At 73.0% G+C, this 53,636-nt stretch carries 64 protein-coding genes (2 of these 64 only partly in view); 28 read left to right on the top strand and 36 right to left on the bottom strand.

Going from position 1 to position 53,636, the window contains the following annotated elements:
• Window positions 1-893, bottom strand: the 5' portion of a protein-coding gene (locus ABEB12_RS25825) for an aminotransferase class I/II-fold pyridoxal phosphate-dependent enzyme (RefSeq protein WP_185062357.1). 550 nt of this gene lie to the left of the window's left edge; 893 of the gene's 1,443 nt are visible here — the first part of the coding sequence; the start codon lies at window positions 891-893; its stop codon lies beyond the left edge, outside the window.
• Between the two features lie 55 nt (window positions 894-948).
• Between ABEB12_RS25825 and ABEB12_RS25820 the strand changes: the two genes are divergently transcribed.
• Complete coding sequence (locus ABEB12_RS25820; RefSeq protein ID WP_345703149.1) at window positions 949-1,788, top strand: DMT family transporter; 840 nt, start codon at window positions 949-951, stop codon at window positions 1,786-1,788.
• Here ABEB12_RS25820 and ABEB12_RS25815 read toward each other — a convergent pair.
• The gene (locus tag ABEB12_RS25815; RefSeq protein ID WP_185062355.1) at window positions 1,766-2,266 is read right to left on the bottom strand and encodes a MarR family transcriptional regulator; all 501 of its coding nucleotides are present in this window, start codon (window positions 2,264-2,266) and stop codon (window positions 1,766-1,768) included. The genes ABEB12_RS25820 and ABEB12_RS25815 overlap by 23 nt on opposite strands.
• 63 nt (window positions 2,267-2,329) lie before the next feature.
• Here ABEB12_RS25815 and ABEB12_RS25810 point away from each other — a divergent pair, with 63 nt between their 5' ends.
• The 3 genes from ABEB12_RS25810 to ABEB12_RS25800 all read left to right on the top strand — a co-directional run bounded on the left by ABEB12_RS25810 (window position 2,330) and on the right by ABEB12_RS25800 (window position 4,013).
• Entirely contained in the window at window positions 2,330-2,779 is a 450-nt protein-coding gene (locus ABEB12_RS25810; protein WP_345703148.1) for a DUF5313 family protein, read from the top strand.
• A 57-nt stretch (window positions 2,780-2,836) separates the two neighbouring features.
• Window positions 2,837-3,208: an MFS transporter gene (locus ABEB12_RS25805; RefSeq protein WP_185062354.1), complete on the top strand. Its 372-nt coding sequence runs from the start codon at window positions 2,837-2,839 to the stop codon at window positions 3,206-3,208.
• Between the two features lie 136 nt (window positions 3,209-3,344).
• Entirely contained in the window at window positions 3,345-4,013 is a 669-nt protein-coding gene (locus ABEB12_RS25800) for a BPL-N domain-containing protein (protein ID WP_345703147.1), read from the top strand.
• Here ABEB12_RS25800 and ABEB12_RS25795 read toward each other — a convergent pair.
• Both ABEB12_RS25795 and ABEB12_RS25790 read right to left on the bottom strand, forming a co-directional pair.
• On the bottom strand, window positions 4,003-5,223 hold the full coding sequence (locus ABEB12_RS25795; RefSeq protein WP_185062352.1) for an LLM class flavin-dependent oxidoreductase: 1,221 nt from the start codon (window positions 5,221-5,223) through the stop codon (window positions 4,003-4,005). The two genes, ABEB12_RS25800 and ABEB12_RS25795, sit on opposite strands and share 11 nt — an antisense overlap.
• Window positions 5,220-6,023 (bottom strand): alpha/beta fold hydrolase, encoded by an 804-nt coding sequence (locus ABEB12_RS25790; protein ID WP_185062351.1) that lies wholly within the window; start codon window positions 6,021-6,023, stop codon window positions 5,220-5,222. The genes ABEB12_RS25795 and ABEB12_RS25790 overlap by 4 nt, the downstream gene beginning before the upstream one ends.
• Before the next feature lie 225 nt (window positions 6,024-6,248).
• Between ABEB12_RS25790 and ABEB12_RS25785 the strand changes: the two genes are divergently transcribed.
• Genes ABEB12_RS25785 through ABEB12_RS25775 form a run of 3 tightly spaced genes read left to right on the top strand, consistent with a single transcriptional unit; the run spans window position 6,249 to window position 7,817 of the window.
• On the top strand, window positions 6,249-6,374 hold the full coding sequence (locus tag ABEB12_RS25785) for a hypothetical protein (RefSeq protein WP_345703146.1): 126 nt from the start codon (window positions 6,249-6,251) through the stop codon (window positions 6,372-6,374).
• A 40-nt stretch (window positions 6,375-6,414) separates the two neighbouring features.
• Complete coding sequence (locus ABEB12_RS25780) at window positions 6,415-6,993, top strand: hemerythrin domain-containing protein (protein WP_185062350.1); 579 nt, start codon at window positions 6,415-6,417, stop codon at window positions 6,991-6,993.
• A 2-nt stretch (window positions 6,994-6,995) separates the two neighbouring features.
• Window positions 6,996-7,817, top strand: a complete 822-nt coding sequence (locus tag ABEB12_RS25775) for a family 1 encapsulin nanocompartment shell protein (protein WP_185062349.1) — start codon at window positions 6,996-6,998, stop codon at window positions 7,815-7,817.
• Between the two features lie 6 nt (window positions 7,818-7,823).
• Here the strand turns inward: ABEB12_RS25775 and ABEB12_RS25770 are convergent, their stop codons facing one another.
• Window positions 7,824-7,982, bottom strand: a complete 159-nt coding sequence (locus tag ABEB12_RS25770) for a hypothetical protein (RefSeq protein WP_185062348.1) — start codon at window positions 7,980-7,982, stop codon at window positions 7,824-7,826.
• A 61-nt stretch (window positions 7,983-8,043) separates the two neighbouring features.
• Complete coding sequence (locus tag ABEB12_RS25765; protein ID WP_185062347.1) at window positions 8,044-8,994, bottom strand: helix-turn-helix domain-containing protein; 951 nt, start codon at window positions 8,992-8,994, stop codon at window positions 8,044-8,046.
• Window positions 8,995-9,065: 71 nt separating this feature from the next.
• Here ABEB12_RS25765 and ABEB12_RS25760 point away from each other — a divergent pair, with 71 nt between their 5' ends.
• A complete protein-coding gene (locus tag ABEB12_RS25760) occupies window positions 9,066-9,383 on the top strand; it encodes a cupin domain-containing protein (RefSeq protein ID WP_185062346.1) in 318 nt (105 codons plus the stop codon).
• Between the two features lie 85 nt (window positions 9,384-9,468).
• On the opposite strand, the gene ABEB12_RS25755 is transcribed toward ABEB12_RS25760, so the two are convergent.
• The 5 genes from ABEB12_RS25755 to cysD form a co-directional block, all read right to left on the bottom strand.
• Window positions 9,469-9,864, bottom strand: a complete 396-nt coding sequence (locus ABEB12_RS25755) for a hypothetical protein (protein WP_345703145.1) — start codon at window positions 9,862-9,864, stop codon at window positions 9,469-9,471.
• 141 nt (window positions 9,865-10,005) lie between these two features.
• Window positions 10,006-10,701, bottom strand: a complete 696-nt coding sequence (locus ABEB12_RS25750; RefSeq protein WP_345703144.1) for a DJ-1/PfpI family protein — start codon at window positions 10,699-10,701, stop codon at window positions 10,006-10,008.
• A gap of 25 nt (window positions 10,702-10,726) precedes the next feature.
• Window positions 10,727-11,467 carry an inositol monophosphatase family protein gene (locus tag ABEB12_RS25745; protein WP_185062344.1) on the bottom strand — a complete coding sequence of 247 codons (741 nt, stop codon included), beginning with the start codon at window positions 11,465-11,467 and terminating at the stop codon, window positions 10,727-10,729.
• The gene (cysC, locus tag ABEB12_RS25740) at window positions 11,467-13,284 is read right to left on the bottom strand and encodes an adenylyl-sulfate kinase (protein ID WP_185062343.1); all 1,818 of its coding nucleotides are present in this window, start codon (window positions 13,282-13,284) and stop codon (window positions 11,467-11,469) included. The genes ABEB12_RS25745 and cysC overlap by 1 nt, the downstream gene beginning before the upstream one ends.
• Complete coding sequence (gene cysD, locus ABEB12_RS25735) at window positions 13,284-14,222, bottom strand: sulfate adenylyltransferase subunit CysD (RefSeq protein WP_185062342.1); 939 nt, start codon at window positions 14,220-14,222, stop codon at window positions 13,284-13,286. Before cysD ends, cysC begins: the two co-directional genes overlap by 1 nt.
• 178 nt (window positions 14,223-14,400) lie before the next feature.
• Between cysD and ABEB12_RS25730 the strand changes: the two genes are divergently transcribed.
• The 4 genes from ABEB12_RS25730 (at window position 14,401) to larC (ending at window position 18,816) form a co-directional block, all read left to right on the top strand.
• Window positions 14,401-15,873 carry a DUF222 domain-containing protein gene (locus tag ABEB12_RS25730; protein WP_185062341.1) on the top strand — a complete coding sequence of 491 codons (1,473 nt, stop codon included), beginning with the start codon at window positions 14,401-14,403 and terminating at the stop codon, window positions 15,871-15,873.
• Window positions 15,874-16,037: 164 nt separating this feature from the next.
• A complete protein-coding gene (larE, locus tag ABEB12_RS25725; RefSeq protein ID WP_185062340.1) occupies window positions 16,038-16,874 on the top strand; it encodes an ATP-dependent sacrificial sulfur transferase LarE in 837 nt (278 codons plus the stop codon).
• Entirely contained in the window at window positions 16,871-17,635 is a 765-nt protein-coding gene (gene larB, locus ABEB12_RS25720; protein ID WP_345703143.1) for a nickel pincer cofactor biosynthesis protein LarB, read from the top strand. Before larE ends, larB begins: the two co-directional genes overlap by 4 nt.
• Window positions 17,632-18,816, top strand: a complete 1,185-nt coding sequence (gene larC, locus ABEB12_RS25715; RefSeq protein ID WP_185062339.1) for a nickel pincer cofactor biosynthesis protein LarC — start codon at window positions 17,632-17,634, stop codon at window positions 18,814-18,816. The genes larB and larC overlap by 4 nt, the downstream gene beginning before the upstream one ends.
• Here the strand turns inward: larC and ABEB12_RS25710 are convergent.
• The gene (locus tag ABEB12_RS25710) at window positions 18,787-19,182 is read right to left on the bottom strand and encodes an OsmC family protein (RefSeq protein WP_185062338.1); all 396 of its coding nucleotides are present in this window, start codon (window positions 19,180-19,182) and stop codon (window positions 18,787-18,789) included. The genes larC and ABEB12_RS25710 overlap by 30 nt on opposite strands.
• A 114-nt stretch (window positions 19,183-19,296) precedes the next feature.
• On the opposite strand from ABEB12_RS25710, the gene ABEB12_RS25705 reads away from it, so the two are divergent.
• From ABEB12_RS25705 to ABEB12_RS25650, 12 genes are all read left to right on the top strand, one after another.
• Window positions 19,297-19,641, top strand: a complete 345-nt coding sequence (locus ABEB12_RS25705) for a hypothetical protein (protein WP_345703142.1) — start codon at window positions 19,297-19,299, stop codon at window positions 19,639-19,641.
• Window positions 19,638-20,429 carry a phosphosulfolactate synthase gene (locus ABEB12_RS25700; RefSeq protein ID WP_345703141.1) on the top strand — a complete coding sequence of 264 codons (792 nt, stop codon included), beginning with the start codon at window positions 19,638-19,640 and terminating at the stop codon, window positions 20,427-20,429. Before ABEB12_RS25705 ends, ABEB12_RS25700 begins: the two co-directional genes overlap by 4 nt.
• Window positions 20,426-21,307: an XcbA family protein gene (locus tag ABEB12_RS25695; RefSeq protein WP_185062336.1), complete on the top strand. Its 882-nt coding sequence runs from the start codon at window positions 20,426-20,428 to the stop codon at window positions 21,305-21,307. The genes ABEB12_RS25700 and ABEB12_RS25695 overlap by 4 nt, the downstream gene beginning before the upstream one ends.
• Window positions 21,292-22,644: a lyase family protein gene (locus ABEB12_RS25690; RefSeq protein ID WP_185062335.1), complete on the top strand. Its 1,353-nt coding sequence runs from the start codon at window positions 21,292-21,294 to the stop codon at window positions 22,642-22,644. The genes ABEB12_RS25695 and ABEB12_RS25690 overlap by 16 nt, the downstream gene beginning before the upstream one ends.
• Window positions 22,635-23,591 carry a pyridoxal-phosphate dependent enzyme gene (locus ABEB12_RS25685; protein ID WP_185062334.1) on the top strand — a complete coding sequence of 319 codons (957 nt, stop codon included), beginning with the start codon at window positions 22,635-22,637 and terminating at the stop codon, window positions 23,589-23,591. Before ABEB12_RS25690 ends, ABEB12_RS25685 begins: the two co-directional genes overlap by 10 nt.
• On the top strand, window positions 23,588-25,096 hold the full coding sequence (locus tag ABEB12_RS25680) for a lyase family protein (protein WP_185062333.1): 1,509 nt from the start codon (window positions 23,588-23,590) through the stop codon (window positions 25,094-25,096). Before ABEB12_RS25685 ends, ABEB12_RS25680 begins: the two co-directional genes overlap by 4 nt.
• Before the next feature lie 69 nt (window positions 25,097-25,165).
• Window positions 25,166-26,512 carry an FAD-dependent oxidoreductase gene (locus ABEB12_RS25675; protein ID WP_185062332.1) on the top strand — a complete coding sequence of 449 codons (1,347 nt, stop codon included), beginning with the start codon at window positions 25,166-25,168 and terminating at the stop codon, window positions 26,510-26,512.
• A 3-nt stretch (window positions 26,513-26,515) separates the two neighbouring features.
• Complete coding sequence (locus ABEB12_RS25670; RefSeq protein WP_185062331.1) at window positions 26,516-26,773, top strand: hypothetical protein; 258 nt, start codon at window positions 26,516-26,518, stop codon at window positions 26,771-26,773.
• A 35-nt stretch (window positions 26,774-26,808) separates the two neighbouring features.
• Window positions 26,809-27,294 carry an MSMEG_0572/Sll0783 family nitrogen starvation response protein gene (locus ABEB12_RS25665; protein ID WP_185062330.1) on the top strand — a complete coding sequence of 162 codons (486 nt, stop codon included), beginning with the start codon at window positions 26,809-26,811 and terminating at the stop codon, window positions 27,292-27,294.
• Between the two features lie 11 nt (window positions 27,295-27,305).
• Entirely contained in the window at window positions 27,306-27,602 is a 297-nt protein-coding gene (locus tag ABEB12_RS25660; RefSeq protein ID WP_185062329.1) for a hypothetical protein, read from the top strand.
• A 31-nt stretch (window positions 27,603-27,633) separates the two neighbouring features.
• Window positions 27,634-28,116 carry an MSMEG_0567/Sll0786 family nitrogen starvation N-acetyltransferase gene (locus ABEB12_RS25655; RefSeq protein WP_185062328.1) on the top strand — a complete coding sequence of 161 codons (483 nt, stop codon included), beginning with the start codon at window positions 27,634-27,636 and terminating at the stop codon, window positions 28,114-28,116.
• A 137-nt stretch (window positions 28,117-28,253) separates the two neighbouring features.
• On the top strand, window positions 28,254-28,772 hold the full coding sequence (locus ABEB12_RS25650) for a nuclear transport factor 2 family protein (protein WP_221498193.1): 519 nt from the start codon (window positions 28,254-28,256) through the stop codon (window positions 28,770-28,772).
• On the opposite strand, the gene ABEB12_RS25645 is transcribed toward ABEB12_RS25650, so the two are convergent.
• Window positions 28,769-31,957, bottom strand: a complete 3,189-nt coding sequence (locus ABEB12_RS25645) for an AAA family ATPase (RefSeq protein ID WP_185062327.1) — start codon at window positions 31,955-31,957, stop codon at window positions 28,769-28,771. The two genes, ABEB12_RS25650 and ABEB12_RS25645, sit on opposite strands and share 4 nt — an antisense overlap.
• Before the next feature lie 96 nt (window positions 31,958-32,053).
• Here ABEB12_RS25645 and ABEB12_RS25640 point away from each other — a divergent pair, with 96 nt between their 5' ends.
• Genes ABEB12_RS25640 through ABEB12_RS25630 form a run of 3 tightly spaced genes read left to right on the top strand, consistent with a single transcriptional unit; the run spans window position 32,054 to window position 35,726 of the window.
• Window positions 32,054-33,025 carry a carbamate kinase gene (locus ABEB12_RS25640; protein WP_185062326.1) on the top strand — a complete coding sequence of 324 codons (972 nt, stop codon included), beginning with the start codon at window positions 32,054-32,056 and terminating at the stop codon, window positions 33,023-33,025.
• Window positions 33,022-34,575, top strand: coding sequence for a protein FdrA (locus tag ABEB12_RS25635; protein ID WP_185062325.1), 1,554 nt, complete (start codon window positions 33,022-33,024; stop codon window positions 34,573-34,575). Before ABEB12_RS25640 ends, ABEB12_RS25635 begins: the two co-directional genes overlap by 4 nt.
• Window positions 34,572-35,726: an MSMEG_0565 family glycosyltransferase gene (locus ABEB12_RS25630; RefSeq protein ID WP_185062324.1), complete on the top strand. Its 1,155-nt coding sequence runs from the start codon at window positions 34,572-34,574 to the stop codon at window positions 35,724-35,726. Before ABEB12_RS25635 ends, ABEB12_RS25630 begins: the two co-directional genes overlap by 4 nt.
• On the opposite strand, the gene ABEB12_RS25625 is transcribed toward ABEB12_RS25630, so the two are convergent.
• The 9 genes from ABEB12_RS25625 to ABEB12_RS25585 form a co-directional block, all read right to left on the bottom strand.
• On the bottom strand, window positions 35,699-36,178 hold the full coding sequence (locus tag ABEB12_RS25625) for an SRPBCC domain-containing protein (protein ID WP_185062323.1): 480 nt from the start codon (window positions 36,176-36,178) through the stop codon (window positions 35,699-35,701). The two genes, ABEB12_RS25630 and ABEB12_RS25625, sit on opposite strands and share 28 nt — an antisense overlap.
• Window positions 36,175-36,501: an ArsR/SmtB family transcription factor gene (locus ABEB12_RS25620; RefSeq protein WP_345703140.1), complete on the bottom strand. Its 327-nt coding sequence runs from the start codon at window positions 36,499-36,501 to the stop codon at window positions 36,175-36,177. The genes ABEB12_RS25625 and ABEB12_RS25620 overlap by 4 nt, the downstream gene beginning before the upstream one ends.
• Window positions 36,502-36,559: 58 nt before the next feature.
• Entirely contained in the window at window positions 36,560-36,904 is a 345-nt protein-coding gene (locus ABEB12_RS25615; protein ID WP_185062322.1) for a nitrile hydratase accessory protein, read from the bottom strand.
• Window positions 36,901-37,491, bottom strand: a complete 591-nt coding sequence (gene nthA / locus ABEB12_RS25610) for a nitrile hydratase subunit alpha (RefSeq protein WP_185062321.1) — start codon at window positions 37,489-37,491, stop codon at window positions 36,901-36,903. The genes ABEB12_RS25615 and nthA overlap by 4 nt, the downstream gene beginning before the upstream one ends.
• A complete protein-coding gene (gene nthB / locus ABEB12_RS25605; protein ID WP_185062320.1) occupies window positions 37,488-38,156 on the bottom strand; it encodes a nitrile hydratase subunit beta in 669 nt (222 codons plus the stop codon). Before nthB ends, nthA begins: the two co-directional genes overlap by 4 nt.
• A gap of 63 nt (window positions 38,157-38,219) precedes the next feature.
• Window positions 38,220-39,626: a YlbE family protein gene (locus ABEB12_RS25600; protein ID WP_345703139.1), complete on the bottom strand. Its 1,407-nt coding sequence runs from the start codon at window positions 39,624-39,626 to the stop codon at window positions 38,220-38,222.
• Window positions 39,623-40,735: an MSMEG_0568 family radical SAM protein gene (locus ABEB12_RS25595; RefSeq protein WP_185062319.1), complete on the bottom strand. Its 1,113-nt coding sequence runs from the start codon at window positions 40,733-40,735 to the stop codon at window positions 39,623-39,625. Before ABEB12_RS25595 ends, ABEB12_RS25600 begins: the two co-directional genes overlap by 4 nt.
• Window positions 40,736-40,751: 16 nt before the next feature.
• Complete coding sequence (locus ABEB12_RS25590) at window positions 40,752-41,729, bottom strand: AIR synthase related protein (RefSeq protein ID WP_185062318.1); 978 nt, start codon at window positions 41,727-41,729, stop codon at window positions 40,752-40,754.
• Window positions 41,722-42,342 carry a cupin domain-containing protein gene (locus ABEB12_RS25585; protein ID WP_185062317.1) on the bottom strand — a complete coding sequence of 207 codons (621 nt, stop codon included), beginning with the start codon at window positions 42,340-42,342 and terminating at the stop codon, window positions 41,722-41,724. Before ABEB12_RS25585 ends, ABEB12_RS25590 begins: the two co-directional genes overlap by 8 nt.
• Window positions 42,343-42,443: 101 nt before the next feature.
• On the opposite strand from ABEB12_RS25585, the gene ABEB12_RS25580 reads away from it, so the two are divergent.
• Window positions 42,444-43,457 carry a 1-aminocyclopropane-1-carboxylate deaminase gene (locus tag ABEB12_RS25580; RefSeq protein WP_185062316.1) on the top strand — a complete coding sequence of 338 codons (1,014 nt, stop codon included), beginning with the start codon at window positions 42,444-42,446 and terminating at the stop codon, window positions 43,455-43,457.
• A gap of 44 nt (window positions 43,458-43,501) precedes the next feature.
• Here ABEB12_RS25580 and ABEB12_RS25575 read toward each other — a convergent pair whose 3' ends face one another.
• From ABEB12_RS25575 to ABEB12_RS25510, 14 genes are all read right to left on the bottom strand, one after another.
• The gene (locus ABEB12_RS25575) at window positions 43,502-43,873 is read right to left on the bottom strand and encodes an FKBP-type peptidyl-prolyl cis-trans isomerase (RefSeq protein ID WP_185062315.1); all 372 of its coding nucleotides are present in this window, start codon (window positions 43,871-43,873) and stop codon (window positions 43,502-43,504) included.
• A gap of 27 nt (window positions 43,874-43,900) precedes the next feature.
• Window positions 43,901-44,899 carry a substrate-binding domain-containing protein gene (locus tag ABEB12_RS25570; protein ID WP_185063064.1) on the bottom strand — a complete coding sequence of 333 codons (999 nt, stop codon included), beginning with the start codon at window positions 44,897-44,899 and terminating at the stop codon, window positions 43,901-43,903.
• A 112-nt stretch (window positions 44,900-45,011) separates the two neighbouring features.
• The gene (locus ABEB12_RS25565) at window positions 45,012-45,305 is read right to left on the bottom strand and encodes a hypothetical protein (protein WP_185062314.1); all 294 of its coding nucleotides are present in this window, start codon (window positions 45,303-45,305) and stop codon (window positions 45,012-45,014) included.
• Between the two features lie 266 nt (window positions 45,306-45,571).
• Window positions 45,572-46,876, bottom strand: coding sequence for an ATP-binding protein (locus ABEB12_RS25560; protein WP_185063148.1), 1,305 nt, complete (start codon window positions 46,874-46,876; stop codon window positions 45,572-45,574).
• A gap of 11 nt (window positions 46,877-46,887) precedes the next feature.
• Window positions 46,888-47,634, bottom strand: a complete 747-nt coding sequence (hypB, locus tag ABEB12_RS25555; protein ID WP_185062313.1) for a hydrogenase nickel incorporation protein HypB — start codon at window positions 47,632-47,634, stop codon at window positions 46,888-46,890.
• A gap of 2 nt (window positions 47,635-47,636) precedes the next feature.
• On the bottom strand, window positions 47,637-47,966 hold the full coding sequence (locus tag ABEB12_RS25550) for a hydrogenase/urease maturation nickel metallochaperone HypA (protein ID WP_185062312.1): 330 nt from the start codon (window positions 47,964-47,966) through the stop codon (window positions 47,637-47,639).
• Between the two features lie 7 nt (window positions 47,967-47,973).
• Window positions 47,974-49,050: a hydrogenase expression/formation protein HypE gene (gene hypE / locus ABEB12_RS25545; protein WP_221498346.1), complete on the bottom strand. Its 1,077-nt coding sequence runs from the start codon at window positions 49,048-49,050 to the stop codon at window positions 47,974-47,976.
• A gap of 53 nt (window positions 49,051-49,103) precedes the next feature.
• Window positions 49,104-50,231, bottom strand: coding sequence for a hydrogenase formation protein HypD (gene hypD / locus ABEB12_RS25540; RefSeq protein WP_185062311.1), 1,128 nt, complete (start codon window positions 50,229-50,231; stop codon window positions 49,104-49,106).
• A gap of 13 nt (window positions 50,232-50,244) precedes the next feature.
• A complete protein-coding gene (locus ABEB12_RS25535) occupies window positions 50,245-50,520 on the bottom strand; it encodes a HypC/HybG/HupF family hydrogenase formation chaperone (protein WP_185062310.1) in 276 nt (91 codons plus the stop codon).
• 4 nt (window positions 50,521-50,524) lie between these two features.
• A complete protein-coding gene (locus ABEB12_RS25530; RefSeq protein WP_185062309.1) occupies window positions 50,525-51,031 on the bottom strand; it encodes a YceI family protein in 507 nt (168 codons plus the stop codon).
• Window positions 51,028-51,531, bottom strand: a complete 504-nt coding sequence (locus ABEB12_RS25525; RefSeq protein WP_185062308.1) for a hydrogenase maturation protease — start codon at window positions 51,529-51,531, stop codon at window positions 51,028-51,030. Before ABEB12_RS25525 ends, ABEB12_RS25530 begins: the two co-directional genes overlap by 4 nt.
• Window positions 51,528-52,856, bottom strand: a complete 1,329-nt coding sequence (locus ABEB12_RS25520) for a hypothetical protein (RefSeq protein ID WP_185062307.1) — start codon at window positions 52,854-52,856, stop codon at window positions 51,528-51,530. Before ABEB12_RS25520 ends, ABEB12_RS25525 begins: the two co-directional genes overlap by 4 nt.
• Window positions 52,853-53,479, bottom strand: a complete 627-nt coding sequence (locus tag ABEB12_RS25515) for a DUF6084 family protein (RefSeq protein WP_185062306.1) — start codon at window positions 53,477-53,479, stop codon at window positions 52,853-52,855. The genes ABEB12_RS25520 and ABEB12_RS25515 overlap by 4 nt, the downstream gene beginning before the upstream one ends.
• Window positions 53,479-53,636, bottom strand: partial view of a DUF5947 family protein gene (locus ABEB12_RS25510; protein ID WP_185062305.1) — the end only. It continues 451 nt past the right edge of the window; 158 of the gene's 609 nt are visible here — the last part of the coding sequence; its start codon lies beyond the right edge, outside the window; it ends in the stop codon at window positions 53,479-53,481. Before ABEB12_RS25510 ends, ABEB12_RS25515 begins: the two co-directional genes overlap by 1 nt.

Below are 53,636 nucleotides of genomic sequence, written 5' to 3'. Positions count from 1 at the left end.
TGGGTGAGCCGGCGGGCGAAGTCGTCCTCGATGACGAACGCGCCGGCCGCCCGGGCGGTGGCGCGCACCTCCGCCCGCCGCCCCGCGGAGAGCACGGCGCCGGTCGGGTTCTGATAAAGGGGCTGGCAGACGAAGACCCGTGCGCCGGTGGCCCGGAACGCGTCGGCCAGCAGGTCGGTGCGCACGCCGTCGGCGTCCACCGGGACGGGCACCGGGCGCAGGCCGGCGGTGCGGGCGATGGCCAGGAGCCCCGGGTAGGTCGGCGACTCGACCAGCACCGGCGCGCCCGGCGCGGCCAGCGCGCGCAGCCCGGTGGTGAGCGCGCTCTGGCCGCCCGCGGTGATCAGCACGTCGGAGGCGCTGAGCGAGCCGTTCGGCCCGCCGATGTCCCGGGCGAACCAGGCGCGCAGCTCGGCGACCCCCTCCGCCGGGGGCCGTGACCAGGTGCCGGTCCGGCGGCCGGCCCGGGCCAGTGCGGTGGCCAGGGCGCGCTCGGGTTGCAGCCCGGCGTCCAGGTAGCCGCCGTTGAGGTCGATCACCTCGGCCGGTGGCGGGGTCAGCGTGGCGAGCACCGCCCGGGCGCCGGCCACGTGGCCGCTCGGGTCGCCCCCGGCCGAGGTGACTCCGGCGCTCAGTGCCACCTCCTGCCAGGACACGTCGCCGAGCGCGCCGGCGCGCGGGCGGCGGGCCGCCCGGAACACCCCGGCCCCCGGACGGGACACCACCAGGCCCTCGGCCACCAGGGTGGCGATGGCCCTGGACACGGTCACCGGGCTCACCCGGTACCGCTCGACCAGTGCCCGGCTGCTCGGCAGCTTCTCGCCCTCCGAGTAGTGCTGCAGGTCATCTCGCAACGCAGTGGCGATCGACTGCACACTGCTACGCTCATTCATGACGGCACAAGATAGCGCTACTGATCCTCGGACGAAAGCGCTCGCCGGGGGCGCGGTGTTGGCGTCGCTGGGCGTGCTGGCCTTCTCGTTCAGCTTCCCGGCCACCGCGTGGGCATTGCGGGGGTTCGGCCCGTGGACGACCACCGGAATGCGGGGTCTGCTGGCCGGGGTGCTCGCGGTGGCCTGCCTGGCTTTCGCCCGCGCCCCGCTGCCCCGGCGCGCCGACTGGCCCGGCCTGCTCGTGGTGGCCGGCGGATGCGTGGTCGGGTTCCCCCTGCTGACCACCTTCGCCCTGCAGGTCTCCACCACCGCGCACTCGGCGGTGGTGATCGGGCTCCTGCCGCTGGTCACCGCCGCGATGTCCGCCGCCTGGACCCGCCGGCGCCTCCCGGTGCTGTTCTGGCTGGCCGCCATTGCCGGGGCCGCCGCCGTCGCCGGGTTCACCCTGGCCCAGAGCTGTGGCCCGCCGACCCTTGGTGACCTCTACCTGTTCGGCGCGTTGCTGCTGTGCGCCGCCGGGTACGTCGAGGGTGGCCGGCTGGCCGCCCATCTGCCCGGCTGGCAGGTGATCGCCTGGGGCGTGGTGGCCGCCCTCCCGGTGTCCGCACTGGTCACTGCGGTGGCGCTGCCGATGGAGCCGGTGCACCCGACCGCCCTCTCGCTGGTGGGCATCGGCTACATCGCCGCCGTGAGCCAGCTGGGCGGGTTCATGGTCTGGTACCGGGGCATGGCCGAGATCGGGGTGCCCAGGGCCAGCCAGTTCCAGCTGGCCCAGCCGCTGGTCACGCTGGTCTGGTCGGTGTGGGTGATGGGCGAGCGGCCGTCCCCGCTGGCGCCCGTCACCGCCCTGCTGGTGCTGGGTTGTATCGCCGTCACCCAGCGCGTCCGGCGCTAGTGCGGCGAGAACTGGGTGGCTCGGTGGTTGCGGCGGCGATCACCTTGTCCAGGGAGTCGCGCAGGGCCTCCAACTCGGACAGCGGCATGCCGAGGCGGTCGATGATGGCCGGCGGGATGCACAGCGCCTGGTCACGCAGCTCGCGGCCGGCCGGGGTGAGGGTGATGGCCAGCGAGCGCTCGTCCGACGGATCCCGGTGCCGCACCAGGTAGCCGGCCGACTCGAGCCGTTTGAGCAGCGGGGTCAGCGTGCCGGGGTCCAGCTGCAGCGCCGACGCCAGCTCCCGGCCGGAGCGCGGGGCGCGCTCCCACAGGGCCAGCATCACCAGGTACTGCGGGTGGGTGAGTCCCATCGGCTCCAGCAACGGCCGGTACAGCGCGATGACGGTGCGGGCGGCGACCGCGAGCCCGAAGCAGACCTGCCGGTCCAGCGCGAGCAGGTCGATGTTGTTCAGCTCACCTACGCGTGAATCGGGCATGGGCTCCATCGTACAGTTAGTTGGTGCACCAATCATTGGTGTACATATCGAGGAGGTGCAGGCGTGGTCGAGAGCGATGAGGAACTCGCCGACCGGGTGCTCGCCGAGGCCGCGCGGGTCCCGGTGCGACGGCCGGACCCGGTGCGCTGGCTGTGGTACGCGGTGGGTGGCCGGCTGCCGGCGCGGCACCGGAGCTGGGTGCTGCACGACGTGACGTGCCGGACGTGGGCGATCCGGCACCTGACCCGGGCGGTGGTCCAGGTCTCCCCGGCGGTGGTCGTGTTGTTCCTGGTCATCCCCGGGTCCTGGCCGACCAGGGCGGCGGCGGTGCTGGCCGGCCTGTTGCTCGGCCTGCTGTACTCCGGCGCCTACATGCACGAGATCGTGGAACACCGGGCGCGCCAGGCGGGCTTTCCGGTGGGCATCGCCAGAGTGGTCAGGGACCGGGCCGACGCGGGGCGGCGGGAGGCCGAGGCGGAGCGCTACGCCCGCACCTGGCGCCGTCCGGAGTAGTCCCGAAACGACCTTGTTCTGTGGGGCGTCGGCATCGGCCTTTCCATCATGCCGATCATGACCGCCGGCCTCGCCGCGCTGCCGGCCACCAAGACCAACCAGGGCAGCGCGCTGAGCAACGTGGCCCGGCAGACCTCGGCCGCGCTCGGCCTGGCCGTGCTGAACGCGCTGTCCACCGGCCAGCAGGCGCAGCTGCTGGCGGACCGGTCGGCGTTGCTGCCGGCCGCCGACGCACCGCCGAGCGACGCGGAGGGCATCCGGCGCCTGTACGGCCACTACCGCGAGCTGGCCGCCCAGGTCCTGGCCACCTCGTACGCCAACGTGTTCCTGGTGATCGCGGTAATCACCGGAGCCGGCGCGCTGCTCGCCCTGTTCCTGCGCAAACCCGGTGTCGAAGCCGCGCCGGGCGCCGCCGCGAGCATGCACTGACCATTCCAGCGGCAAATTCCCGTTTCGCCACGCCGAGCGAACCAAGCCGCTAGCGTCACCTGAAAGGGCACCACGATCCGGGAGGCGACCCAGCATGACCGGCCCGCTCGCCGCGCTTCTCGCTACGATCGCCATCGTGGCCCCGCCGGCGACCCAGAGCCAGCCGTTGGCGCTGATCCACCGCAGCGAGCCGCTGGCCAGCAAGGGCGACGCCGAGGCCGCGGCCCGGATGTTGCGGCAGTCGCCGTTCAAGTTCCGGATCCAGTACGTGGGTCCGGACAATCCGCTCACCGCCGAGCTGCTGAGCAAGGCGGCGTTGTTCGTGCAGCCGGGCGGCGAGGTGGACACCGAGACGGCCAAGCGGGACTTCGCCAAGGAAATCCCGCTGGTCCACAAGTTCGTGGCCGATGGAGGCCGGTACCTGGGCATCTGCGCCGGCGGGTTCGTGGCCGGCAAGGAGGGCTACGACGTCTTCCCCGGGAAGGTGGGCAGCTACGTCGGCAGCCCGGACTCCGAGGCCGAGGACGACGACGACTACGCCATCCCGATCGTCTGGCGCGACGGGAAGAAGCGGACGGTCGACTTCCAGGACGGCAACTACTTCAAGATCCCGCGCGGCACCCCGGGCGTGACAGTGATGGCCACCTATACCAACGGCCTCATCGCCGCCGCGGTGGCGACCAAGGGGCGGGGCAAGGCGGCGTTCATCGGCCCGCACTTCGAGTCCGCTCCCGACGACGCCGCCGAGGGCAGCGGCACGAACCTGGACCTCGGCTTCGAGCTGCTCGACGTCCTCATGCGTTGAGGGACTCGGGGCTGCCCGGTACCGGCACGCCGCGCGCCCAGGCGGGCTGGTTGCCCGGTGGCCGGAACAGCGGCATGACCTCCTCGGCGAACAGGGTCATGTTCTTCTCCACCTTCCAGCTGGGCATGTCGCCCACCTGCATCGAGCTGCCCACGTGGATGCCCGCGCCCAGGTCCTCGGTGTACGCGGCGAGCTTCTCCGCCACCTGGGCCGGGGTGCCGACCAGGATGTACTGCTCGTCCAGCAGGTCCTGGTAGGTCAGGTCGACGTGGTCCTTGATGCCGAACTTGCGCTTGCCGGCGATCATGCCCCGCAGCGACTGGCCGCTCAGGTAGCCGGGCGGCAGCCAGTGGTAGTCCGGGATCTTCAGGCCCCGGCTGAACAGCCACATCATGTGCTCGCGGGTCTCCTCGTGCGCCTTGGCCTCGGTTTCCGCGACGTAGGTCGGCACGCAGAAGGCCAGCTGCTCGGGGGCCGGCTCGTAGCCGAACTCGGCGGCCGCCTTGCGGTACATGTCGTAGTTGACCTTGGTGAAGGACAGCGGGGCGAACACCATCATGAACGGGTAGCGCCGTTTCGCCGCCTCTCGGATGGTCTCGAACGAGCCCTGGCCGGGCAGCCAGATCGGCGGGTGCGGCTTCTGCAGCGGCCGGGGCCAGGGGTTCACGTAGGGGATGTCGAAGTGCTTGCCCTGCCAGTCGAACGGGCCGTCGTCGGCCCACGCCTTGACGATGAGGTCGTGCGCCTCCCAGAACCGCTCCCGGGAGGTGGCCGGGTTGGCCCGCAGCGAGTGGTACTCCATGCCGGTGCCCCGCACGAACCCGGAGATGATCCGGCCGCCGGAGATCACGTCCAGCATGGCGACCGACTCGGCCACCCGCAGCGGATTGTCGTGCAGCGGCAGCGCGTTGCCCACGATGCCGACCCTGATCTTGCTGGTGCGGGCCACGATGTGGCTGGCCATGACGTTGGGGTCGGGCATGGTGCCGTAGGCGTTCTGGTGGTGCTCGTTGACGCAGGTGCCGTCGTAGCCCAGGCGTTCGGCGAGCACGGCGTGGTCGAGGTACTCGTTGTAGAGGCGGTGGCCCAGCTCCGGGTCGTAGTGCCGGTTGGACAGGGTGACCCAGGTGGAGGTGAGCTCCTCGGCCGGCGGGATGTGCGGGTAGGGCATCAGGCCGAAGTGGAAGAACTGCAGGCTCCGGGTGCTCACTTGAGGCCTCCGTGGAACTCCAGGATCGCGCCGGCGGTCCGCTCCGGCTGCTCGATGACCAGGGCATGCCCGGTGCCGGGTATGCGGGTGATGCGCCCGTCCGGCAGCAGTTCGGCGTACCGGTCGGCCGCCTCGTCCGGGATCAGCCGGTCGTGCTCGGCACCGACCACCAGGGCGGGCACGGTGACCCGTTGCAGCCGCCGGGGCATCTTCCGGTCGTAGCGCGGGTTCCACACCAGCCGGGCCAGCGTGGACTGCTCCTGGTAGAGCGCCACCGCCACCTCCGGGTCGGTCATGTCCACCATGACCTCGGCCATGTTGGCCGGGTCGTTGAACACGGTGCCGAACAGTTCGGCCGGCGTCATGCTGAACAGATCGGCCACCGGGGAGCGCCCGGGTACCTGGATGCCGGCCGGGGTGATCAAGGTCAGGGAGCGCAGCCGGTCCGGGAACAGAGTGGCGTAGGCCGCCGCGATCCACCCGCCCAGCGAGTAGCCGACCAGGTGGAACCGATCCAGGCCGAGGGTGGCGCGCAGGTCGTCGTAGTGCAGGACCAGGTCACCGATGTCCTCCAGCCAGTCCTGCGCCGGGGTCGCCCCGTACCCCACGTGCTCCGGGGCGATCACGTCCGCGCCCCGGGCCAGGGCCTCGTGGAAACGCAGCCAGCGGCCGGTGAACCCGGCCCCGTGCAGGAACAGCAGCGGATCCCCGGTGCCCCGCCTGCGCACCGCCACCGGGCTGCCGGCGACCTCCACCATCTGGGCGGCCACCTCCGGTGTGGTCACCGTCGATCCCTCCATGCCGTTCCTCCTTCGCGCTCGCCGCCGAAGCTATCCGCGTGATCGTCGCACCGGCAGTGCACGAAAGTGGGCCACATTATTGGCTTGTTAAAGGTGGGGTCATCCGATTGACACGATCACTGACTTTGATCAACCATCGATCTCGGGCGGGAGGGGAGCGGTGCACTGAGTACTGAGTTGGGGGCCGTGCCGGGGCGAACCCGGACCGCGGATATACGGAGACAGGTGCTGGCCAGGCGCCGGCGGTACGACCAGTTGGTCGAGGAGCTGGAGCGGGGCGCGATCGCCGAGCTGGGCGCGGTGATGGACATCCCCGAGCGGGACGTGTGGCAGATCTGGCACGAGGTGTGACGTGGGTTTGCCCGGCTCCGGGGGCGGGTAGCCGCCGGGCATGCCCGACGACATCACCGAACTGATCCTCGCCGACCACCACAGCTTCCGGCGCGGCTTCATCACCCTCGACGACCTGTCCGTGCGCAACGACCCCGAGGAGCTCACCTCGGCCTGGCAGCCCCTGGCCGACCTGCTCGAGGTGCACGCGGTCGCGGAGGAGGAGATCTTCTACCCCCAGCTGCTGCGGGAGGAGGGCCCGGCGGCCGAGGAGGACACGGTGGACGCGATCGGCGACCACAACGAGATCCGGGACGCGGTGCGCGAGGCGGCCCGGTTCCCGGTCGGCTCGAAGCAGTGGTGGGAGGCGGTCGGGCAGGCCCGGATCGCCAACGACGAGCACCTGGCGGAAGAGGAGCGGGACCCGATCGCCGACTTCCGCAAGCACGCGAGCCTGGAGCTGCGGGAGGCGCTCGGCAAGCGGTTCCGCGAGTTCAAGGCCGCGCACCCGGGCCAGCGGGGCCTGGATACCGGGGACAAGGACCCGGAGCGGTACGTTGAACAGACCGAGCGGCGGGTGGGTGTCGGTGGCCCACCGGATGACGGCTCGCTGGGCATCGGCGGGCTGAGGGGGCGCTGACCATGGCAAATCCGAGCAACCACCTGCTGCGCGAGCAGGCCCCGCTGGCGCCGGCGGCCTGGCGGCAGGTCGACGACGAAGCCCGGGAACGGCTGACCCCGAGACTGGCCGCCCGCCGGTTGGTCGACTTCGCCGGCCCGTCCGACTGGGACCACTCCGCGATCAACCTGGGCCGGTCCGAGCCGCTGGACGGCCCGCCGCCGGGATGCGGCAAGGGATCGGTGCGGGCGCGGCTGCGCCGGGTGCAGCCACTGGCCGAGATCCGCGTGCCGTTCACGGTGGACCGGGCCGAGCTGGAGGACGCCGAGCGCGGCGCCGTCGACCTGGACTTCGACGAGCTGGATGCGGCCGCCCGACTGGCCGCCGAGATCGAGAACCGGGCGATCTTCCACGGCTGGCCGGACGCCCGCATCGACGGCCTGATCGGCACCACACCATCGGCGCCCGCACTGGGCGACGACCCCGCCAGCTACTCCGAGGCGGTGGCCAACGCGGTCGCCACGCTGCGGGTGGCCGGGGTGGAGGGGCCGTACGCGCTGGCGGCGGACCCCGGCATCTACACCCGGATCGCCCAGTCCACCGAGCGCGGCTACCTGCTGATCGACCACCTGGAGCGGATCCTGGGTGGCAAGGTGGTGTGGACGCCCGGCCTGGAGGGCGCCGCCGTGCTGAGCCAGCGGGGCGGTGATTTCCTGTTCGAGGTCGGACAGGATCTCGCGGTCGGCTACAGCCACCACTCGGCGGACACGGTTTCGCTCTACCTCGAGCAGACCTTCACCTTCCGGGTGGCCGAGCCGGACGCGGCGATCACCCTCACCGACTGACTCGGCCTACAGGCGCACCCGCCGGCCGAGGCCGGCCAGGTCCAGCGCCAGGCACAGCAGGCCGGCGGTGACCAGCAGGGTCGCGGTGAGCGGGCCGAAGCCCATTCCGGCCAGTTGGAAGATCAGCGCAATGAGAAAAAAGACGGCGGCAATGATCGCAAACATGCTTACCTCCAGGTAATCCTCGACCTGGGGGTTCCCGGCAAGCGGGCCGGCAAACAAAAGATCATGACGGCCGGGCGCGGAAGGCCTGGCGGTAGGCGCCCGGGGTGGTGCCGACCGCGCGGACGAGACGCCGGCGCAGGTTGGTCGCGCTGGACAGGCCGACCCGCCGGGCGACCGCGTCGACCCCGAGGTCGGTGGTCTCGAGCAGCTCGCGGGCCGAGGCCAGGCGCTGGGCCAGCAGCCACTGCCCGGGGCTGACGCCGAGCTGGTCGGTGAACCGGCGGGCCAGGGTCCTCGGGGACAGGCCGGCGTGCGCCGCCAGGTCGCGCATTGCCAGGCGCTCGCCGAGCCGCTCGGTGGCCCAGTCCAGCAGCGGGGCCAGGGAACCGTCGAGTTGACCGGGCGCCGGGGGAGCGGCGTACTGCAGCTGCCCGCCCTCGCGGTGCGGCGGCATGACCATGCTCCGGGCCACCTGTGCGGCGTACCGGGCGCCCTGGTCGGTGCGCAGCAGATGCAGGCACAGGTCGATGCCGGCGCCGCATCCGGCGCTGGTGGCCACGTCCCCGTGGTCCACGTACAGCACGCCGGGGTCCACCTGGATCTGGGGGAACCGGCCGGCCAGCGCCTCCGCCCCGGCCCAGTGCGTGGTGGCCCGCCGTCCGTCGAGCAGGCCGGTGGGGGCCAGCGCGTAGACCCCGGAGCAGATGCTGGCCAGCCGGGCCCCGCGAGCGTGCGCCGCCCGCAGCCCGGCCACCACCTCGGCGGAGGGCGGCCGCTCGGTGGGCAGCCAGCCGGGCACGATCACCGTGTCGGCCCGCTCCAGCGCGGTCAGCCCGTGGGTGACCAGCATGTCGTAGCCGGCGGTGGTGGCCACCGGGCCGGGCTCCTCGGTGCACACCGTGAACTCGTAGCGCCGCGGCAGGCCGCGCCGGGGGTTGCCGAACACCTCGGCGGCGCAGCCCAGCTCGAAGGTGGCCTGGGGCGGGCGGACCAGGGCGACCACGCGGTGCATGGCAAAAAAGTACCTGATGATGTCGATCTGGACACTCGGCGCGGCGCCGCCCGGGGGGCAGGCTCGGTCCGGTGACGACTTCCTTTGTTTGGTCCTCCGTCCGGGACGCGCCGGTGCGCGAGCTGTTTCCCGGCATCCGGCTCCGGCCGCTGTGGCGCGGCGAGAACGGTGCGGCGGCCTACGTGCTGGAGATGGACCCGGGCAGCGGCTGGTCCGGGGTCGACGTGCACGATCCCGGGCCGGAGGAGGTGTTCGTGCTGTCCGGGGTGTTCAACGACGGGGAGCGGGACTACCCGGCCGGCTCGTTCATCCACGCGCCGGCCGGGTCCTCGCACGTGCCCCAGACGACCACCGGCTGCAAACTGTTCCTGTTCTACCCGGAGGGGTAGAGGACTTCCGCGAACAGCAACGAAGCCCCTGGTTGATCGTCTTCCGGCGACCGACCAGGGGCTTCGTCAGGGTGTACCGCCTCGATCAGCGGCGGTTACCGCAGACCTCGTCGTAGCGGCGCTTGTACGCCTCTTCGAAACCGGCGTTGTAGCCGGCCTCGAAGCCCCGGTGGAAGTCGTCCTGCCCGCCGCTGCGGCTGCTCATGGTCTCCTTGTGGTCTTCCTTGCAGTTGTCCTCGGCGTCGCCGCGGCCCTGGACGTGACCCTTCTGGTGACCTTGGGCGTAGCCGTCGCTGTAGTCACCGCTGTCCGCCGGGAGCGGCGTAACCGCCATGACGCCCGGCGCGGCGGACGATGTGGCGGCCAGTGCGGTGCCGGAGCCGGCCAGTGCGACGAGCGCCGCGCTACCCACCGTCGCCAGCGCGAGCGCGACGATACGAGTTCGTCCAGAATTCACCATGTTCCCCAATTTTCTCTTCACTCCCAGGCCCCCTCTGTTGCCGCCTGGTCGGGGCCAAGTATGGGGAGGTGAGCACGACGAGGCCACGGTTTTTGATCATTCGATCGCCTGATTCAGTGCACTCGTACACTTACCCAGCGTGACATCGGGGCGGGTCGCTGCCTATCCGGCCGGATAGAGTCGGTCCATCTCGGCGGCGGCCAGCTCCCGCACGCGGGGGGAGGCCTTGCTCATGTGGCCGGCGTGGAACGGCGGCTGGGGGTCGTACTCGGCCATCAGCTGGACCACCTCGGCCCACTCCTGGCCGTGCAGTTCGCCGACCAGCCACAGCGCCAGGTCCAACCCGGCGGAGACGCCGGCGGCGGTGACGATCTTGCCGGAGCGCACCACGCGCTCCTCGGGCCTCGGGTCGGAGCCGAAGTTGGGCAGCGCCTCCAGCGCCGACCAGTGGGTGGTGGCCGGGTGGCCGTCCAGGATGCCGGCCATGGCGAGCAGCATCGCCCCGCCGCACACCGAGGTGGTCCACTCGGTGGTCCGGTGTACCCGGCGCAGCCACTCGAGCAGCTCGCCGATGTGCGGCCCGTTGGCGGAGATGGCCGGCACCAGCACGATGTCCGGCTCCGGCGTCTCGTCGAAGGAGTGGCTGGCCACCAGGGAGAGCACGCCTCCGTCGGTGAGCACCGGCCCGGGCCGGTGGGCCACGAACCGCACCTCGGTGTCCGGCATCAGCCGGAGCAGCTCGTACGGCCCGACCGCGTCCAGCGCGGTGAACTCGTGGCCGAGTATGAAGGCGATCTGCCTGGTGCCGTCGGGTTTCATGCCGGGGTTCCTCCTCTGCTCGGGGCGGAAGACATCCACGGCTGTAGGCTAGCTATAAGTGTGGCTAAAAGCTAGTCGTGATGGCGAGCACCGCCTCGGCGTAGCGGGGGTGGCAGATGAGCAGGTCGGGCAACAGCGGGTCCGGGCGGTTGTAGGTCAGCGGGCTGCCGTCGATGCGGGAGGCGTGCAGGCCGGCGGCGCGGGCCACCGCGACCGGCGCGGCGGAGTCCCACTCGTACTGGCCGCCGGCGTGCAGGTAGATGTCCGCCCGCCCCTGGATCAGCGCCATCGCCTTGGCCCCGGCCGAGCCGAGCGGAACCAGCTGCCCGCCCAGCCGCCGGCCGACCTCCTCGGCCACGGCCGGCGGCCGGCTGCGGGAGACGATCAGCCGGGGTGCGGGCCCGGCGCCGCCGTTCGTGGCCAGGGAGACGTCGGGGGTGGCGAAGGTGACGTCCTGGGCCGGCAGGGCGACGGCCCCGGCGGTCAGCTCGCCGCGTTCCCACAGCGCGACGTGCACCGCCCAGTCGGCCCGCCCCGGCTCGGCGAACTCGCGGGTGCCGTCCAGCGGGTCGACGATCCACACCCGCTCGGCGTCCAGCCGGCCGGTGTCGTCCTCGGCCTCCTCGGACAGGATCGCGTCGGCCGGGCGGTACCGGGCCAGCTCGGCGGCCAGGAACTCCTGCGCGCGCCGGTCGCCGGCGTCCTTGCGGTCGCGGGTGCTGGCCCCGGCGAACTCCTCGCGGACCGCCAGCAGCCGGGTGCCGGCGGCTTCGGCCAGCCGGCGGGCCAGTTCGTGGTCGTTCATCACCTCTCCAGCGTCCCCAACAGTCGGTCGACCAGCTCGTCGGGGGTATGCGGATGGGACAGGCGCAGGTCCGGGCGGCCCGGGGCCTCGTACGGGCTGCCGATGCCGGTGAAGTCGGGGATCTGCCCGGCCCGGGCCTTGGCGTAGAGGCCCTTCGGGTCGCGTTCCTCGCACACCGACAACGGCGTGTCCACGAACACCTCGCGGAACTCCAGGCCCTGGCCGGTGTGCAGCGCGCGGGCCATGTCGCGGTGCTCGGCCAGCGGGCTGATCGTGGGCACCAGGGTGACCATGCCCGCCTCGGTCAGCAGGCAGGCCACGTGCGCGATGCGCCGCAGGTTCTCCGCCCGGTCGGCCATGGAGAAGCCCAGGTCGGAGTTCAGCCCGTGCCGCAGGTTGTCCCCGTCCAGCACGAACGCCGGTCGGCCGGCGGCGAGCAGGCGCTGTTCGGCCAGCACCGCCAGGCTGGACTTGCCCGACCCGGACAGCCCGGTGAACCACAGGGTCACCCCCCGGGACAACCGCTGCCGGGCCTCCACCAGCGAGCTGTGCCGGCTGATGTTCCGGTGCTCCTCCCGCGACTGGGGCAGCAGCATGCCGGCGCCGACCGTGTGGTTGGTTGCCCGGTCGATCAGGATGAACGAGCCGGTGGCCGGGTTGCGGCGGTAGTCGTCGGTGAGCAGGGGCGCCCGGGTGCGCAGCCGTACCCGGCCGATGTCGTTGCGGTCCAGCGAACGGGCGGCGCGGTCGCCGCGCAGGCTGTTCACGTCCAGCCGGTAGTCCAGTTCGAGCACCCGGGCCTTCGTGCTCGCGGTGGTGTGCTTGACCAGGTACTCGGCGCCCTCGCGCAGTGGGCTGTCGTCGGCCATCCAGCAGACCATCGCGTCCAGCTCGTGGCTGATCTTCGGCTGGTTGTGCGGACGGGCCAGCATGTCGCCCCGGCCGACGTCCAGCTCCTCGGCCAGCGTGACGGACACCGCCATCGGGGCGAACGCCTCCGCCAGCGGGCCTTTGGGTCCCTCGATGCCGGTCACCGTGGTGGTGTGGCCGGCCGGCAGCACGGTCACCTGGTCGCCCGGCCGGAGCACCCCGCTGCCCAGGGTGCCGGCGTAGGCCCGCCGGTCGGGTTGCCGGATCACGTACTGCACCGGCAGGCGCACGTCGACCAGGTTCCGGTCGCTGGCCACGTACACCTCCTCGAGGTGGCGCAGCAGCGGCGGGCCGGGATACCAGGGACTGTGCGCCGAGGGGGTGACCACGTTGTCGCCGTGCAGCGCGGACAGTGGGATCGCCGTGACGTCCTGGAAGTCCAGCCGCGCGGCGAAGCCGTGGAAGTCCTCCCGGATCGCGTCGAACCGGTCGGCGTCCCAGCCGACCAGGTCCATCTTGTTCACCGCCAGCACCACGTGCCGGATGCCCAGCAGTGAGGAGAGGAAGGCGTGCCGGCGGGACTGCTCGACCAGCCCGTTGCGCGCGTCCACCAACACGATGGCCAGGTCGGCGGTGGATGCCCCGGTGACCATGTTGCGGGTGTACTGCGGGTGGCCCGGGGTGTCCGCGACGATGAACTTGCGCCGGGGGGTGGCGAAGTAGCGGTACGCCACGTCGATGGTGATGCCCTGCTCGCGCTCCGCGCGCAGGCCGTCGGTGAGCAGGGCCAGGTCGGTGCGGTCCTGGCCGCGTTCCCGGGAGGTGCGCTCGACCGAGGCGAGCTGGTCGATGCACACGCCCTTGGCGTCGTGGAGCAGTCGCCCGATCAGCGTGGACTTGCCGTCGTCCACCGAGCCGGCGGTGGCCAGCCGCAGCAGCGTGCCCATCAGAAGTAACCCTCCCGCTTGCGGTCCTCCATGCCGGCCTCGGATATCCGGTCGTCGGCCCGGGTGGCGCCCCGCTCGGTGAGCCGGGACAGCGCCGTCTCGGTCAGGACCTCATCGACCGTGGTGGCGGTGGACTCGACGCAGCCGGTGCAGGTCACGTCGCCGACGGTGCGGAACCGCACGGTGGCCTGGAATACCTCCTCGCCGGGTTCCGGGTGCAGCGGGGGTTCGGCGGACAGCAGCATGCCGTCGCGGCGGAAGACCGTGCGCCGGTGCGCGAAGTAGAGCTCCGGCAGCTCGATGCGCTCGGTGCCGACGTAGGCCCACACGTCGGACTCGGTCCAGTTGGACAGCGGGAAGGCGCGGATGTGCTCGCCCGGGCGGTGCCGCCCGTTGAACAGCTGCCACAGCTCCGGCCGCTGGTTGCGCGGGTCCCACTGGCCGAGCTCGTCGCGGAAGCTGTACACCCGCTCCTTGGCCCGCGCCTTCTCCTCGTCGCGGCGCGCGCCGCCGAACGCCGCGTCGTGCCGGCCCTCGCGCAGCGCGCGCAGCAGGGTCACGGTCTGCAGCGGGTTGCGCGAGCCGCCCTGGTCCACGACGCGACCGGCGTCGATGTCGTCCTGCACCCGCGCGACGTGCAGCCGCACCCCGGTCTGCTCTACCAGGTGGTCGCGGAACCGGAGCACCTCGGGGAAGTTGTGGCCGGTGTCGATGTGCAGTACCGGGAAGGGCACCGGGCCGGGCCGGAACGCCCGCACCGCCAGGTGCAGCATGACGATCGAGTCCTTGCCGCCGGAGAACAGCAGCACCGGGCGCTCGAACTCGGCGGCCACCTCCCGCAGCACGTGGATCGCCTCGGCCTCCAAGGCGGCCAGGTGGCTCAGCTGATACCGCCCGTCGTCGGTTCTTCCGGCTGTCTCCCGGGCCGTTGCCGTCATCGCCAACTCCGCTGTCTGGGGTATCTAGGCCAACTTGGCCGAGTTTATCCAGTTGGGTGCCGTCGGTGTCAACGCCTGTACCGAGGTGGGCGAGGGAGGCCGACGGCGGTGGAGTCAACGCCCGCCGCCCGTTTGAGACCTGCGAGTTCGGCAGAGCCTGAGATGCGTCCGCGGTCCAATGTGGACCGCGGCCGGTTTCGGAGGCGATTGCGCCGGTGGTCGGATACGGCACCCAAGCGTCTTGCTATATGTTAGGCTCGAACATATGAGCGAGTCGACGGTCCAGGTGCCGCCCGTGGTGGAGCCCTGGTCGCGACACTCCCCGGACGGCCTACTGGTCGACCGGCTGTCTTTCGAACCCGGCCGAGGCGCCGCCGAACTGTTGGAACGCGTGGGCGCGTGGGAGAACGTGCGTGCGGTGGTGGATGCCCAGCAGGTTCGGGAGTTGGCCGGGTTGGTGGCCGCCGAACGGGCCGATGACGGGTTGCGTTGCCCGGTGTCGGATGTGATTCGTTCGGTGGCGACCCAGTTCGCCCTCACCGCCGGCCTGACCCAGGGCGCGGCTTTGGCTCGGGTGGAAGACGCGATGACGCTGGTGCACCGGCTCCCTCACATCCTCGACGCGTTGGGTGAGGCCCGGTTGAGTTACCGGTCGGTGCGGGTGATCATCGAGGAGTTCGTCGGGCTCGGCGAACAGCAGCTCGACGCGGCACAACAGCAGATTCTGGAACGGCTCGCCGGGCGCAACCCCAGCCAGATCCGGGGCTGCGCGAAACGGGTAGTGGCCCGCCTGGACGCCGAAGCGGTCCGCAAACGCGTCGAACGCGCGGCCGCGGAACGCTATGTGCGGCTCGAACCGGCGGCGGACGGGATGGCGACGTTGCGGGCGCACCTGCCCGCCGCCCAGGCAGTCACCCTGTATGGGCTGGTCAACGACTATGCCCGCCGTGCCGGTGGTGGTCCCGGCGAGGATCGCTCGATGGATGCCCGCCGCGCGGATGCGATGTATGACCTGATCGTCAACCCCGAGCTTGACACTTGTCACCCCGACCCTGATGTCGCCGCCGCTGAGCAGCGTCGGGCGCGGGCGCGGGAACGGGTCCGCACGGAGATTCGGGTCACGGTGCCGCTGTCGGTGCTGGTCGGGGCGCGGGATCTGCCGGGGGAGCTGTCCGGGTACGGCCCGGTCAATGCCGAGGTCGCTCGGGCGCTGGCCGGGGATCCGACGAGTGTGTGGCGGCGGCTGGTCACCGACCCCGAGTCCGGGGCGCTGTTGGATTACGGCACTACTCGTTATCGGCCACCGCCGGTGCTGGTCGGGTTCGTGAACGCCCGGGCGCAGACCTGTTCCATTCCTGGATGTTGCAGGCCGGCCGAAGACTGCGACACCGATCATCACGAGCCGTTCGACCCGGACACCGGGAACGGCCCCACCAGCGCCCGTAACAACGGGCCGTTGTGCCGCTACCACCATCGGGTCAAACAACTTCCCGGGTGGAACATCATCCGCAACCCGGACGGCACCACCACCTGGACACTCCCCACCGGGCACCGGATCACCACACCACCGGCGGAAATCGGCGAAATTCTCCGACCAGCCGGTCCCGAACCACCGCCCGAAGCGATAGAACCCGAACCTCCACCCTTCTGACCGGCTAGCTGCCGAAGCCGGGCAAAAGCGGCCGCCGCATCCACGTGGATCGCCGCTGCGTGATCGATGACTTCGGGGCGGGCGACGGTGGGCGCTGATGTTCACCGCGAGGTAACGATCTCTCCACTATAGTGAATGACTCGGCGGGGGTCGGGGAGGCTGCAGTGGACACGACCACGACGGACACCGAGCTGCTCGCCGCGTTGCGCCGGCGGGTGCGCGCCGAGAGGGCAGTGTTGGTGGCGTTCTCCGGTGGGGTGGACTCGGCGCTGGTCGCGGCGGTCGCGGCGGCGGAGCTGGGGCCGGCGGCGGTGGCGGTGACGGCGGTTTCGCCCAGTCTGGCGGCGGCCGAACGGGCCGGCGCGCGCCGGTTCGCCCGGGCCCACGGCGTCCGGCACGTGGAGGTGTGCACCGACGAGCTGGACCGGCCGGAGTACCGGGCGAACGACGGCAACCGCTGCTACCACTGCAAGAGCGCGCTGCTGGACGCGCTCACCCCGCTGGCCGAGATGTCCGGCGCCGCGATCGCCCTGGGCACCAACCTGGACGACCTCGGCGACCACCGCCCGGGCCAGCGCGCGGCCGCGGCCCGGGGCGCCATCGCGCCGCTGGTCGACGCCGGCCTGGGCAAGGCCCAGGTGCGCCGGGTGAGCGCCTGGCTCGGGCTGACCACGGCGGAGAAGCCGGCGTCGGCCTGCCTGGCCTCCCGGGTGGCCTACGGTGACCGGGTGACCCGTGAGGTGCTGCTCCGGATCGAGCGGAGCGAGGCAGAGCTGCACGCGCTGGGCTTCCCGGTCTGCCGGGTGCGCGCGCACGCCGACGGCACCGTGGCCCGGGTCGAGCTGCCGGAGGAGGACCTCGGCAAGGCGCACGCACGACGCGCGGAGATCGATGCGGCGGTCCGGGGCGCCGGCTTCCAGTTCTGCGCGCTGGACCTGCAGGGGTTCCGCAGCGGACGGATGAACGTGCTGCTCGGCCTGCCCGCCATGGCAGGCCGGTGACCGGGTTCGACGGCGATCCCGTCGCGCGCCGACACGGGCGTCCGCCCGATGCCGGTTTCGCTGACAGCGATCCCGTCGGGCGCCGAACTGGGCGCCCGCCCGATGTCGGCTTCGCCGACCTGGGCTGGGCCCGGCCGGACACCGACCGGGAGGACCGGCTGGGGCTTCCCGAGGTGGTGTACGCCCCGGGCAAGACCGCCGAGCAGGTCGCCGGCGTGGTAGGCAGCCTGCTGGCCGCCAACTCCGGGCCGGTACTGGTCACCAGGGTCGCGCCGGAGGCCTCCGAGCCGGTGCTCGGGATGGTGCCGGGTGGCCGGCACGACCCGGCGGCCCGGCTGCTGGTGTGGCGCGCGGCGACGCCCGTGGACTTCCGGGTGCTGGTGGTGTCGGCGGGCACCTCGGACGGGCCGGTCGCGGCCGAGGCGCTGGGGGTGGCCCGCGCGGTCGGGCTGGACGCGGAACTGGTGGCCGACGTCGGGGTGGCCGGGGTGCACCGGCTGCTGGCCCAGCGGGAACGGTTGGCCGCCGCGGACGCGGTGATCTGCATCGCCGGCATGGAGGGCGCGCTGCCCAGCGTGGTGGGCGGGCTGGTCGGCTGCCCGGTGATCGCGGTGCCCACCTCGGTCGGTTACGGCGCCACCCTGGGCGGGGTGACCGCGCTGCTGGCCATGCTGTCCTCCTGCGCGGCCGGCGTGGTGGTGGTCAACATCGACTCGGGGTTCAGCGCCGCGATGGCCGCGTTCCGGATGGCCCGGAAATGATCCTCTGGCTGAACCCGTTCAGCGGCCTCTCCGGGGACATGCTGCTGGGCGCGCTGCTCGGGGTCGGGGCCCCGCTGGACGCGGTGCGCGCCTCGGTGGCGAGCACCGGGATCACCGGCTGGCGGCTGGACGCCGGCACCGAGCGCCGGGGCGCGCTGGCGGCCACCCGCGCCGTGGTGACCACCGACGACACGGCGAAGGAGCGGCGGGCCGCCGAGCTGCTGGACCTGGTCGGGCGGGCCCGGCCGGAGCCGGTGGCCGCGCTGGCCACCCGGGCGATAACCGCACTGGCCGAGGTGGAGGCCGGGCTGCACGGGGTGCCGGTGGCCGACGTGCACCTGCACGAGATCGGCGGGGTGGACACCGTGGTGGACACCGTCGGTGTGGCCGCCGCGCTCCACGAGCTGGGCGTCGCCGAGGTGCACTGCGGCCCGCTGGCCATGGGCGAGGGCACCGTGCGCACCCGGCACGGGGTGCTGCCGCTGCCCGCGCCGGCCACCGCCGCGCTGATCGCCCGGATGGCCGCGCCGATCGTGCCGGCCGGGGTGGCCGGGGAGACGGTGACGCCGACCGGGGCGGCGCTGCTGCTGGCCGCCGGTGCCCGGTTCGGGCCGGCCCCGGCGATGTCCGTGCGCGCGGTCGGCTACGGCGCGGGGGCGAAGGAGTTCCCCGGCCGGGCCAACGTTCTCCAGGCGCTGCTCGGCGAGTCGGCGCACCGCGCGTCGACGACGACCATGGTCCTGCTGGAGACCAATGTGGACGACGTGACCGGCGAGCTGCTCGGCCACCTGGTCGGGAGGCTGCTGGCGGAGGGCGCCGCCGACGCCTGGGTCAGCCCGGTGACGATGAAGAAGGGCCGCCCGGCGCACACCGTGCACGTGCTGGCGGACCCGGCGGGCGCCGACGGCTGCGAGCGGCTGCTGCTGGCCGAGACCGGCAGTCTCGGGGTTCGCCGGCAACGGGTGGAGCGGCACGCGCTGCCGAGGCGCGTCCGCACGGTGGAGCTGGCCGGCCGGCCGATCAGGGTGAAGTACGGGCCGTGGGGCGGCAAACCCGAGCACGACGACGTGGCCGCCGCGGCCGAGGCGGTCGGGCTGCCCCTGCGCGAGGTGGCCCGGCGGGCGCTGGCCCTGGCCGACTCGCTGGCCGACTCACCCGGTGACGATCTCGATCTCCGGTGAGGCGCGCAGGGTGCGGGTGACGTAGCAGACCCGCTCGGCCGAGGAGATCAGCTTGGCCAGGTGCTCGCCGTTGGGCGAGCCGGCCCGCACGGTGATCCGGAACGAGGAGAACTGGGGGCCGTCGTAGCGGCCGGTCACGTCCACCGCCAGATTGGCCAGCGGTATGTCGTACTTCTTCGCGCTGTACGCCATGGCCAGGGTGAAGCAGGAGGCGATCGAGGCCAACAGCAGCTCGGTCGGCTGGGGACCGGCATCGGTGCCGCCGACGGACGCCGGTTCGTCCGCGACCAGGTCGAAATCGCCCGCTCGTACCGTGGCCTTGAGACCACCCGCCCACTCGGCATGGACCGTTCGCTCCGCCGCCATGCGCTCATCTTGCCGGCCGGCGGCGCGGGCGTGCACCGGGTGCAACGCCCGTGCAACCGGGGGCGGAAGGGTGGGCCGAGTCACCATTGCCGGACGGTCCTCGGGAGTGAGTCCATGACGAGTGCCCACGCGCGGTTGCGCGTAGCCGCCTGCCGGGGCCGGTGCGCCCCGGCACTCCGATGTCCCGAGCACCACGATCGGCTGCTCGCGGTGGACTCCGACCCGGAGGCCTTGCTGGAGCTGTTCGAGATCGCGGTCACCTGGCACGAGCTGGACTACTCCGACGAGCCCTTACTGGGTCCCGCCGACTGGCTGGACTTCGCCGACGCCCACCTCTGGCGGAACCCGGAGCGCGCCGAGCGGGCGTTCGGGATGGCCCTGGACGTCGTCGGCCGGTCCCGGGTGACGCCGGTGGCGGCCGCCCCGCTGGCCGAGGTCATCGAACTGGTGCGGGGTTGAGCGGACGGGTGCCGGACTTCCTCGAGCTGCCCGCGCGATCGGCGAAGCCGAGGGCGACCGGGCTCACCCATGTGTTGGACCAGGGCGCCGGGGTGGCGGCGGCGAGTGACGTGCTGGCCTCCGCCGCCGCGCACATCGACATATGGAAGATCGGCTGGGGCACCGCCTACCTGGACTCCGCGATCGAGGCCAAGCTCGCGCTGCTGGCCGAGCACCGGGTGGCGGCCTGCCTCGGGGGCACCCTGCTGGAGATCGCCTGGGCCCAGGGCGTCGCGGCGGACTGCCTGGCCTGGGCGGGTGACGTCGGGTTCCGCTACGTGGAGGTGTCCCGGGGCACCGTGGCTATGTCCCGAACCCAGAAGCGGGAGCTGATCCGCCGGGCCAGCCGGGACTTCGATGTCCTGGCCGAGGTGGGCGCGAAGGCGCCCGGCGAGCCCAACCCGGCGCGGCACTGGCCGGGGGAATGCCTCGCCGACCTGGAGGCGGGTGCCCGCTGGGTGGTCACCGAGGGCCGGCAGAGCGGCACCGTGGGCACCTTCGACGAGGCCGGCCGGGTCCGCCCCGAGGTGGTGGAGGCCGTGGTCGGTGCGGTCGGCGAGCGACGGGTGATCTTCGAGGCGCCCCGCACCGGCCAGCAGGCCTGGTTCGTCCGGCGGTTCGGCGCCGACGTCAACCTGGGGAACGTGGCGCTGGGCGACGTGCTGTCGGTGGAGACCCTGCGGCTGGGCCTGCGGTCGGACACCGCCGCCGTGCCACGGCGGGAACGGGCGGAGCGGGACACGGCGTGAGGAACTTCGTGCCGGAACGCTACCGGGGCGTCGCGGTGACCGCGGTGCCCACGGAGGTGGGGCTCGGCGAGGACGCGCTGCGCGCGTTGCTGCTCGGCCGCCCGGCCTACCGCAAGACCCGGTTCGTGGTGGCCCGGTGCGACGGGCGGACGGCGTTGCTGCGGGTCACCCGGGCCTCGGAAACCGAGCTGTTCTCGCCGGTCGTCGCGGTCGAGATGATCGCCGACGAGTGCGCCTACCTGGTCGAGCCGGAGGTGGACACCGGCATCCCGTCCGCGCTGGCCGAGGTGGCGGCGCGCCGGGCGCCGGGGGTGCGGGCGGTGGTGGTGCAGGGGCGCTACGCGCACGTGAACTTCATCCTGGAACCGCGCCCGCTGCGGGTGGTGGTGCGCGAGGTGGTTCCGCCCGAGCCGGCCAAGCTGCTGGACCAGGCGCGGCGGGTGCTGGCCGTGAGTGAGTCGCTGCCGCCCATCGAGCTGGTCGGCGAGCTGACCACGCTGGCCTCGCTGGCGGCCACCGCACCGGCGGAGCACTACCTGCTGCCGTGCCGGGGATCGGGGGCCGAGGTGCCCGGCGCACGGGTCTCCTACCTCGACGAACACCCGGACCGGGCGGAATGGACGCTGCTCGGCTGCGCCCGCTCCCGGCAGATCCACCGGTGGTTCTACGGCGACGAACCGCCCACCGTGGACTTCTGCCCGAAGCAGCGCCCCGGCCCGGAGGGCGCCCGGCTGCTCACCAAGTGCTGCCTGCAGGAGGAGCGGATCGACGCCGGGGAGGGCTGGGTGTCCGTGCCCTGGGGTTCCTCCCTGGAGCACGTGCGCGACGCGTTGGCCCTGCTCGCCGCGCGGGAAGAGCCGGCGTGGGCACCCGGCTGAGCTCAGCCGGGCTGTACGCGCACCTGTGGGGCACCCCCGAGCTGGCCGAGGTCTTCGAGGAACGCGCGATGCTGGCGTCCTGGCTGGACATCCTGGCCGCGCTGGCCCGGGCGCAGGCGGCCATGGGGCTGGTGCCGGCCAGCTCCGCCGAGGCGATCGGCCGGGCCACGGTGGACCAGCTGGACCTGGACTACGTGGCCGAGCAGACCCGGCTGACCTCACACTCCACCTTGGGCCTGATCCGGGGCCTGCTGCGGGTACTGCCCGAAGCGGCCCGCGAGCACGTGTACTTCGGGGCCACCGTGCAGGACGTCTCGGACACCTGGTTCGGCCTGGTGATGCGGGACGTCGGCGCGGTCGTGTGGCGGGACGTACGGGCGCTGGAGGCGGCGCTGCTCGGACTGGCCGCCGAGCACCGGGACACCGTGATGGCCGGGCGCACCCACGGCCAGCCCGGCTCGCCGGTGACCTTCGGGTTCAAGGTCGCCTCCTGGGCCGATGAGCTGCGCCGACACCTCGACCGGCTGCGTGAGGGGCGGCCGCGCTGGGTGGTCGGGCAGCTGGCCGGGGCGGTCGGCGTGCTCGGGTTTTTCGGCGCGGGCGGCACCGAGCTGCGGGGCCGGTTCTGCGCCGAGCTGGGGCTGGCCGACCCGGGGATCTCCTGGCTGACCTCGCGGGACCGCCTGGCCGAGTTCGGCACCGTGCTGGCCATGGTGTGCGGCACGCTGTCCCGGATCGGCACCGAGGTGTACGAGCTGTCCCGGCCGGAGATCGGCGAGCTGGCCGAGGCCGCCGCGCCGGGCGCGGTCAGCAGCATCACCATGCCGCACAAGCGAAACCCCGAGGGCAGCGAGCACCTGGACACGCTGGCCCGGCTGGCCCGCTCGTCGGCGGCGGTGCTGGTGGAGGGCATGGTGGCCGGGCACGAGCGGGACGGCCGGGCGTGGAAGGCGGAGTGGCTGGCCCTGCCCGAGGTCTGCCAGCTCACCGGCGCCGCGCTGCACCAGGCGTTGCGCCTGGTGGACGGCCTGCACGTGTACCCGGAGGCGATGGCGGAGACGGTCCGCCGGTACGGGCCGGACCTGGGCTCGGAGCGGGTGCTGGCCGAGCTGACCGCGCGGCTGGGCCGGGACAAAGCGCAGCGGGCGCTTCACGAGATCCTCCGCGAGGAGGGCGCCGACCTGGTCGACGGGGTGGTCGCGCGCGGCCTGGCCACCGCGTCCGAGGCGGCGAGTTGGCGGGCGGCGCCGAGCGTGGCGTCGGCCGGCGCGATGGTGGACCGGGTACTGGCCAGGGCGGAGCGGGCCCGCGCGGCCGAGCCCGGGCAATGGGCGTGATCGACGAGCTGCCCCGGGTGCGGTTGGGCGTGTTCCCCACCCCGCTGGTCCGGGCGCGCCGGCTGGAGCGGGTGCTGGGCTCCGGCCCGCTGCTGGTCAAGCGGGACGACCTGGCCGGGTTCGGGGTGGCCGGGAACAAGACCCGGCCGCTGGAGTTCCTGCTCGGCGCGGCGGGCGCCCGGGGGGCCGAGGTGCTGGTCACCGGGGGCGGACCCGGGTCCAACTTCTGCGCGGCGGCGGCCATGGCGGCCGCCTCGGCCGGGCTGGCCTGTGAGCTGGTGATCTGGGGCGAGCCGTACAGCCCGAACCTGGCGCTGGCCCGGGCGGCCGGGGCGCGGATCCGGCCCACCGGGGACACCGACCGGGCGGCGGTGGACCGGCTGGTGCTGGCCCGCGCCGGCGAGCTTTCCGCGCACGGGCATCCCGCGTACGGCGTGCCGCGCGGCGGGTCCACCGCGCTGGGCGCGGTCGGGTTCGCGCTGGCCGCCGCCGAGCTGGCCGAACAGCTCGGGGACCAGCGCTGGGACGAGCGGCCGCTGGTGGTGCTGGCCGTTGGGTCGGGCGGCAGCTGCGCGGGGCTGTTGGCCGGCCTGGCGGCGGTCGGGCTGGACCTGCCGGTGCTGGGCGTCTCGGTGAGCCGGCCCCCGGAGGAGATCGGGGCGCGGGTGCGGCGGCTGGCCCGGGAGTGCGCGGAGCTGCTCGGCACCGCTGAGCCGGCCGGCCGCCTGGAGATCGTGGACGCCCGGGGACCCGGCTTCGGCACGGCCAGCGCGCTGGAGCGTGACCGCGCCCGGCTGGCCCTGCGCACCGAGGGCCTGTTGCTGGACGAGACCTACGGCGCCGAGGCGTTCTCCGCCTCGGTGGACCGGCTGGCCGGCGGGCCGGTGCTGTTCTGGCACACCGGCGGCCTGCTCCCGGCGCTCAACTCGAGAGGGGCGGACAGATGACGCAGACCAGACGAGCCCGGACGGGCGGCCCGCCGGAGGGCGGGCCGGCACCGGAGCTGATCGAGTCCGGGTTCGCACTGGAGAACGCGGACGCCAGCTTCCTGCACCGGGGCCTCAACCTGGCCGACCTGGCCCACGTGCTGGACCTCTCCCGGCGCAACCTGATCCCGGCCCAGGCCCGGCGGGAGCTGCTGCGGCTGTTGCTCGAGGTGTGCGACATCCCGGCGGAGGAGTTCCCCTACAACCCGGCGTACGGCGAGCCGTACAACTCCCGGGAGCGGTACTTCGTGTCCCGGATCGGCGACGTGGCCGGCTGGTTGCACGCCGGCCGGCCACGCCGGGAGGCAGCCCGGGTGGCGCTGCGGCTGCACCTGCGGCGGCAGCTCACCGAGCTGGTCGCGGAGGCCACCCGGTTCGCCACCGAGCTGGCCCTCCGGGCGGAGGAACACGCGCGGACCCTGCTCCCCGACCAGACGTACCTGCAGCAGGCGCAGCCGTCCACGTTCGGCCACTACCTGCTGTCCTTCGGCTACGCGACCGCCCGGGACACCCGCCGGCTGCTGGACGAGCTGGACTGGGTGGACACCAGCCCGGGCGGCGCCGGCTGCGTGAACGGCACCCGGCTGCTGGACGACCGCGCCCCGGTGGCCACGGCACTCGGCTTCGGCGGCGTCATCCCGCACACCCGGGACGCGATGTGGCAGGTCGACGGCCTGATCCACATCCTGGCCACGGCGGCCAGCCTGCTGTCCAACTTCTCCAAGCTGGCCGAGGACCTGGAGATCTTCTCCTCCAGCGAGTTCGACTTCGTGGACCTGGCCGACGCGTACACCCGGTCCAGCATCCTGATGCCGAACAAGCGCAACCCGTACTCGCTGGCCATCGTGCGCGGCGCGTCCGGCGTGGTGATCGGCCGCCTGACCGGTTTCCTGGCGGTGACCAAGAGCCCGTCCGCGCGCAGCGACAACCTGATCTTCGCCTACGGCGAGGTGCCCCGGGCGCTGGACCTTTCCCTGCGCATCACCCGGCTGATCACCGGCGTGGTGTCCACGCTGCGGGTGAACCCGGTGCGCATGCGGGAGGAGCTGGACCTGGGCTACACCCAGGCCACCGATCTCGCCGAGTACCTGGTCCAGCGGCTGGAGGTGGACTACCGGACCGCCTACCTGGTGGTCGGGCAGGCCGTGCGGGCGGCCAGCCGGGCCGGCATCCCGGGCGGTGGCATCACCGGGGAGCTGATCGACGAGGCGGCCATGGCGCACACCGGGCACAGCTGGGGACTGGCCGGGGCGGACCTCTCCGAGGTGCTCGACCCCTGGCGGATCGTGCTGTCCCGGCGGGCCGAGGGCGGCGCCGCACCGGACGCGCTGGCCTCGATGGTCAGTGGGCTGCGCACCGACCTGGCCGCCCTCGCCGACCGGGGCGCCATCCGCACCGCCGCCTTCGACCGCGCGGAACAGGACCTGGTCTCCGACGCCTACGCCGCCATGGCCGAGGAGCGTTGACACCAACGGTCTGTTGAGTATGGTTAACGAGTCAATTCCTATAGTGAATAGATCGGAAGGCGGTTGCACGTGCCGCGACGCGCAGTGGTGATCGGTGGGGGAGCGGCGGGACTGGGCGCGGCCGGCGGGGTGAAGGCCGTGGACCCGTCGGCGGAGGTGACCGTCTACACCGAGTTCGAGGATGTCGCGTACAGCCCGTGCGGGATCCCCTACGTGCACGGAGGGGAGATCGAGAGCTTCGACAAGCTCATCCTGGCCGGCAAGCAGGCGTACGTGGACGCCGGCATCGACGTGCACTACGAGACCAAGGTCAACTCGGTCGACGTGGCCGGACGGTCCGTCGACGTGGCCGGCGAGGGCTCCGTCCCCTACGACAGCCTGATCATCGCCACCGGCTTCGACTACGCCGACCCCGGCGTGCCGGGCGCCGACCTCTCCGGCCTGTACTACGTGAAGAACATCCGGCGGGCCGCCGAGTGGGACAAGGTCATCGCGGAGACCAAGCGCGCGGTGGTGGTGGAGGCGTCCCCGCTCGGCCTGGAGATGGTCACGGCGCTGGCCCACCGGGGCGTGGAGACCCACCTGGTAGACCCGCACCCGTACGCGCTGGCCGAGATGGCCGACCCGGACATCATGGCCCCGGTCCAGGACTCCTGGCGTGAGCTGGGCGTACACATGCACTTCAACACCAGCCTGGAGGCGTTCCTCGGCGACGCCGACGGGAAGCTGCGCGCCATCCGCACCTCGGCCGGGGAGATCCCGGTGGAGCTGGCCGTGGTGGCCACGCACAAGACGCCGAACAACAAGCTGGCCGCCGCCGCCGGCCTCCAGCTGGGCTCCACCGGCGGGATCGTGGTCGACGAGGGCATGCGCACCTCGGTGGCCGGCGTCTGGTCGGCGGGGGACGCCAACGAGATCCCGCACGGGCTCACCGGCGTGCCGCTGCAGGGCCTCACCGGTTCGCACGCCTACGCCCAGGGCAAGGTGGCCGGGGCCAACGCGGCCGGTGGCGACCGCACCTACCGCGCGGTCTACGTCCCCTGGGGCACGCCGGCCGGCAAGTGGGTGATCGGCGGCGCCTCGTTCGGCGAGACCACCGCGACGGCGCTGGGCATCCCGTACGTGCTCGCGGTGGGCGAGGGGATCTCCCGGGCGCGCTACTACCCGGGGGTCAGGCCGATCAAGGTGAAGCTGCTGGCCGAGCCCGGGTCGCTGCGGCTGATCGGGGCGCAGATGGTCGGCGGCGGCGAGGGCATCAAGGAGCGCGCCGACTTCCTGGCCACGGCGATCAAGTTCGGGCTGACCCTGCGTGACCTGGGCTCGATGGAGAACGTCTACTCGCCGGCCATCGGCGCGCTGAACGAGCCGATCGTCACCGCCGCCAACAACGGCCTGGCCGCGCTGGCGAAGGGCTGACCGGTGGGCTTCTCGGGCTGGCTGCGGCACAACGCCGAGCACTACCTGCTGGTGGACGCCCACCGGCGGCTGGCCGGCCGGTACGGCACCCCGGCGCCCCGGCCGCCGCGCGGCGCGAAGGACTTCTTCTGGCTGCGCATATTCGCGCCGCTGTACGGGCTGCTGCCCTGGTCGGTCCGGCACCGGGTGATGCGGGCCATGCCGGGCAGCCATCGGAAGACGTGGGCTCCGCCGCCGACCCGAGGTGGGCCGGCGGTCTGACCCTCGACCACCACACAACTAGTTGGGAGAGAACTGTGGCGCAGATCGTCGGTGAGCGGGCCCACACGGGCGACGCGATTGTCGACTACGACGAAAAGCTGTTCGACGACATCCAGGCCAACGAAGGCGAGAAGGCCTACATCTTCATGCACACCGTCCCCTTCGAGGGTTCGGTAGGCCTGGTCAACATGCTGACCTGTACCCGGATCAACCGGAAGGGCTTCGACACCAGCCTGGTGCTGTACGGGCCCGGCGTGCTGATGGCCTCGGCCACCCGGGGTTTCCCGACCGTGGGTTCGGAGGCCTTCCCCGGCCACCTGGCCTACAACAACCAGCTGCAGACCTTCATGAAGGAGGGCGGCAAGGTCTACGCCTGCCGGTTCGCCATGGCGGCGCTCTACGGCATGCGGGAGACCGACCTGATCGAGGGCGTCAAGCCCATGCACCCGCTGGACGTGCTGGACGCCAACCTCACCGCCCGCCGCGAGGGCGCCCTGGTCATGCAGACCTGGACGCTCTGACCTGGCCGACGGTGATGCTGGACAAGGAGCGGGCGGCGTGGCTGCGCTGGCGCGGCGCGGAGGACCACCTGTACCCGACGTTGATCTCGGATCCAACCGGCTACCAGCGGGCACTGGAACAGATCCACGCGGTGGTGGCCGAGCTGCGCCGGCGGGGTGAGGACCTGTCCGCCCTGCTCACCGCCGAGGCGGCCGCCGACGAGGTGTTGGCGGCCGCCTGCCCGGCCGGCTCGGCCCTGCCGGCGGACCTGGTGGTGCGGGCGGCGTGTGCGCTGCGCGCCCGCGAGCTGGGAGTTGGCGCGCGGTGAGCGCACGAGACCTGCTCGTCAGGGTCGAGTCGTGAGCGCCGCGCCCGAGCTTGCCGCGTCGGCGCGCTGCCAGGTCATCGACAACGCCGGTGACCTGGCGGCACACCATGCGATCCGGCACGCGGTGTTCGTGCTGGAGCAGCACGTGTTCAGCGAGTCGGACCGGGACCACCGCGACCACGACCCGGTCACCCGGCACGTGATCGGCTACGTGGGCGGGGCGCCGGCGGGCGCGGTGCGGCTGTTCCCGCTGGACCCGCGCGACCCCGGCGGCGACTGGCAGGGCGACCGGCTGGCCGTGCTGCCGGAGTACCGGGCCAGTGGCCTCGGCATGCCGCTGGTGCGGTTCGCGGTGGCCACGGCGGGCGCGCTGGGCGGCCGGATGATGATCGCGCACATCCAGCCGGCGAACCGCACGTTCTTCCGCCGGCTGGGCTGGACCCAACGCGGCGGCCCGGAGATCTACGTCGGCCGCCCGCACCTGCTGATGACCATCGACCTGACCCCCGCCTGAAGACCGCTTGGACGGCGGAGCCGCGTGGTCTCCCGGGGCTCCGCCAGGGCGCTTCCGCGGCACCGCGTTCGGTTGACCAACGTAGTGGGCGCTCTCTAAGGTCCTTGGCCGGTGGCGATGGGCGGCGGGGGGCCGAGGTGGACCGGGACGAGATGGTCGAGGAGCTGTGGGCGCGGGAGCAGATCCGGGACTGCCTCTACCGCTACAGCCGGGGCATCGACCGGTACGACGTGGAGCTGGTGCGGAGCTGTTACCACGACGGCGCGACCGATGCCCACGGCGTGTACAACGGCGACCTGGAGGGGTTCCTCGAGCTGGTGCACCGGTTCCGGGGGCCGTCCTCCGACTACGGGATCATGCAGCACGTCATCACCAACACACTGATCGAGCGGGACGGCGACGTCGCGCACGTGGAGTCGTACCTGTACAACCCGCTGGTCGCCCGCGACCCGGAGGGGCGGCTGCCGGACGTGGTGTTCGGCGGGCGGTTCCTGGACCGATTCGAGTGCCGGGACGGGCGGTGGGCCATCGCCGAGCGCCGGCTGGTCTACGACTACTCCAGGGTGCGCCCGTCGACGGCGAAGATGTGGGACGAGTGGCCGGCGGAGAACATCCTGTTCGGCCGGCCGGACGGCGAGGACCCGCTCTACCGTTAGTGCGTCCTCGGTGCCGGCAGGCAGAGCCGGCCGCCGGCGGCGAACGAGCCGCGCAGCTCGGTCGGCAGTGACTCGCCGATCCGCCGTACCGCGGCCCGGCTGTCGGCCGGCGCGCCGAGCTGGGCGATCAACAGGTCGGAGCCGGTGCTCGCCGCCACCTCGGCGGCGCGCTCGGGCTTCCCGAGTGTGCGCAGCGCCAGCGCCTCGTACTTGCGGGACGAGTAGCGCCGGGCGTTGAGCAGCAGCTGCTCGGCCACGGCCGGGTCCCACCGGGAGCGCATCTCGAGCAGGCGCATCTCGGCGCGCGGCTTGAACGGCAGCGACCGCTCCAGCATGGGCGCCGCCGCCTCCACCGCCGCGGCCGCGTCGGTCTCCCGACCCAGCAGCAGGTCGCAGTCGGCCACCGCGAGCAGCGCGTGCAGCTCCTGCTCCAGCTCCAGCGCGCCGCCGCCCCGGTGGGCCAGCTCCACCGCCCGTTCCGCGTGCTCCCGCGCCCGCCGCACCTGCCCGAGCTCCTGCCACAGCCAGGACGTGGTGGTCTCGATGCCGGCCCGGTAGAAACCCACCTGCTCGGCGTCGATCAGGCGCCGGGCGTTGTCCAGCGACCGCAGCGCACCGGCGAAGTCCCCGCTGTCGCCCCGGGCCAGCGCGGTGAAGAACAGGGTCTGCAGCATCGGGCGGAACTCGCCGGTGCGCCGGCACAGCACCGCCGCCCTGGCCAGCACGGCGCGCGCCTCGGCGAACCGGTCCTGGTGCTGCAGCAACGCGCCGCGGTAGGTCAGGGCCAGGGCGGTCGTGGCGTCTTCGGCGGTGTTCTCCTCCGTCGCCGCGAGCACCCGGTCGTAGGCGGCCTCGGCGCCGGCGTACTCCCCATCCCAGTGCCGGACCCGGCCGAGCAGCAGCATCGCGCTGGGCAGCGCGCCCGGCGCGGCGGCGGCCGACTCGGCGATCTCGGTGGCCTGCTCGGCGAAGTCCACCGCGTGCATCGCGTCCCTGGCGTACAGCGCGGTCCAGCCCAGCTGCTCCAGCGCGCGGGCCTCCAGCTCGGCGTCCCCTTCGGTGCGGGCCAGCTCCAGGGCGGCCTGGTGGTCCTCGCGCGCCGCGTCGGTGTGCCCGAGATCGGTGTGCGCCCGGCCCCGGCGCAGCAGCACCTCCACCAGCAGCCGGGTGTCGCCGGCGGAGCGGGCGGCACCGATGGCGTGCCCGAGCAGCTCCACCGCCTCGGTATTGGCGAAGGTCAGGTGGGCGGTGTGCGCGGCGGCCATCCAGGCGCGCGCGGCGGCGGGCCAGTCACCGGCCGACGCGTAGTGCCGGGCCGCCGCTTCCGGCCGGTCGGCCAGCAGCTTGGCCGCTCGCCGGTGCCGGCTGGTGCGCACCGGCTCCGGTGCCGACTCGTAGGCCACCTGGCGGACGATGTCGTTCGGGAACCGGAAGGTGGCGCCGCGGGCAATCAGCAGCCCGGCCCGCAGTGCCCGTCCGGCCCGGCGCGCGCAGTCCTCCACGTCGATGCCGCTCAGCCCGGCCACCTCGTCCAGGGTGAACGCGGTGCCGAGGACGGCGCCCTGGGCAAGCAGCTCGGCGGTCTGGTCGCCGGCGTGCGCGATCCGCTCGGCCACCGCCTCGTGCAGCGAGCCCGGCACGACCAGCGAGGCGCTGGTGGCGGAGTGCCGCAGCAGCTCGGTGACCAGCAGCGGGGACCCGCCGGTCCAGGAGTAGAGCCGGTCGCTCGGCTCGGTCAGCCCGGACCGCTCGGCCAGGGTGGCCACCTCGGTGGCCGACAGCGGTCCCAGCTTCAGCCAGGCGTCGGCCACGTCGCGCAGTGCGCTGGCCACCGGCTTGTCCTCGCTGGACCGCTCGGTGACCACCACCATCATCCGGCTGCCCGCCCAGCGCCCGGTCAGGAAGTGCAGCGCTTCGACGGTGGACCAGCCACCGTGGTGCACGTCCTCCACGGTGAGCAGCAGGGGCTGCCGCGCGGACAGCCGGATGAAGAACCCGGCCAGCGCGTCCAGCGCCCGCCCGTGCTCCAGCTCCGGGGTGGCCCGGGTGTAGTCGACCGGCCCGGTGGCGTCGGTCAGCTCGGACACCAGCTGGGCCAAGGTGCCCAGCCGGGAGCCGGCCAGCTCGCGCACCTCGGCCGGGCGGATCGTGCGCGCGATGGTGCGCACGGCCTGTACCAGCGGTTGCAGGTACAGCGACCGCTCCGCCTCGAAGCAGGTCACGCTGAGCACCAGCGCGCCGGTGCGGCGGGGCTCGTCGGTGCACCGCTCGACCAGTGCGCTCTTGCCGATGCCGGCCTCACCGGTGACCACCGCCAACCCGGGCCGGCCGGCCACCGCGCCGAACCACAGCTCCCGCAGCGTGGCCAGCTCCAGGCCCCGCCCGACCAGGCGTTCCCGGTCGGGTGGCCCCGGAGTGCCCGGGCGGGGCCGCGCGCGCGGGTTCTCCGAGCGGAGTACCGCGAGGTAGGCCGCCTGGGTGGCGGGGGAAGGGTCGCTGCCCAGCTGCTCGGACATGGCCAGCTGCAGCTGCCGGTAGGCGATCAGTGCGGCCCCGGATCGGCCGGCGCGCTGGTGTCCCCGGATGACCAGCCGGCACGCCTGCTCGTCCAGCGGGTCGGCGCGCAGCACGGCGCCGGCCTCCTCCACGGTGACGTCCGGAAGGCCCAGCTCCAGTGCCGCGCCGGCCCAGCAGATCCGCGCCCGGGCCAGCCAGCGGGCCACCGTGCGGCGCAGCTGCTGCACCCAGGGGTCGTCCCGCTCGCCGGCCAGCGGCACGTCGGCGGCCAGCCGCTTGGCGGCCTGCTCCGCGCCGGTGGAGGCGAGCGCGTAGTTGCCGTAGCGCAGCTCCCGCTCGGCCGTTTCCACCAGCTCGACGGCTTCCCGCAGGTCCACGCCGAGCGACTCGGGCACCAGCCGATAGCCGGCCGCCCCGCCGTCGATGCGGTCCCGGCCGAGCGCGCGCCGCAGCCGGCTGATCAGCGCGGCGACGTTGCGGTCGGCGTGTTCGGGCGGGCGCTCGTCCCACAGCGCCTCGATCAGGGTGGCCACCGACACGAACTCGCCGGCCCGTTCGGCGAGCACGGCGAGCACCCGGCGCGCCTTGCCGACGGGGAGGGGTGCCGCCAGCTCGCCCTCCACGGTGAACGGGCCGAGCAGACGAAACCGCAGGTGAACCTGGGCCACCCAGAAAACTGTACTGGTCAACTGGCGCACCGCCGAACATCTACTATAGTGACTGGCAAATCTATGATGGTGTATGAGTGCGGAGGTCGTCGCCGTATGGGCAGGGTCGCGGTCGTCGCGCTTGGTGGCAATGCCATTACCCGCGGTGGTCAGGTTGGCACCTACGCCGAGCAGGCGGCCAACGCCGCCGCCATGGTCGAGGTGGTGTGCCAGCTGCGCGCCGCCGGTTGGACCGTCGTGGTGGTGCACGGCAACGGCCCGCAGGTGGGCAACCTGGCGGTACAGCAGGAGGAGGGCGCCAACCGGGTGCCCGAACAACCGCTTTTCGTGCTGGGCGCGATGACCGAGGGACAGCTGGGCAGCCTGGTGGAGCTGGCGCTGCGCAAGGCCGGCGGCCAGTGGCTGCCCGAGGTCGTCTCGGTGGTCACCCACGTGCTGGTGGACGCCGCCGACCCGGCCTTCGGCCGGCCGACCAAGCCGATCGGGCCGTTCCTGCCGGAGGCCGAGGCCCGCCGGCAGGCCGCCGTGCGCGGCTGGGTGGTCGGCGAGGACGCCGGGCGGGGCTTCCGGAGGCTGGTCGCCTCGCCCCGGCCGCTGCGCATCCTGGAGCTCTCGGCGCTGCGCGCGCTGGTGGAGCGCGGCGTGATCGTGATTGCCGCCGGCGGCGGTGGCGTGCCGGTGGTGGAGGAGAGCGCCGGCGGCTACCGGGGCGTGGAGGCGGTGATCGACAAGGACCTGGCGGCGCAGCGGCTGGCCACCGAGCTGGGGGCGGAGGCGCTGGTGCTGGTCACCGACATCCCCCAGGTGCTGCTCGACTACGGCACACCGCGCGCGCGTCCGGTGGAGGAGATGACCGCCGACGAAGCCCAGACCTACGCCGACGAGGGCCAGTTCCCGGAGGGCAGCATGGGACCGAAGATCGGGGCGTCGATCGCCTTCCTGCGCGCGGGCGGCCGCACGGCGGTGATCACCAACGCGGACCGCGCGGCCGCATCCCTGGAGCCGGGCGCGTCCGGTTCCGGAACGCGGATCGTGGCCACCCGGCAGCGTCTGGGGGCCGCCGGATGAGCCCGGTGTACCGGGTGGCCGTGTACCCGGACACCTACGTGGACTCGGTGATCCAGCTGTCCGGCACGCGGGCGATGCGGCAGGTGCCGGGCGTGGACTGGGCAGCGGCCGCGATGGCGGTGCCGGCCAACCTCACCACCCTGGAGACCGAGGGCTTCGAGCCGGGGGAGCTGGTCTCGGCCGGGGCGAACGACCTCTTCCTGGCCGCGCGCGGGGACTCGGACCGGGCGCTCGCCGACGCGATGGCCGCCGCCGAGGCGGCGATGTTCACGCCGCGCTCGTCCGAGGGCCGCTCCGGTGCCGACCGGCCGGCGCGGGATCTCGCGGAGGCGCTGCGCCGGCTGCCGGACGCCAACGTGGCGGTGATCTCGGTGCCCGGCGACTACGCCGCCCTGGAGGCGCACAAGGCACTCACCGCCGGGCTGGACGTGCTGCTGTTCAGCGACAACGTGTCGGTCCGGGCCGAGGTGGAGCTGAAGGAGCGGGCCAACCGGCTGGGACGGCTGGTGATGGGTCCCGGAGCCGGCACCGCGATGCTCGGGCGCACCTGCCTCGGCTTCGCCAACGTGGTGCGGCCGGGCCGGATCGCCGTGGTGGCCGCCGCCGGCACCGGGGCGCAGGAGGTGGCCGGCCTGGCCGACCGGTGGGGCGTCGGGGTCTCGCACGTGATCGGTCTGGGCGGCCGGGACCTGACCGAGGCTGTCGGCGGGCGGATGGCCCTGGCCGCGGTGAGGGGCCTCGCGGACGACCCGGAGACCGACGTCATCCTGCTGGTGTCCAAGCCGCCCTCGCCCGCCGTGGCCCAGCGGGTACTGGCCGCCGCCGGGGGCAAACCGCTGGTCGCCGCGCTGATCGGCCTCACCGGGGACGCACATGCCCCGGACGGGGTCGTGGTCACCCGGACCCTCGAGGCGGGGGCCGCCGCCGCCGTGCGGGCCGCCGGCAAGGCGGTGCCGGATGTGGCCGAGGACCTGGTCTCGCGGGTCGCGGCGATGGCCGGGTCGTTGGGCGAAGGCCGGACCCTGGTGCGCGGGCTGTTCTCCGGCGGCACGCTCTGCTACGAGTCGCTGGTCATCCTGACCGAGTTGGACGCGGCCCTCGGGCCGGTGCACTCCAACACCCCGCTGGACCCCTCGCTCGGCCTGCCCGTGCCGGCCGGCGCGCACAGCTGCCTGGACCTCGGCGAGGAGGAGTACACCAAGGGCCGGCCGCACCCGATGATCGACCCGGAGGCCCGCATCGCGTTGCTCCGCGAGCAGGGTGCCGACCCGGCGGTGGCGGCCATCGTGCTGGACGTGGTGCTCGGCCACGGCGCGCACGCCGACCCGGCCGCCGCGCTCGCCCCGGTCTGCGCGGAGATCACCGCCGGCGGTGGACCGAAGATCATCAGCTACGTGCTCGGCACCGACCTGGACCCGCAGGGCTACGCGGAGCAGCGCCGGCGGTTCGAGGCGGCCGGCTGCCTGGTCACCGAGACCGCCGCCCGGGCGTCGCTGGCCGCCGCCGCACTGGCCACCCGGCGTCCCGAACTGGCCGGGCGTCCGCTGTGACCGCGGGTGTGGCGCTTATCAGCCACTCCACCAAGCCCCGTGGCGGGTTGGTGCACACGCTGAGCCTGGCCGAGGCGCTGCACCGGCAGGGCTTCGGGGTGCACCTGGTCGCCCTGGGTGACCCGTTCGTGGGGCTCTTCCGGGCCACTGACGTCCCGCACACCGTGCTACCCGGTCCCACCAAGGAGGGCACCACGCTCACCGACCGGGTCTTCGCCTCGATCGACACGCTGGCCGACGGGCTGACCGGGCTCACCGGGTTCGACATCCTGCACGCCCAGGACTGCATCGCCGCCCGCGCGGCGGCCCGGGTGCGGGACGCCGGTGCCCCGGTGTCCGTGCTGCGCACCGTGCACCACGTGGACGACTTCACCACGCCCGCGCTGGTGGACTGCCAGCGCAAGGCGATCGTGGAACCGGACCGCGTGCTGGTGGTCAGCGAACAGTGGCGGCGCATCCTGCGCGAGGAGTACGGCCGGGAGGCCGAGGTGGTGCCGAACGGGGTGGACCCGGACCGGTTCCCCGCCCCGGCCGCCGACGAGCTGGCCCGGTTGCGCGCTCGCGTGGGCGCCGGTCCGGACCGGTTCGTGTTCCTCTCGGTGGGCGGCGTGGAACCGCGCAAGGGCAGCGTGCACGCCTTCCGGGCCTTGGCCCGGTTGCGCGGGCAGGGTGTGGATGCGGTGCTCGCCGTGATCGGCGGCCACTCGTTCCAGGACTACACCGCGTACCGGGAGGCCAGCCTGGCGCTGCTGCCGGAGCTGGGCCTGCGGCTGGGGGAGGACGTGGTGCTGCTCGGCACGGTGAGCGAGGCGGAGCTGGGCGGCTGGTACCACGCCGCCGACGCGCTGGCGTTCCCCTCGGTGAAGGAGGGCTGGGGGCTGGTCGTGCTGGAGGCGATGAGCGCCGGGCTGCCGGTGATCGCCAGCGATCTCCCGGTGTTCCGTGAGTACCTCACCGACGGCGTCGACGCGCTCCTCCCGCCGGTGGCCGACGACGCGGCCCTGGCCGACGCCATGCGCACCATGGCCCGCGACCCGGCCCTGCGCACCCGCCTACGCAACGCCGCCTTCCGCGTCGTCCCCCGCCACAGCTGGTCCGCCAGCGCCCTCCGCCACCAGGAGATCTACCTGGACTCGAACAGGGCGGCGTAGCGGGCCAGGTACAGCGGCCAGCCCTGATCTCCCTCGACGCCGCCGCGGACCGACTCCCAGCCGGGTCCGTGCCGGTCCAGGTGGCGGTGTTCCAGCTCCACGCGGGTGCGGTCCGGCGCCTCGGCCAGGAACCGGACCTCGACCTCGCTGGTCAGCTCGGGATCGGTCTCGATCTGCCAGCTCGGGCTGATGTCCCAGCTGAACACCACCCGGTCCGGCGGCTCGAAGGCCAGGATCCGGGCCCAGCGGCACTCGCTCCCGTCGGCCGCGCGGTCGTAGATGTGCCCGCCCACGTGCGGCTCGAACATCGTCTCGGTGATCGGCGCTCCGAGCAGGTTGTGCTCGGGCGGCTTGAACTCGCCGAACCGTTCGGTGAACGCCGTGAACGCCTCCTTGATCCCCACGTTCACCACGACCCGCCTGCTGACCACCACGGCCTCTGTCCGCGTCATGAACCCTCCTCTGTGGCTTGTTGTTCGGTGACGTCCACGTAGCTGGACAATGCCCTCTGCCAGAAGGTGTCGAGCTGATCGCGCAACGCGGCCACCGCCGTCGGATTGAGCCGGTAGATCCGTCGCGTGCCGACCGCGCGCTCACTGACCAGACCGGCGTCCTTGAGGACCTTCAGATGTTGGGACACCGCGGACCGGGTGACCGGTAACTCGTCGGCGAGCTGCCCCACCGCCATCGGCCGCTCGGCAAGCCGGCTCACGATGGCTCGCCGCGTGCCGTCCGCCAGCGCGCCCCACCCGTCACCAACTCGGTCAGTATCCACTAACGGTTAGCGTCCACTAATGGAAGGGCGGCGTCAAGTGCTCGGCGCGAACTCCCGACTAGTGCGGGTGGCCGTGGTCGTGGCCGGCGGGGCGGTGGGTGAGGGTTTCCGCGCGGGTGTCCAGCTCGTCGGGGGTCAGGGTGCCGGTGGCGGTCAGGACGTCTTCCAGGGCGGCCAGCCAGTGGTGGTAGTAGCTCCAGGGTTCGCGGGCCGGGCCGGCCGCCTCCCACGCGCCTATCCGGGCGATCAGCGCGGCCTGGAACTCCGGCCATTGGAAGGCGCCCGAGTCGTACAGCGTGACGGCCATGCCGAACGCCCGGCTCTCCCAGGGCGCGGCGAAGACCAGCTCGCCGTTGGAACGGGGTGGTGCGGCCGGCCCCTCGACGGCCAGGGGCGCGGTCACGGTGCGGACACCTTCGCCACGCCGACCATGGCGTCCCGGGTGACCAGGGCGACCAGCTCCTCCTCGGACAGTCCCTCGGTTCCGGCCGGGCGCTGGGGGAGCACCAGCCAGCGGACCTCGCTGCTGGAGTCGCGCACGGTGATCCGCACGTCGGGCGGCAGTTCGAGGCCCATCTCGGCGAGTACCTTCCGGGGTTCCCGGACCACCCTGGCCCGGTACGCCGGGTCCTTGTACCAGGACGGCGGCAGCCCGAGCACCGGCCACGGGTAGCACGAGCACAGCGTGCAGACCACCACGTTGTGCTCGTCGTCGGTGTTCTCCACGACCACGATGTGCTCGCCCTGCGGGCCGGCGAACCCCAGCTCCTTGATCGCGGCGGTGCCGTCGGCGAGCAGGCGCTGCCGGTACTCCGGGTCGGTCCAGGCGCGCGCGATCACCTTGGCGCCGTTCAGCGGGCCGACCTGGGTCTCGTAGGTGGCGATGAACTTGTCCATCACGGCGGGGTCCACCAGGCCGCGCTCGGTGAGCAGCTGCTCGAGCGCCTCGGTGCGCAGCGCGGCGGAGGGGTGTTCGGACGAGGGACTCATGCGACCGGCTCCAGGTAGCTCTCGAACAGCTCGATGGTCAGCGTGAACGGTTCCGCGTCGGTGCCCCACAGCTCGCGGGAGTCGAATCCGACGGTGTAGACGTGTTGCGGGTTCTCGCCCTGGAAGTGGGCGTGGGTGTCCGGCAGCAGCGACGCGGGTTGCAGCTGCCGCACCACCCCGGTGTGCCCGCGCACGTAGGCGGGCAGCCGGGTGTGGCCGGGGGACGGCTGGTCGCCCGCGCGCACCCGCTGGCCCACCCGGAAGGCGGGCGCCTCGTCCACGGCGCGCAGCGAACCGGGGCCGGTGGGCGCGTAGTCGGGCTTGTTCGGTTCCGGGACGGGCGGTTCCGGCACGCTCTCTCCGGCCAGGTTGCGTGCCCGCGCGTCGATCGCCCCGAGGGCCAGGATGGCGCTGTCGGTGAGCATCAGCTCGGTGGCGTTGAGCCAGCGCCCGTAGTACCCGTCGTCCAGGTACCGGGACCGGTCGAGCCGCTCCAGGGCGTGCCGGAACGCGTCGAGGTTCTGCCCGGAGATCCGACCCATGGAGAGCAGCGTCAGCGCGAACGCCCGGCTCTGCCAGCGCTCGGCGAACACGGGTTCGTCCGGTCGGGGTGGGGACGCCTTGCCCCAGCCGGCGGTGCCACCCATGTCCGCGATGCCGTCCACAGTGCCTCCTACGAGGGCCGCCTACGATGAATGACGGACGTTTAGCATAGTAGATGGAGCGATCTACGCCAGACCGGAGGCGAAATCGAGCAGTGCGTCCCGGAACGGGGCGACCGGCGCGGTGGCCACCCCGGCGCCCACCTGTCCCGCGCCGGACGAGGCGTGCAGGATTCCGGTGGTCACCTTGGGCGTGATGCCGGATTCCACCACCTTGCGCACGTCCACGCCGAGCGGGGTTCCCCGGAAGTCCATCGGCGGCAGGGTGAACCGGGTGCTGGTGCCCGCGCAGATCGCCTGGAAGCCCTCGGTGGCGGCGGCCGCGTCGGCCATCGTCCCGCCGAGGAAGGCGGCCACCGCGGCCGACCCGCCCGCCGCCGGCCCTCCCAGCCCGGTCAGCTCCAGCACGGCGCTGTCCCCGATGTCCCGCGCGCTGGTCTCGGGCCCGTGGCCCGAGTAGTAGAGGGCGTCGCCGACCGGCGGCGCCTCGGCGATGTGCCAGGCCGGCGAGCCGGCCAGTTTGATGCCGAAGGTGCTGCCGTTGCGGGACATGGTGGTCACGATGCTGGCGCCGGAGACCCGCTCGGCCCACAGCTGCAACGACTTGGCCGCCGCCATCGCCACGTTCAGGTAGAACAGGTGGTTGCCGGCCAGGTACTCCGCGAACGGGCCGCGAACCGCCGAGGGCAGCCCGGCGATGAACGGCAGCCAGGTCCGGGTGAGCAGGTTGGTCGCCGCCTGGGTGCGCATGTGCAGGTCGTCGCCCATGGTCACGCCCTGGGCGGCGATGGCCAGGACGTCCAGCGGCCCGGCCTGCTCCAGGATCCGGCCGACCGCCGGCCCGGCCACCTCGGCCAGGAACCGCAGCCGGGCGACGGCGCCGTCGGTGTCGCGGCCGAACCAGGCGGTGTCCCCGGGCCCCTGGTTCAACCCGGAGAACGCCCGCTCGCCGCCCTCCGCGTGCTCCACCACCAGCACTGGCGCCGACGGACCCAGCGCGCTGGCCATCGGCACCACGGTGTCGTGGTGGTTGGCCGCGTCCAGCCGGACCGCGCCCTCTTCCAGCAGCCGGTCCGCCTCGGCCACGTCGGCCGCCCACCCTTCGGCAACCACGGCCGCCCGGATGGACCGGCGCAACGGATCGCAGTGCGACGCGTAGGGCAGCGGCGGACCGCAGTGCAGCACCAGCCGGCCGGACACCCCGGGCACCGCCGCGCCCACCGTGGACACCCCGACCAACCGGGGCACCCCTTCGTTCAGCCGGCGCACCACCTCGGCGTTGGCCGCGTCGATCCCCGCCGCGTGCGGACCGTAGAGCCGCTCCAGGGCGCGCAACGCCTCGGCGTCGCCGCCGGCCGGGATACGCCAACCCACCTGCTCCACCGGGCGGCCCTGTGCGCGCACCGCGTCGGCGAACATGGGCAACCCGATGTTGACGACTTCCACCCGCTCCGGGAGGGAGATCGCCGTCACGGCCGGCGACCGATCTGCAACAGCGGCTGGGCGCGTTGCACCAGGTTCAGCGACGAGCAGGCCTGGCAGCGGGCGCACCCGGCGACGGCGGTCTCGGCGGACAGCCCGCGTTCCGCGAGGAAGCCGGCGACCTTGCGGTAGATCGGTTCGGTGTACTCCCGGGCCGGCGCGGGCACCCGCTCCATCAGCGAGCCGGCGACCGGGCGCAGCGGCACCACGAACGGGTACACGCCGATGTCCACCGCGCGTTTGCACATCTCCACCGTGAGATCCGGGTCCTCGCCCATGCCCAGGATGACGTACGTGGACACCCGGCCCTCGCCGAACAGCCGGACCGCCCGTTCCCAGGTCTGGAAGTACCGCTCGATACCGGTGCGCGCCTTGCCGGGGGCGACCCGGGCCAGCACCTGGGGGTCGAAGGACTCGACGTGGACGCCCACCGCGTCCACGCCCATGTCGTGCACCTGGTCCAGCACGGCCAGGTCGCGGGGCGGTTCGAACTGCACCTCCACCGGCAGCCCGGCCGCCTCCTTCACCGCCCGCGCGCACCGGGACACGTACAGCGCGCCGCGGTCCGGCGCCACCGAGGAACCGGTGGTGAGGGTGGCGTCCACCGCTCCGTCCAGGTCGCGCGCCGCCACGGCCACCTCGGCCAGCATCTCCGGGGTCTTCTTGGCGATGGTCCGGCCGGCGGACAGCGACAGGCCGATGCCGCAGAACCCGCACTGGTCCGAGGTGCCCCAGTAGTTGCAGGTCTGCACGACCGTGGAGGCCAGCGAGTCCAGGTGCAGCAGGGCGATCTGGTGGTAGGGGATGCCCTCGGCGGTCTCCAGGTCGTAGAACCGGGGGCGGGCGGTGCGGGTCACCGAGGCGACCTTCTCGTCATCCCGGTAGATGCCCTGGCCGTCGTCCTCGGCGCGCAGCGAGTAGGGGGAGTCGCTGCTCGGCGGCACGGTGACCGGCACGCCCTCGATCCACAGCATGCCGGAGTCGGAGGGTCCGGCCCCGCCCTTGCGGGAGTTCGCCAGCGAGGTCTCCAGCCTCAGCCCGACGGCCTGCAGGTCCATGATCAGCGAAGCCACCCGGGACGGGGCCAGGACATCAGTCATTCATTCATTATAGTAGTTAAAAGTCACTATCCGATACGGTTGGTTGGCCAAGGCCGGTGACGCGGTACTCGTCCAGTCGCAGTGCCACCGCTCGTTCGCCCGTCAGCTCCAGGGCCAGCTCGCCGGAGGCGTCCAGGGTGCCGACCACCTCGGCGGCCAGCCCGCGCCCGGCGAACGCGGCCCGGCAGTCCGCCTCCCGGCCGGGCGGCACGCAGAGCAGGAAGCCGTAGCTGGGGAAGCAGTTGAACCAGCGGGTCAGCGGGACGCCATCGGGCGCGGGCACCCGCGCCACGTCGACGGTGACGCCCAACCTGCCCGGTTCGAGCAACATGGCCAGCGAGCCGACCAGGCCGGCCATGCTGATGTCCTTGGCCGCCACCACGATGCCGTCCCGGGCCAGCGCCGGGAGCAGTCGCACGTCCCCCGCGCACCGGCTGCCCCGCTCCCGGAACGCCGGGAAGAACGGGAAGTCGGGCCGCATCTCGCCGTCCAGTGCGGCCGCCACCACCAGGGACTGCCCGGCGCGGGCGTTGGTCACCGACAGCGCGGCCGGGGTGCGGCCGACGCCGAACGCGGAGATCGCGGGCTCGCCGTCGTGGATGGTCAGGTGGCCGCCGATGATCGGCACGTCGTACAGCTCGGCGGCTTCCCGCATGCCGGCCAGCGCCTCCCGGGCCAGCGCCTCGGTGCCGACCACGGTGTCCACGATGCCGAGCGGCTCGGCGCCCATCGCGGCCAGGTCGTTCACGTTGGTGAGCACCGCCGCGAAGCCCGCGCCGTGCGGGTCGGCGCGTACGAACGGCGGGAACAGCGCCTCTCCACAGGCCACGACCCCCTGGTCGAGCACCGCGCCGTCGTCGCCCGGGCCGCCCACCCAGTCGGTACCGCCGAGCACCTCGCCGACCAGCGCGATCTCCGCCTTGGCGTGCAGCCCGGGATTGGCCAGCGCGGAGTCAACCAGGTCGGCCAGCGCGTCGGTGACCAGCTCAGCCACGGAGCAGCCACCACACCGCGCGGGCGGGCTGCCGACCGGGGTTGTGCCAGCTGTGCGTCCGATCGGTGGGGTAGTGCAGGGTGTCGCCGGCGGCCAGCTCGTAGTGTTCGCCGGCCACGTCGACGGCCAGCGTGCCGTCCAACAGGAGCAGCATGGCCTCGCCCCGGCCGAGCGACCGGGCCGGCCCGCTGGACCCGCCGGGCTCGATCACCGCGTGCACCGCGTCGCCGTGCAGCCGGTCGTTGGGCACCGCCAGCCCGGTGGCGGCCACCCCCTCGGCGCCGGTCGCCCAGCTGGCCGGGGCCGGCGGTCGTTCGCCGGCGCGCACGTGCACGGCCACCGGGATGGCCGGGGTGGAGTCGGCGACGAAGTGGCTGATCGGCTGGCCGAGCGCGGCGGCCAGCTTGAGCAGAGTGGTGATGGTGGGAACCATGTCGCCGCGTTCCACCTTGTGGATCGCCGCCGCCGAGACATCGGCGCGCGCCGACAGCTGCTGCAGGGAGAGGCCGAGCCGCTGCCGCAGGTCCCGCACCTTGGGGCCGATCGCCCCGACGATGGGTTCCCATGACTGGGTCGGTGTGGGCTGCTCGGCGTGCGTCCCCGGCAGGCTCATCGGTGACTCCTCCGGTCGGCATCCAGGTCGGTCCGTAGACGTGTCGGATCATAGACGTCGTCACCCATCATAAACGGTGCACGCGCTGGTTGGATCGCCGTGTGACCCTCGACGACTTTCCCCGCCACCCGCTGCTCTTCGGCCCCAGCCCGGTGCACCCGCTGGAGCGGCTGACCGCGCACCTGGGCGGGCCGAGGATCTGGGCCAAGCGGGAGGACTGCAACAGCGGCCTGGCCTATGGCGGCAACAAGACCCGCAAGCTCGAGTACCTGGTGCCGGACGCGTTGGCCCAGGGCGCGGACACGCTGGTCTCCATCGGCGGTGTGCAGTCCAACCACACCCGGCAGGTCGCGGCCGTCGCGGCCCGGCTCGGGCTGCGCGCGGTGCTGGTCCAGGAAAGCTGGGTGGACTGGCCGGACCCGGTGAACGACAAGGTGGGCAACATCCTGCTGTCCCGGGTCATGGGCGCCGACGTGCGCCTGGTGGACGCCGGTTTCGGCATCGGGGTGAAGGACAGTTGGCAGCGGGCGCTGGACGAGGTGCGGGCTGGCGGCGGCAAGCCCTACCCGATCCCGGCCGGTGCCTCCGACCACCGGCTGGGCGGCCTGGGCTTCGCCAACTGGGCGCGCGAGGTGGCGGAGCAGGAGGAACGGCTGGGCGTCTTTTTCGACACCGTGGTGGTGTGCAGCGTGACCGGTTCGACGCAGGCCGGCATGATCGCCGGGTTCGCCGGGCAGGACCGGCCGCGCCGGGTGATCGGCATCGACGGCTCGGCGAAGCTCGAGGAGACCACCGCGCAGGTGGCGAAGATCGCCCAGAACACCGCCGAGCTGATCGGGCTGGGCCGCGAGCTGCGCGACGAGGAGATCGTCGTGCTGCCCGGCTGGGCCGGCGACCGGTACGGCATCCCGGTCGAGTCCACGCTGGACGCCATCCGGCTGTGCGGCTCGCTCGAGGGGGTCATCCTGGACCCGGTGTACGAGGGCAAGTCGATGGCTGGCCTGGTCGACCTGGTGCGCGGTGGGGAGATCGGCAAGGGCAGCACGGTGCTCTACGCCCATCTCGGCGGCCAGCCGGCGCTGAACGCCTACCACTCGCTGTTCGGCGGGGAATGACCCGAGCCGCTGCCCGGCGGCGGGAACGCGCGAGTTCTCGGGCGCTAGACGTCGACCAGGTCGCAGACGAAGACCAGCGTCTCGCCGGGAGCGATCACACCGCCGGCGCCCTGGTCTCCGTAGGCCAGGTGGGCGGGGATGACCAGTTGCCGGCGGCCGCCGACCTTCATGCCCTGGACGCCCTTGTCCCAGCCGGGGATGACCTGGCCGATGCCGAGCTGGAAGCTCAGCGGGGTGCCCCGGTTCCAGCTGGAGTCGAACTCCTCGCCGTTGGACCAGGCGACGCCGACGTAGTGCACCGAGACGGTGTCGCCGGCCTTGGCCTCCGCGCCGTCGCCCTCGCGGATGTCGGTGATCTGCAGGTCGGCGGGCGGCTGGCCGCCGGGGAAGTCGACCTCGGGCTTCTCACTGCTCATGCCGGGCCACGCTACCGGCGCCCGGGATCAGCGCCCGCGCTGGGTGGAGGCGCGCACCACCAGCTCGGGCTCGAAGACCACCTGCCGGTGCTCGTGGGAGAGCCCGCCGGCCTCGTCCAGCAACAGCTCGGCGGCGGTCCGGCCGAGCAGGTGCCGGGGCTGGCTGACCGAGGTCAGCGGCACCGAGGCGGCCTCGGCGAACTCGATGTCGTCGTAGCCGACGATGGCCAGGTCCTCCGGCACGCGGTAACCCATCCGCACGGTCTGCTGCAGCAGGCCGAGCGCCACCAGGTCGTTGACGCAGAACGCCGCGGTGGGGCGGTCGCGGGCGGGTATCGCGGCCAGCCGTTCGGCGGCTTCGCGGCCGGCCGCGAAGTCCAGCGCCTGGGTGTGCAGTACGACCAGGTCGCCGGGGTCCCGGCCGGCCCGGCCCAGCGCCCGGCGGGCGCCGGTCACCCGGTCCCGTACCTGGCTCAGCGTGTCGGGGCCGCCGACGAAGATGATCCTCCGGTGGCCGAGCTCCAGCAGGTGGGTCACCGCCAGGTCGCCGCCGAGCACGTCGTCCACCGCGACCGAGCAGGCGCCGGGCCCCGAGCTGCGGTCCACCAGGACCACCGGGGTGCCGCGGCCGGCCAGCTGCCGGATGCGCTCCTCGTCGGTGCCCACCGGGGTGACCAGCACGCCTTCCACCCGCTGCTGCTCCAGCAGGTCCAGGTAGGCATCCTGGCGGGCCGTGTCCTGCCGGCTGTCGCACAGGTACACCGCCAGGCCGGCCGCGTCGGCCGCCTCCTGCACCCCGCGCGCCACATCGGTGAAGAACGGGTTGGACGCGTCCAGCACCACGTAGGCCAGCGTGCGGCTGCCGCCGCCGCGCAGCTGCCGGGCCGACTCGTTGCGCACGAACCCGAGCGCGGCGATGGCCGCGAGCACCCGCGTGCGGGTCTGCTCGCTCACCCGCTCCGGCCGGTTGATCACGTTGGACACGGTGCCGAGCGAGACGCCCGCGCGGGCGGCCACGTCCTTCATGCTCGGTGGACTGGGAGCCACCCGCGGAGCCTAGCGACACGCCACGTCCGGCGTTGGCGCCCGGTGTGTCGCTTCGCGCTCCGCGGAACACGCTCCCCGCGGCCGGCCGGGGTCAGAGCTTGCGTAAACCGTTGCGCAGCAACGTGAAGGCCGCCTCCGCATCGGCGACGGCGTTGGGGTGGTGTTGGTCGGCGGACCGGCCCTGACCGAGGTGGTTCGCGTTGTCGTCGGCCAACAGGTGCTGGGTGGCCGCGAGCTGTGCCGCGGCCAGGCGTGAGTGGAGAGCACCGGCGTCCGTCGTGTTCCGTAGTGCGTCGGCCAACAGGGCGGTATCGCGCCCGCGCAGTGCCAGCAATCCGTTGACCAGCACTGGATTGTCATTGATCAGCCGGTAGAGGCCGAGCACCCTCCGATCGTCGCAGAGACCGGTCACCGGATCTCGCCGGTCCAGTCCCGCCAGGAAATGTGCGCGCAGCGCGGCTAGCGGCGACCACCGCTGGGGACGTTCCCGCACGACTCGGGCGTCGCGGACAACCTCGCCGAGTTGATCTCCGCCTGACCCGCCGGCGCCACGCTGGTAGGAGTCCGTCGGATAGAGCGAGCGTGCCTGAATCCGCGACTCACCGTACCCGGATCCCCGACTCACCGGGCACGAATCCCCGACTCGCGGGTTTAGGGGGTGCCGGGGCCGCGGCGGAGTGGGGGGAGGAGGACGGTGAAGGTGGGTGGGGCGGGTTTGGCCAGGCGTAGGCGGCCGCCTTCCGCCTCGGCGAGTCTGCGGGCCAGGGCTAGGCCGATGCCGTTGCCGGCGGCGTCCGGCTGACGGCGGGTGAAGAGCCGCTCGGAGGGCTGGGTGATGCCGGGTCCCTGGTCGGCGACGTCGATGCCCAGAACCCCGGCCACGTTGCGCAGCGTGACGGTGACGCGGCCCGCGCCGTGGGTCACCGCGTTGTCCACCAGCACGGCCAGGATCTGCCGCACGGCCGCCTCTGAGGCGCCGGAACCCGGCAGCCCGGCGGCGTGCCGGATGTCCAGCTCGCGGCCCTGGGTGTTGAGCTGGGGACGCCAGGTGCCGGAAATCTCCTCGAGCAGGTCCTTGATGGCGAGCGGCTGCCTGGGCTGGGTGGAGTCGCGGGCCAGGGACAGCAGGTCCTCCACCGTCTTGCGCAGCCGCTCGGCGCTGGCGATCGCGGCGCCGATCGCCTCCTTCGGGTCCTGCTCGGGGTCCTCCAGCGCGACCTCGAGGCCCAGCTGGAGCACGGTCAGCGGGGTGCGCAGCTGGTGCGAGGCGTCGGCGGAGAACGCCCGCTCCCGGGCGACCAGGTCGCTGAGCTGGGCGGCGGTCCCGTTCAGCGCGGTGGCCACCGAGTCGATCTCGCCGATGCCGGTGTCCCGGAACCGCACGTTGAAGTCCCCGGCGCCCAGTTCGTGCGCGGTCACCGCCAGGTCCTCCAGGGGCCGGTTCAGCCGGGCGGCCAGCCGGCGGGCGATCAGCCACACGGCGAGCACGTCCACCACGGCGAGACCCAGCATCACCATCCAAGCCACGGCGATCCGCCCGTACACCTCGCGGCTGGGCGTGCTGGCGCGCACCACGCCGAGCGTCGCGGACTCGGTGCGGATCGGCACCGCCACGACCAGCTCACCGCCCGCGTCGAAGGACCGGATCCGGCCACCCAGGGCCGCGCCGGCGACCGATGGGTCGCCTTCCGGCGGGCCGTCGCCGACCAGGCGCCGCCCGGCGGCGTCGTAGACCGCCAACCTGGTCCCCGACTCCTCGCCGGTGATCAGGTGGGGTGGCAGGCCGTGGTCCAGCCGGACAGCGGCGGCGACCGCCGCGATCTCGGCCACCCGCTCCAGCTCGCCGTGCTCGTCGTCGATCGAGTACTTCACCACGATCGCCGCCAGGGGCACGCCGAACAACGCGATCGCCAAGACCGCGGCCAGGGTGGACAACCCGACGATACGTGTGCGCACCTGAGAGATTGTTACCCCGTTGCACAGCGCGATCGTCGCCGGTCCAGCCACTCGAGCCAGGAATGCAGCCCGTCGCCCGTGGTGGCGGACGTCCGCACCACCTCCACGGCCGGGTTGGCCCGCCGCGCGGCGGCCGTGCATTCCTCGGGATCGAAGTCCACGTACGGCAGCAGGTCGACCTTGTTGATCAGCAGCAGCTGGGCCGCGCGGAACATGTGCGGGTACTTCAGCGGTTTGTCCGCGCCCTCGGTGACCGAGGCGATCACTACCCGGGCCGACTCGCCGAGGTCGAACAGCGCGGGGCAGACCAGGTTCCCGACGTTCTCGATGAACACCAGCGACCCGTCCGGCGGGCGCAGCGTGTCCAGGCCCCGGCGCACCATCTGTGCGTCCAGGTGGCACCCGGCGCCGGTGTTCACCTGCACCACCCGGCAGCCGGTCGCGCGGATCCGGGCCGCGTCCAGCGCGGTCTCCTGGTCGCCCTCCAGCACGGCGACGGGCACCCGCCCGGCCAGCTCGCGCACGGTCCGTTCCAGCAGCGTGGTCTTGCCGGCGCCGGGGGAGCTCATCAGGTTGACCGCGAAGATCCCCCGGTCGGCCAGCCAGGCGCGGTTGGCCGCGGCCAGCTCGTCGTTCTTGGCCAGGAGGTCGACCTCCAGGGACACGGTTCGCGAATGGGTGTGTTCGTGGCCGTGCCCGTGGTCGAAGTCGATGATCCGGGCGGCGGTGCCGTCGCCGCAGCCGCAGGTCCCGCACATGTTCAGACCACCTCCACCTGACGGACGCACAGCTCGGTGCCGCGCAGCGGATGGACGTCCGCGCTGCCGCATGCGCACAGCGCGAGCACCTGGTCGGTGTCGAACTCCGCCGCGCAGCTCCGGCAGTGCACCCGCCCGGCCGGTTCGTCGATCTCCAGCCGGGCACCCTCCAGCGGGGTGCCGGCGACGACCAGGTCGAAGCAGAACCGGACCGCGTCCGGCACCACCCCGGACAGCCGGCCGATCTCCACCCACAGCACCCGGATCCGGGTGTCCGGCAGCCGCTCGGTGACCGCGGCCACGATGCTCTCGGTGATCGCCAGCTCGTGCATCGGGCGCTCAGCAGATCCGGGGCAACGGGTCGCCGACCAGCAGGTCCACGATCCGGGTGCCGCCGAACGCGGTGCGCAGCAGCACCAGCCCGGGCGGGTCGTCGCGCACCGTGCCGATCACCGCCGCGCCCTCGCCCAGCGGGTGGCCGCGCAGCGCGGCCAGCGCGGCGTCCGCCCGCTCGGGCGCGACCACCGCGACCAGCCGGCCCTCGCAGGCCACGTACAGCGGGTCGATGCCCAGCAGCTCGGCCGCCCCGGTGACCACCGGCCGCACCGGGACGGAACGCTCGTCCAGCACCACCGCCACACCGGCCGCCGTGGCCACCTCGTTGCAGATGGTCGCCACCCCGCCCCGGGTGGCGTCGCGCAGCATGCGCACCCCGTCACCGGCGGCGTCCAGCAGGCCGGCGGTGATCTCGTGCAGCGGGGCGGTGTCCGAGCGCAGTTCGTCCGCGATGAGATCCAGCTCGCCCCGGGCCAGCATCACCGTGATGCCGTGGTCGCCGATCGGCCCGGACACCAGCACGGTGTCGCCCGGGCGCACCGCGGCCGCCGACAGCGCGAACGGCCGGTCCAGCCGCCCGACCCCGGCCGTGGTGATGTAGCAGCCGTCCGCCTTGCCGCGCTCCACCACCTTGGTGTCGCCGGTGACGATCCGCACCCCGGCCGCGCGCGCCGCCCCGGCCATGGAGGCCACGATGCGCTGCAGGTCGGCGACCGGGAAGCCCTCCTCCAGGATGAAGCCGCAGGACAGGTGCAGCGGCCGGGCGCCACACATGGCCAGGTCGTTGACGGTGCCGTTCACCGCGAGGTCCCCGATGTCGCCGCCGGGGAAGAACAGCGGGGACACCACGAAGGAGTCCGTGGTGAACGCCAGCCGCTCCGCGCCGACCGCCACCGAGGCGCCGTCCTCCAACGGCTCCAGCAGCGGGTTGCGGAACGCCTCCAGGAAGACCGCCTCGATCAACGTGTGGGTGGCTTTGCCGCCGGCGCCGTGCGAGAGGGTGATCCGCTCCTCCCGGATGCGGGCCTTGCGGGCCCGCGCCCGGGCGATGCGCTCCAGCACCTGCTCCTCGCGGGTCAGGTGCTCCGCCCCGGAGTGCGCCCGCACCGCCTCCTCGGCCCAGTTCGCGGTGCTCACAGGCGGGTCGCCTCCTTCACCCGGTCCCGGGTGAACCGGCCGAAGTTGTAGTAGGCCGCGCAGGCGCCCTCGGACGAGACCATGCAGGTGCCGATCGGGGTCTCCGGGGTGCACGCGGTGCCGAACACCTTGCACTCCCACGGTTTGAGCACGCCCTTGAGCACCTCGCCGCACTGGCAGGCCTTGGGGTCGGCCACCCGCACCCCGGGCACGTCGAAGATCCGCTCCGCATCGAAGGCGCTGTAGGCGGCTCTGACCCGCAACGCCGAGTGGGAGATGAAACCGAGGCCGCGCCACTCGAAGTGCGGGCGCAGCTCCATCACCTCGCCGATCACCTGGAGCGCCTTCAGGTTGCCGTCCCAGGGCACCACCCGGGCGTACTGGTTCTCCACCTCGCACCGGCCCTCGTGCAGCTGCACCAGCAGCCGGTGCACCGAGGCCAGGATGTCCAGCGGCTCGAACCCGGCGCAGACGAGAGGCTTGCCGTGGTCGCGGGCGATGAACTCGTAGGGCCGGCAGCCGATCACCGTGGACACGTGGCCCGGTCCGAGGAACCCGTCCAGCCGCAGGTCGGGGGAGTCCAGGATCGCCTTGATCGCCGGGATGATCGTGACGTGGTTGCAGAAGATGGAGAAGTTGTCCAGCCCCTCGGCGGCCGCGCGGAGCACGGTCATCGCGGTGGACGGGGCGGTGGTCTCGAAGCCGATGGCCATGAAGACCACCCGCTTGTCCGGGTTCTTCCGGGCGATCTTGAGCGCGTCCAGCGGCGAGTACACCATCCGGATGTCCGCGCCGGCCGCCTTGGAGTCGAAGAACGAGCCGCGCCCGCCGGGTACCCGCATCATGTCGCCGAACGACGTCATGATCACGTCGTCCCGCTCGGCGATGGCGATGGCGTCGTCCACCCGGCCCATCGGGATCACGCACACCGGGCATCCCGGGCCGTGCACCAGGGAGACCGTCTCCGGCAGGTAGTCCTCGAGGCCGTGCTTGTAGATGGTGTGCGTGTGCCCGCCGCACACCTCCATGAACTTGTAGTGCCGCCCCGGCTCGCACAGCGCGGCGATGCGGGTGGCCAGCGCCCGGGCGGCGCCGGCGTCGCGGAACTCGTCGACGAACCTCATCGGATTGCCCCCTTTACGTGATGTCGCTGGAAGCGAGCGCGGTGAGCTCGTCGGTGTAGGCGTCGCCGACCCCGGTCAGCCACTCCAGGGACGCCTTCGCCTCCGCTTCGTCGATCTTGGAGAGGGCGAACCCGACGTGGATCAGCACCCAGTCACCGGGATGCAGCTCGACCTCCTCGCGGATCAGGCCGATGTTCACCGCCCGCCGCACGCCCTCCACGCTGACCATCGCCAGGTCCTCGTGCTCGGCCAGCAGGGCCACGATCTCACCGGGAATTCCGAGGCACATGTGATCAACTCCGTTCCGCCACGATCCGCACCGTCACCGCCACCTCCGGGTGCACCCGCAGGCCGAGCAGCTTCGGCGGGTCCAGCTGGAAGTCCCGTACGTCGAGGGTGAAAGCCCCGTTGACCTCGAGAAACCGCCGGTCGCCCGAGACCAGCGTGGCCCGGGCGGTCACCGGCCGGGTGACGTGCCGCAGGGTCAGCTCCCCGTGCACGTCGTACGCGCCGTCCGTCGGGCCGGTCACCTCGCGCACCCACGCGGCCACCCTGGGGTAGCGGCGGGCGTCCAGCCGGCCCTGGATCTCCCGGTCGAGCAGCGGGTTTCCCGAGTGCAGCGCGGCGGTGGCCAGCTCGATACGCGCGCCGGTGGGCGCGGTGGGATCGAGCACCCCGTCGGCCAGCTCGACGTCGATCTCGCCGGCCAGCTCGCTGGCCTCCGCGCGGATCGGGTGCAGGCTGGAGCTGGCCTGCGCGGCCAGTTCGCAGCGCCCCGGCACGATCTTGTAGCGGGTCATCGGACCGGGGCTCCGGTCAGCTCGCGCAGCAGGTCCAGCAGCACCGGCAGGGCGCGCTCCACCGCCGCCGCCACCGGCTCGGACAGCTCCAGTCCCTCGTCCAGGCTCGAGGGTTCGCAGGCCAGCACCAGCGCGCGTTCGATCGGCCGGTCCAGTCCGTTGCCCTCGGCCAGCTGGTCCAGCATGGCCAGCACCGATGCCGGGTCCATCCCGTGCGCGTTGAAACCCAGCGCCCCGGGGTCGGCGGGTTGGTCCAGGTCGTGTTCGAGCAGGTAGAGCGAGCCCGGCCCTCCGCCGCGCTGTGCGGTGTCCAGCAGCACCAGGACCCGGTAGCCGTCCAGCAGCTGGTAGGCCAGGTGCATCCCCCGGATGCCGATGTCCCGCACCTCCACCCCGGGCGGCAGTTCGGTGCCGGCCAGCCGGTTGGCCAGGGCCACGCCGAAACCGTCGTCGGAGAGGAACACGTTTCCGATGCCCGCCACCAGCACCCGGTCCCTCATGACACCCGCACCGGTTCCAGCTCGTCGGGGCGGAAGTAGCGGTACCGGCCGTGCGCCAGCTGCAACTCGGCGGCCGGGTCGTCGTCCAGCGACACGGCAACGTGCACCTCGCCGTCCACGTCGTGCAGCACCGCCTGCACGGTGGCGCGCAGGCCGACCAGGAACGTGTCCTGCGCGTCCCCGCCGCCGCGCGGGCGCAGCCGCACCGCGACGCCCTTGCGCACCTGGACCGAGCCGACCAGCACCGAGTCGGTCTCCGGGGACACCGACTCGTCGACGCCCGGGTCCCACCAGGGCACCTCGGGTTGCTCCCAGGGCGGCACCTCGGTCGGGTCGGTCCGGGAAGGACCGAGCGAACGGACGGCGCCGTGCAGCCGCTCCCAGATCTCCGGCGGCATGCCGTCCACCGCGTCGATCACGGCGGCCGCCTTCGGGTCGGTGGCCCGGGCCTCGGCCTTCTCCTCGTCGGTGAGGACCAGGGTGCGGAGGCTGAGGATCTCGTCGATCTCGGTCCCGTCGAACAGGTCGGTCGGGCTCTCCGGGGCCAGCCGGGGGTGGTCGGCCAGGATGATCGGGCTGGACAGCAGGAGGTCGGAGCGGTCCTCCGGACCGCCGAGCACCGGCCAGGTGTGCTCGTTGGTCAGCTCGGCGGTGGCCGGCTTTGCCCATTCCGGCGGGTCGGTGGGGGAAAGGAACGAACCGGCATCCAGCGACAGCAGCGAGTGCGCGGCGATCAGTGAGGTGCGCAGCGCCTCCTCGCGGCGGGCCTCCGGCGGGCACTGCGAGTCGTTGAGCACGTCCAGGCGCAGGCGCAGCGCCCCGTACGGGCCGGGCAGCTCGGTCGCGGAGAGCACCAGCCGGCCGGCCAGCGGCCAGCAGCGGCGGTGCACCGACCCGCCCGCCACCGGTTCCACCTCCAGGTCCGCCGACAGGGCGAACGACACGGCCCGGGGTCCGGCGAGTAGCTCGCCGACCGCGACCACCGCGTCCACCGTCGCCGGCTGCCCTTCTTCCCACGCGAACACCCGCGTGCCGTCCACCACCAGGTGGTCGATCGGGCGGCCGTCGGCGTCGTAGACCGAACGCGCGCGCAGCCGCAGGAAACGCAGCCGCACGTGCAGCGCGGTCGCCGGCCCGGCCTCCAGCAGGCACTCGGTGCGGTTCGCCGCCGCCTCGCCGGACTCCTCGGCGTACCCGGGCGGGACCAGCACGCCGAACTGCCAGCGCAGCCGGTTCTTCTGCGCCGACGCCCGGTACGGGTAGAGCAGGTAACCCTCGAACAGGACCGCGTCCGCCACCCGGGCCAGCTCATCCAGGGCGGTCATGGCCGGGCGTCCTTGAGCAGCCGGTGCAGCACGTCGTCCCAGCTCGGAATCGCGTGCGCGGACCGGTAGGCGAGCAGGGCGTCCAGCGTCTCCCGGCGCAGCCGCAGCCAGGCGGTGCCGGGGAAGTGCGCGTCCATCGCGGCCCGCCAGATGGCCACCGGCAGCCGGAACGTGGCCTCCTCCGACCAGGACACCAGCCCCACCTGCACGCCCTCCGGCCCGGCGTAGAACACCGTGCCGGAGAACAACAGCAACAACGGCACGTCACCGTCGTCCAGGCCGTGCAGGTAGCGGGTGGCCGCCACGTCGATGTCGTAGCTGAGCGGTACGGACACCTCGGTGGTGGTCTGCCCGGCGAACCCGGTGACCATCGTGGACACCGTGCACAGTTGGAGCGGGTGCAGCGTCTCGCCCCACCGGGGCAGCTCCCCGAACAGGTCGACCAGCTGCTCCGCCTCGGCCGGGGTATAGCGGCGGCGACGGGGTTCGATGCGGATCTGGGTGCGCAGGGCCAGGCTGTGCACCCGTTGCCCCGGGTCCACCGTGATGCGCAGGTCGAGCAGCATGCCGGGGCCGGCCGAGCGGAGGTCGGGGCGGGCGTCCAGGCAGGCGAACCGGGGCATCAGGACACCGTTCGTGCGCGGGAACGCGCCTCGTCGAAGAACGCGTCGATGGCGGCCCACGCCTCGGCGCCGCCGTCGAACCCCTTCCAGTGCAGCCGGACCAGGCCGACCAGCCGGTAGCAGGCGTCGATCGGTACCAGCAGGCACTCCGGCCGCA

The organism is Actinospineispora eucalypti (genome assembly GCF_039543365.1).
Taxonomy (GTDB): Bacteria; Actinomycetota; Actinomycetes; order Mycobacteriales; family Pseudonocardiaceae; genus Pseudonocardia; species Pseudonocardia eucalypti.
Note: the sequence above shows the minus strand (reverse complement) of the source record. Positions and strands in the feature narration are given on the sequence as shown.

Coding starts and splice junctions, on each gene's coding strand:
- ABEB12_RS25770 (WP_185062348.1), bottom strand. CDS start 7,982: ATGTTTGCGATCATTGCCGCCGTCTTTTTTCTCATTGCGCTGATCTTC.
- ABEB12_RS25780 (WP_185062350.1), top strand. CDS start 6,415: ATGCCCGACGACATCACCGAACTGATCCTCGCCGACCACCACAGCTTC.
- ABEB12_RS25805 (WP_185062354.1), top strand. CDS start 2,837: ATGACCGCCGGCCTCGCCGCGCTGCCGGCCACCAAGACCAACCAGGGC.
- ABEB12_RS25775 (WP_185062349.1), top strand. CDS start 6,996: ATGGCAAATCCGAGCAACCACCTGCTGCGCGAGCAGGCCCCGCTGGCG.
- ABEB12_RS25585 (WP_185062317.1), bottom strand. CDS start 42,342: ATGAGCCTGCCGGGGACGCACGCCGAGCAGCCCACACCGACCCAGTCA.
- ABEB12_RS25680 (WP_185062333.1), top strand. CDS start 23,588: ATGACGCAGACCAGACGAGCCCGGACGGGCGGCCCGCCGGAGGGCGGG.
- ABEB12_RS25550 (WP_185062312.1), bottom strand. CDS start 47,966: ATGCACGAGCTGGCGATCACCGAGAGCATCGTGGCCGCGGTCACCGAG.
- ABEB12_RS25595 (WP_185062319.1), bottom strand. CDS start 40,735: ATGACTGATGTCCTGGCCCCGTCCCGGGTGGCTTCGCTGATCATGGAC.
- ABEB12_RS25525 (WP_185062308.1), bottom strand. CDS start 51,531: ATGAGGGACCGGGTGCTGGTGGCGGGCATCGGAAACGTGTTCCTCTCC.
- ABEB12_RS25765 (WP_185062347.1), bottom strand. CDS start 8,994: ATGCACCGCGTGGTCGCCCTGGTCCGCCCGCCCCAGGCCACCTTCGAG.
- nthA (WP_185062321.1), bottom strand. CDS start 37,491: ATGAGTCCCTCGTCCGAACACCCCTCCGCCGCGCTGCGCACCGAGGCG.
- ABEB12_RS25535 (WP_185062310.1), bottom strand. CDS start 50,520: ATGTGCCTCGGAATTCCCGGTGAGATCGTGGCCCTGCTGGCCGAGCAC.
- hypB (WP_185062313.1), bottom strand. CDS start 47,634: ATGTGCGGGACCTGCGGCTGCGGCGACGGCACCGCCGCCCGGATCATC.
- ABEB12_RS25625 (WP_185062323.1), bottom strand. CDS start 36,178: ATGACGCGGACAGAGGCCGTGGTGGTCAGCAGGCGGGTCGTGGTGAAC.
- ABEB12_RS25790 (WP_185062351.1), bottom strand. CDS start 6,023: ATGGAGGGATCGACGGTGACCACACCGGAGGTGGCCGCCCAGATGGTG.
- ABEB12_RS25530 (WP_185062309.1), bottom strand. CDS start 51,031: ATGACCCGCTACAAGATCGTGCCGGGGCGCTGCGAACTGGCCGCGCAG.
- ABEB12_RS25570 (WP_185063064.1), bottom strand. CDS start 44,899: ATGAAGGACGTGGCCGCCCGCGCGGGCGTCTCGCTCGGCACCGTGTCC.
- ABEB12_RS25705 (WP_345703142.1), top strand. CDS start 19,297: ATGACGAGTGCCCACGCGCGGTTGCGCGTAGCCGCCTGCCGGGGCCGG.
- ABEB12_RS25635 (WP_185062325.1), top strand. CDS start 33,022: ATGAGCCCGGTGTACCGGGTGGCCGTGTACCCGGACACCTACGTGGAC.
- cysD (WP_185062342.1), bottom strand. CDS start 14,222: ATGACGGCAACGGCCCGGGAGACAGCCGGAAGAACCGACGACGGGCGG.
- ABEB12_RS25685 (WP_185062334.1), top strand. CDS start 22,635: ATGGGCGTGATCGACGAGCTGCCCCGGGTGCGGTTGGGCGTGTTCCCC.
- ABEB12_RS25730 (WP_185062341.1), top strand. CDS start 14,401: ATGTGGACCGCGGCCGGTTTCGGAGGCGATTGCGCCGGTGGTCGGATA.
- ABEB12_RS25520 (WP_185062307.1), bottom strand. CDS start 52,856: ATGACCGCCCTGGATGAGCTGGCCCGGGTGGCGGACGCGGTCCTGTTC.
- ABEB12_RS25745 (WP_185062344.1), bottom strand. CDS start 11,467: ATGAACGACCACGAACTGGCCCGCCGGCTGGCCGAAGCCGCCGGCACC.
- ABEB12_RS25515 (WP_185062306.1), bottom strand. CDS start 53,479: ATGCCCCGGTTCGCCTGCCTGGACGCCCGCCCCGACCTCCGCTCGGCC.
- ABEB12_RS25815 (WP_185062355.1), bottom strand. CDS start 2,266: ATGCCCGATTCACGCGTAGGTGAGCTGAACAACATCGACCTGCTCGCG.
- ABEB12_RS25575 (WP_185062315.1), bottom strand. CDS start 43,873: ATGAGCAGTGAGAAGCCCGAGGTCGACTTCCCCGGCGGCCAGCCGCCC.
- ABEB12_RS25710 (WP_185062338.1), bottom strand. CDS start 19,182: ATGGCGGCGGAGCGAACGGTCCATGCCGAGTGGGCGGGTGGTCTCAAG.
- cysC (WP_185062343.1), bottom strand. CDS start 13,284: ATGGGCACGCTGCTGCGGCTGGCCACCGCCGGCTCGGTGGACGACGGC.
- hypD (WP_185062311.1), bottom strand. CDS start 50,231: ATGAGGTTCGTCGACGAGTTCCGCGACGCCGGCGCCGCCCGGGCGCTG.
- larC (WP_185062339.1), top strand. CDS start 17,632: ATGATCCTCTGGCTGAACCCGTTCAGCGGCCTCTCCGGGGACATGCTG.
- ABEB12_RS25640 (WP_185062326.1), top strand. CDS start 32,054: ATGGGCAGGGTCGCGGTCGTCGCGCTTGGTGGCAATGCCATTACCCGC.